Below are 57,671 nucleotides of genomic sequence, written 5' to 3'. Positions count from 1 at the left end.
GACGGCCTGTTCTCTGTTATATCGGCGGGGAGGGCCTCGATGATGCCAAATAAAACACGCTTTCCGTGCGGGGTGGAGACTATGCCGCCAGCTTTAAACTTCGCAGGCGCAGCCTTGCCTGGGGAAGGGTGCAGAAATTTGCGTTCTGGCGCAGGATCTGCCTCTCAATACTGAGCGGTACCTGCGCCTGATGCGGTTAATAGACATTACGCGCACCAGGGGTGAACTTGGCTATCGCGCGGCCAGGAGGCGAGACGGCCAAGAAATGGCCGTCGCTTGGGGTTATTACGCGTTTTTTCCCGCCCCCGGGCGGGCTGAAGAATCACCGTGGCCGGCCGGAGCGAACCCCTTAACCGGCCTGACTGTCGGTCTCGGTCAAGGTCGTTGACGGCGGCGCGGCCTGCTCGGCGCCAAAGCCGCGCAGCCCGACCACGTGCACATGTTCCTGATTATTGAACACCTTGCGCACCAGTTTATACATCGTCCCTTTCTCCGGGCTGATATTTTCCGGCGCGGCGATAATAAGCTGCATCTGCAATCGGTCGCACAGCTCGAACAGCGTGGCGATAGATTTGGCATCCAGCCGCGCCGCCTCATCGAGGAATAATAACCGACATGGCGAAATATCTTTGCCACGCAACCGGCTGGACTCCTCTTCCCAACTTTGCACCACCATCACCAGAATCGACATACCGGTGCCGATGGCCTCACCAGTGGACAACGCCCCGCTCTCCGCGCGCAGCCAGCCGTCGGCGCCGCGGTTGACTTCCACTTCCATTTCCAGATAGTTGCGGTAATCCAGCAACTCCTCGCCGACCGTCTGCGGCGTGCGCTGCCCCAGATCGATTTGCGGGTTCAGCCGCTGATACAGATTGGCCAGCGCTTCGGAGAACGTCAGGCGCTGGCTGCTGAACAGATCCTGATGCTGCTCCTGCTGTTCGCTCAACACATCCAGCAGCGTCGCATGGGCTTCGCGCACGCTGACGTTCAGGCGAACGCTCTTCACCTGGCCGAAACTGACCGCCTGCAGCCCCTGATTGAGCATCCGAATACGATTTTGCTCGCGCTGGATGGTTTTGCGGATAATGTTGGCCACGCTTTTGGAACTGATGGCCAGCTTTTGCTCGCGGGCGGTCAACTCTTCCGTCAGGCGATTGAGTTCGATTTCCATTTGCTCGATAGCTTCGACCGGATCGTCGGTGCGGATAATATCCTGGCGGATACGCTCGCGCAGATGCTGGTAAACGGCAATGAAAAACTGGATCTTTCGCTCCGGCCGCTTGGGATCTTCCGACAACCGCAGTACATCGCGCAGGTGCTCATTGTCCGCCACCGCCATACGCAGCGCCCCCAACGCTTTATCCGACATGGAACGCAATTCCTCCGCTTCCATGTAAGCCAGTTCGCGGCGATGCAGACGGCGCTCGACGCCGTTTTCCTTGACCAGACGCAGCACCGCGCACCAACCGGCCTTGGCGCTGACCACTTGCTCGCGGGTCTGATAATAGTCGCGTTCCAGCTTACGCAATTTCTTCTGCAGAGCGTCCATTTCCGCCTCGCAGAACGTCAGCTGTTTTTCCAGCTGATTACGGCGACCGCGGTTCTGGCTCAGGGCCATATGCAGTTGATCCCGGCGTTCGCGGGCGCGGGCTTCGGCATTGGCGTCGGCCTGTACTCCGATGTCGTGCAGCTCCTGCAGCAGCTCTTTGAGCATATCCTGCTTGGCGTCAAAGGAGCTCTTCAGCGATGCCTGCACCTGACTGAACTGCGTAAGCTGGGCCTGATGGGCGCGCAGCGCATCGCGTGCCTGACTGCGTTCGGCTTCCGCCCGCTCCAGGCGCTGACGCAATTTATCGTTTAGATCGGTATTTTCACTCAGCATGCCGGCGGAATCGGAATAGCTGAAGTGGGTGCGGCGTTGCACCACTTCCGTCATGGCGAAGGCCTGCTGCCGCGCCTGACGCTGGATCTGCTGCGCCTGCTCGTAGTCGGCGCGCAGTTGTTCGTGCTGCTCGGGGTCGCTTTGCAGCACCGCCGCCAGCGGCTCCAGCTGATCCAGCGCCTTTTGGTGCTGACTTAAATAACGCGCCGCCTCCTGAGCATCCTGCCAATCGGCCTGCACCGATTCCAGCCGGTCTTGCAGGGTGTCATCCAGCAGGACGCCCAGCCGCGGAATAAGCCGATTGAGCAGTTGCAGCCCTTCGCGCGCTTGATTGTAGTGCTGCCGGCTTTGCTGATTCTGGCCGTGGTGATCGCTAAGCTCACGTTCTAACTCACCGCGCCGGCCGTTCAGCGTACGCATCTCCGCTTCCGGATCCGGCTCAAACGCCACCGCCAGATGAGCGCCGATAAAACGGCTAAATGCCTGATGCTGACGATGGATTTTTTGCACGTCAAACGACAGCGTGGCGTAACGTTCCGCCAGCACGTCCCGCTCAGCACTCAGTTTTTCCAACCGGCTTTCGCGCGCGGCGCGTCCAAACAGCGGCACCGCGGGAAAACGCGAGTAACGCCACTGGCGGTTCGCCACTTTGACCAGCACCGCGCCTTCCAGCTCTTCCACGCCGAACACGTTATCATCGAACGACTGCGGATCCCCTTCAATCAGGTAGAGATCATCCGGGCAATCTTCCAAACCGTCCAGCTGTTCACGTACCCGCGACAAATCCGGGACGACAATCGCGTGACGTGACGGGCCGTACAGCGCCGAGAAATACGGCGCGTCGTCAAGCGTCACGTCGTCATAGATTTCCGACAGCAGCACGCCGCCAAAGCGCTCGGCCAGCGTTGTTAAGCGGGCGTCCTCGGTGCCCCCCGGCTGGCTGAGGCGCTCAATCTGCGCCTCGATGCGCCGCTTGCGTCCAGCGACCTCGTCGCGTTCCACAGTGGTCTCACGCTCGCGTTCCAGCAGGAGCTGCATGGTATCCGTCACCTGACGGCTGCTGGTCAATGCTTCGCCGCTTTGCTCGCTCAGTACCGATAAGGCATCCTGCGCCGCCAGCCAGGCCGGCGCACGAGCGGTGAGCTGTTCAATACGGCCGGTCACTTGCTCCAACGTCTGGCGCAGCGCGAGGCGACGTTCGCCGGCCTCGGACACCGTCACCGACAGGGTTTCGACCCGTGCTTCCAGCTCTTGCTGCACCGCGTCGAGTTCCTCGGCGGGATAATCCTGACCCATGCGCTGGCAGAATTCCTGCAGCAGCCGTTCGGCGTCTTGCTGCTCGCGCAGCCGTTGTTCCAGCTCATTGAGCTGGCTGCGCAACGCCTGTAGCCGCTCCGCCTGATGACGTTGCGACGCGGCGTCACGAATCAGTTCCCGCGCCGTTTGCCAGGAGTCGCTGCGGCTGACCTGGCCGGCAATGTTTACCACTAACCCATAGGCCTGTTCAAAACGGCTGCTGGCCGCCTCGGCCATATTCAGTTTTTGCTCAAAACCCAGCAGGCGCTCGGTGGCTTCCTGTTCGCGCTCTTGGTACATCGCCAACGTCGGCGCGGCGTCTTCCCATGTCAACGCCGGAAGCGCGCACAGTTCGCGGGCGCGATCCAAGGCTTGCAACGCCTGCTGGAATTGGATGGCGCGCGTTTGCTGCACATCCAGCGCCTGCTGATAGTCAGCCAGCTGGCTTTTCAGTTCATCCACCTCAAGCTCGGCCGCCTCCCGCCGCGCTTCGTTCTCCTGCTGCTGCTCGGCGGACTCGGCCACCACCTCATTTTGTTCTTCCAGCCGGAAGGTCAGCTCCTCCAGATCCTCCTGGTAGCGGCCGATTTTTTCCTGCTGGCGCATCGCGGTTTGCACCAGGTTAAGATGATCGCTGGCGGCCTGATAATCGGTTTCCAAATCATACTCGCCGCCGCTGATTTCCGCCAGTTCCCGGGCCATATCGACGTGACGATACTGTTCGGAGGCCAATTGCTTACGGCTGCCGAACAGGTCGCGGCGCAGGGTCAGGGCATCGTCCAGATGCAGACGCCGCTCGTTGGCGTGGCGCATATAATCCGCCGCCACGTAGGCAGTGGCTTCGGAAATCAGATGCTTGAACAAATCTCGATCCGATTGTGTCACGCGGATCGCCTCAAGCGTGAGGCGGTTTTCGCGCAGCGCCGCTTCCATGTCCTGAAACGCTTTTCGTACCCCGCTGTTTTCCGGCAGCAGGTAGTCGCGTAGCGATCGGGTAATCGCGCTGGAAATACCGCCGTACAGCGATGCCTCGATGAGGCGATAGTATTTGCTGCGATCCGCGCTGGAACGCAGCCTGCGCGGCACCACGCCCAAATCGAACATCAGCGAGTGATAATCGGTGATGGAATTGAGCTGTTTGAACAAGACGCCCTCAATCGCCTCGACCCGCTCTTTCAGCTCCTGCAGCGGTAACACCCGCGCCTGACGATCGCCCACCGTCATCGTCAGGATCTCGGTGGGGGTCACTTTGACCGGCAGCCCCTGGATCATGAACGGTTTAATGTCCACTTTGCGATCGCGGCCGGCTATCTGCTGCAGGCGAACGCCCACCAGCACGCGCTGGTGGCGGGAGTTGACAACTTCCAGCGCCGAATAGCACACCCCGGCGCGCAGTTTCCCATGCAGCCCCTTATCCCGCGAGCCGCTGGTGGCGCCGGCTTCGGTGGTGTTGCGAAAATGCAGCAGGGTCAAATCTGGAATGAGGGCGGTAATAAACGCCGCCATGGTGGTGGATTTCCCCGCGCCGTTACCGCCGGACAGGGTGGTGACCAACGCATCCAGATCAAACGTCCGGGCGAAAAAGCCGTTCCAGTTGACCAGCGTCAGTGAGCGGAATTTGCCACGTTCAATCATGCCTGTTCATCCTCGGGGCCATCCGCGCTTTCGCCGGCGAGCGCCTCGTTTTCTTCGTTATCATCCTGTTCATCGCCGAGCGACAGGGCGTTTTCCAGCGGCATCGCTTCGCCGTCGCGGATCATCCGCAGTTGCGCTTCGCGCGCATCATCGCCGGTGCGCACATCGGCGCCGAAGCGGAATACGGATTCGGTGATGCGGAACTTGCTGGCGTCGTTACCCATAAACCAGACCATGCCCAACCGGCGCAGCCGGTGAAGGGAGGCGCGCACTTTTTCCTGCAGCTTCTGACGGTCCAGATCCGAGCCGGTGGAGCGTTGGTTCACCAGTTTCAGCAGCTTATTCTCATCGGCCAGGCTCAACAGTTCGTCGTACAGTTCCTGCTGACTGAAAATGCCTTCGTGTGCCAGCCGTTCGGGACTAAGGTACAGATAACACAGAATTTTGCCGACCATCATATCCAGCGCCGACAGCACCGAACGCGGAATCAGCGTAGTGGAGCGTGGGCGCAGATAGAAAAAACCTTCCGGCGCGCGCAGCAGCTCCACGTTATAACGGCGGTAAAAGCCCTCCAGTTCCTCCTGGAAATCCATCAGGAAGGCATGGTTATCAAGCTCCTCAATGCCAATGTGGCGGCCGGAGCGCAGTTGACTGTCCAGCGCCGGGAACAAGGGGTTGGACAGCGCTTTCGCCAGTTTTACCGGCAAACTTTCTTCAATACTCATCGATGACATGGGCCTGTACCTTAGCGCCAAAATCGTTGATTACCTGCCAGTGTGCGGGTAACCCTGTAAAATCTGACCGGGCCACGCCCAGGCGCACCGCCTGGTCGACCACGATGCGCGCCAAGTCGAAATGACGCGCCCGCGGATATCGCGCCAGGTAATCGCGCATCACGGCGCCGAGATCGAGCGGCAATTGCTGCTGTTTGTACACCCCCAGCGCCTCATCCACCAGCGCCGCAATGTGCTCGCGTATTTCGTTGAATTCTTCATATTCCATATCCGGCGGCAATTCGCCGGTGACTTCGTCATTGCGCAGCGCCAGCTCTTCATCGCGCAGGTCCATCAACCGATCGGCGTCGGCATAGGTCAGCGCCCAGGGGGCGTCAAAATAATTTTGCACCGATTGGCGCAGGCGCTGGGCGAAGACGCGATTCTTATCCATGTCGATGGCGGTGCGGATAAAACGGTGTACATGGCGATCATAACCGATCCACAGATCGATCGTTTGTTGGCCCCAGCTGATAATCCGGTCCAGCTTGTTTTGCAGATCCAGCACCAGCTTATCGACGAACTGCAATTCGTCATGGTTGAGCGTCGCATCCTGAATGCGCAGCAGGTTGGCCTGTAGCTTGTCCCCCGACGCCTCCAGGGTATCTTGCAATTCACGCAGCGTGCCGGAGGTTTCCGATAACAACAGTTCACAGCTGGAGATGGCGGCCCGCCAGTCCTGATTAAGCAGTGCGGCGATATCCTGTTTCACCCCTTGCTGCTGTTCATCCATGATGCGCTGGGTCATATCGATGCTATTAAAAATTTCCGCCACGGAATATTTTAGCGGCGCAAAGACATGCCGGTGCCAGTGAAATTCGTCGCCGTCTTCTTCCGCCGCGTCCGCCGACCGCTTCAATTCCTGCGCAACAATGGACAGCTGCACCGACAGCCGCAGCGTGGAGAACTCGCGCTGGCGTATATAATAATCGCTAACGCCGATACCGAGCGGCGTCAGGCGGTAAATGGCGTTACCCTCCGTCAGTTCGCTGATGAAACGGTTTAGCAGACGCTGACGCACCAGATCGTTGATGGCATTGTTGGCGCGTACCGTTATGGTTTCCTGGGTCTGTTCAAACCCTTCACTCACACAACGGAACGCATCCACCAGCTCGCCTTCACTCATTTCACCGTCCATCCGTTCGCTATTAAGCGTGGCGATGGCCAGCACAAAGGCCAGCCGGTCAATAGGCAGCGACAGTGAAAAATCATTTTTCCGGGCCCAGGCGACCAGTTCCGGTACAGTCTGGGAAAATTCGCTCATAATGCGTCCTTCAGGGTGGGTTTACGCGCCATCACGTGGATATAACGACCCATACTGATAAATGGCTCCTGCCGACAATAGCGTTGTTCCATGGCCAGCAGTGCGGTAAATTCATCCTGTTGTTGCTGTTTATTCTGCAGATAATCATGAAACACCCGCACGCCGCTTTTGCCCATTGGCGCCAGTCCCATTTTTTCCAGCCAGCAATAAACGTCAGCGGGATCACAGGGATGGTCGGGCATCAGCGATCGCCTTTTCCTTTTCGGCATGCCGGCCGCGACAAAAGCCATATTGCCCAGCAGCATATTGCGCATCACCAGGCCGTGTTTATTGTAAAACATTAATGACAACGCGCCATCCCCGGCCAGGCACTGATTTAGTATTTGCAATAATGCCTCGGGCTGCGCGACCCATTCCAGTACCGCGTGACACAATATCAGATCGACCGGCCTTTCCAAATGTGTAGCGATATCCTGTATTGCACTCTGAACGCAGAACGCAGCGAAAGCGCTGCTCGACGCCGAGCGCTTTCGCCTGCTGTTGCGCACGCTGAATCATTTGCGCCGAAAGATCGCAAAGCACCACCTGGTGTCCCAGCGCTGCCAGTTGCGCGGCGATGCGCCCTTCGCCGCCGCCGGCGTCCAATATACACAGCGGCCGTTGGGGCATTTGCGCCAGCAATGCCTGCAGATCCTGCCATAATACCGCCTGGCGGATCTTTCCTTTGGTGGTGCCATAGATATTACGCGCGAATTTGTCGGCGATATCGTCGAAATTAAGATCCTGTATCATGCAAGACTCCGGTCGGCCACGGCGGTAGAAGATGTTTTGTCGCCAGTGGGCGCGAGGGGTCTATTTTGTCACAGGCTGACGTAGAATGAATCATTCCAGCGCCGGATTACGGCTGGTTGATTACATTTTACCCAATCGGAGCGTTGCCCTATGCTGTTTACCCTGAAAAAGTTTGTCGGTGGCCTATTGCTGCCGCTCCCGCTGCTGCTCGTGGTGATGGGGGCCGGGTTGGTGCTACTCTGGTTGAACCGCGGAACAAAAACCGCCCGGCTGCTGCTGAGCGCAGGCTGGCTTATATTGCTGGCGCTAAGCCTGCAGCCGGTAGCCGATCGGCTACTGGCGCCGCTGGAGGCCCATTATCCCACCTGGCAGCCACAGGGGGAAACCGTCAAGTGGATTGTGGTGTTAGGGGGCGGGTATACCTGGAACCCCGCTTGGCCCCCCAGCGCCAATTTGATTAACAATAGCTTGCCGCGAGTGACGGAAGGCATCCGCCAGTGGCGCGCCCACCCCGGCGCGACGATGGTATTTACCGGCGCCAACGCACCCGGTAATCTAGTCAGCAGCGCCGAGGCCGCTTCCCGCGTGGCGCAAAGCCTGGGCGTGCCGGCGTCGGCAATTGTGACGTTGGACAGCCCGCGCGATACGCGCCAGGAAGCGGCGAGTGTCGCCAGGCTGGTCGGACAAGCGCCGCTGATGCTGGTGACTTCCGCTAACCATCTGCCCCGGGCGATGGGCTTTTTTACCGCCGCCGGGCTGCAGCCAATACCAGTGCCGGCAAATCAGCTTGCTATCACCAGTCCTCTGCAGCCGCGGGAGAAAATACTGCCCTCGCCGCTTTGGCTGGATCACAGCGAGCGTGTCTGGTATGAAACGCTCGGGCAAGTATGGCAGCGGCTGCTGGCGATGACGTCCCGCCCTGCCCCTGCCGGGAGCGGCAGCCCAGTGCCGGTCAGCGATAGCGATGCCCGAAAATAAGCTCGGCGGAGGTTGCCACCCTGTCAGCGTCGCGGCATAGGCAAAACGGAGTGCTAACATCCTCTTTGACGCGGCGGCGCAGTCGGCACGATACGTTACCACCCTTTAAGGCGACCACGGTACGTTAACCCGCTTTCAACGCGGCGGCAGAGGCGCCACCGAGCGCTAATGTTTTTCGCCGGCGCGCTGCGCCAAGGCAAGACCAGACAAGAACTCTATGCAGGCCGAGAGACCGGTAAAGCCCAATGCGCCTAACGGCCGATTCGGTGACGCCGCCCTCGACGTCGCCGCGCGCTACGCCTTAGTCCAACCACGGGAGGAGCTCCCGCCTTGCGCGCACGAACACGTCACGGTCCAGCTGACCGGTGTGAATATAGCGCGCCGCCGCCTCCCAGATGGCATACAGCCAGCGCCGGCAAAGAAATGCCTCCGCTACCGGCGCGCGGCTGAGATAGTGAAACAGCAACGCTTCGCTCAGCCCTTCCTCGCAAATGAGGCCATAGACCGTCGGCAGCCGTATTTCGCCTTCCCGGGCCAGCATTGACAGCTTATAGGCTTCCTGCTGGGCAATACCCGGGCACAAAAAGCTTTTCGCCACCAGGGATAGGGCATGGCCCTCTCTGTCGTACATGGCATACAGGTGGGCATAAGGTTGCTAGCTGATACGTTCAAGCCGGATCAACGGCTCACCAAAAACGGCGCTTAACTCAGCGCGTAACTATTCCATGACATCGCTAACCTTATTTTCGGCACTGGATTAAATCGGCGGGCACCGCGCGGTACCTCAAGACATCATGGGGAGGTTCGGCGTTTAAAACGTCGCGCTAGATCAAACAAAGGCGGGAAATCGGCGCGAAACCTCGACAGGCCATCGCGCCGGCCTACACGGAAGAATTAGGTCTGTTGCTGCTGCAGCAAACGGACCTGAGCCAGCTCTTGCGGCGTGTCCACACCCATGCCGGGCGTGACGATCGCCACCGCGACGTGAATTTTTTCGCCATACCACAGGACGCGCAATTGTTCGAGGATCTCGATCTTTTCCAGCGGACTGGCCGACCAGCTGACGTAGCGGCGGATAAAGTCGGCGCGGTAGGCATAAATCCCGATATGACGCAGCAGGCCGTGAGAAAGTTGCTCGCGGCTGCGGGCAAATCCTTCGCGGTCCCACGGGATAGTGGCGCGGGAGAAATACAGCGCATAACCACGCGCATCGACAACCACTTTTACCGCGTTGGGGTTGAATGCCTCTTCTGCGGTCGTAACAGGCACCGCCAGTGTCGCCATGCCGGCCTCAGCACCCGCCAGGTTATCCGCCACCTGACGGATGATTTGCGGCGGAATGAGCGGTTCATCGCCCTGCACATTGACGATGATTTGATTGTCAGGGAAATCGTAGCGATCGATAACCTCTTGCAGCCGCTCGGTGCCGGACTGATGATCGGGACGGGTCAGGAACACTTCGCCGCCGGCCCGCTCGACCGCGTCGACCACCCCTTGGTGATCGGTGGCGACAATAACCCGATCGGCGCCGGAGGCTTGCGCTCGTTCCATAACGCGCACCACCATGGGTTTGCCGTTAATATCGGCCAGCGGCTTGCCGGGCAGGCGGCTGGAGGCGAAACGGGCGGGAATAATGGCGATAAAACTCATGAATTGGTCTCGTCCAGCGTAATGGCGCGCGCTTCGCTTTCCAGCAGCACAGGAATACCGTCACGCAAGGGGTAAGCCAGCGCATCGGACTTGCAAATCAATTCCTGTCGTTCATTGTTGTAGTAAAGTTTGCCGTTACAAACCGGGCAAGCGACGATTTCCAATAGGCGATGATCCATGATTCCTCCAGGGGTGGCATGGCTCTGCAAGAGAGTGTGGTGCAGAGAATAACATAAGGGTACGGGGCCGGTAATCTTCGCCGGCCATCGTTGCCGTCTATCGCAGCAATTGCTGTCCATCATCATTTTTTTTGGTGAGATGTTATTGATATGTAGCGAGGGAAAGCGTATTATTTTTGTGAACTGAATCACACTTTAAAGATTAATAAGACAGGCCTGCCATGAAAACAGTAAATAAAATCATTGCTCTGTTCGCTAATTTTAGCCGCTAAGCAATAACACGTCGCTCGGACGGCCCGGTTAACGCAGGTTAACCGGGCCGTTTGTTTTCTTGCGGCCTGTGCCATGCGTGCAGCCGGCTGGCGTAGGTCGGATAGCGGCACCCGACGCCGTACATCGGATATCCGCCCCTACGCCCTGGCGCCCGTACCTCAGATATCTGCCCGTGCGCCGTGACGCCCGACATCAGGTAGCCGCCTCGCCGTCTGCCGTTGGCCGGTAGCGCCGAATCGCCTGCAAAATCGGCATCAGCAATTCCGCTTCCGCGCCGGCGGGCAGGTGCGCGTTAACCGGCAGATACCACCAGTTGGCGCGGGCAAAGGCGCGGCATTTAACCGCGTCCTTCTCCGTCATCAGCAGCTGTTCCTCCGGCGCGGCCAGCGCATCAAGCATCTGCTGCCGGTAGGCCTGATGATCGCCAAACGCCACCTCCCGCACCGGCGTTACGCCGCCAGCGCGCAGCGTGGCGAAAAACCGCGGTGGATGGCCAATGCCAGCCATCGCCACTACCGACGTCGGGCTGGCGAGGGCGCGGCGTTCGCCGCTCAGTAGATTGACCGCCGCGCCGGCAACAAGGCGCATGGGTATCTCGTCAGGGCGAGCGTCGTCGCCGTTGACGATGACAGCCTGCACCGTTTGCAGGCGCGCGGCCCGCTCGCGCATGGGGCCGGCAGGCAACCACCAACCGTTGCCGAAACGACGCTCACCGTCGATGACCACCCACTCAATGTCCCGACCCAGCGCGTAATGCTGCAAACCGTCATCGGTCACCACCACGTCCAAGGGGTGTGCACGCAGCAGCGCCGCCACCGCTTCGGCACGTCGCGGCGCTACCGCGACCGGCGCAGCGGTGCGCAGCCAGATAAGCAGCGGCTCGTCCCCACACTGTTCGCTGGAGGTGGTCGCATCCACCAGCAGCGGGTAGTGCGCCGCCCGCCCGCCGTAGCCGCGCGACACCACCCCGACTCGCCAGCCCCGCTGCTGCAGTTGCGTTACCAGCCATAGCACCACCGGCGTTTTGCCGTTGCCGCCGGCGGTCAAGTTGCCCACCACCACTATCGGCAGCGGAAAACGATGCACTTTACGCCAACCGCGGCGGTAGCTGAAACGGATAATCGCCGTGGTAAGGCCATACAACCAGGAAAACGGCAACAGCAGCCAATACAACCGCGAGGCGCCGGACCAGATACGGGCTATCATTGGCCGAACTGTAACCGGTGAAGCTGGGCGTAAACTCCTTGACGCGACATCAATTCCTCATGATTGCCGCGCTCCACGATCCGCCCCTCCTCCACCACCAGGATTTCATCGGCTTTTTCGATGGTGGATAGGCGATGGGCAATGAGCAGGGAAGTCCGGTTTTTCTGCAACGCATCCAGCGCTTTTTGGATAGCCCGTTCGGATTCGGTATCGAGCGCCGAGGTGGCTTCGTCGAGGATAAGGATTGGGCAATCGCGCAGCAGCGCGCGCGCAATGGCAATGCGCTGACGCTGGCCGCCGGACAGCAAGACGCCGTTTTCGCCAATTACCGTGTCCAGACCCTGATCCATTTTTTCGATGAAATCCATGGCGTAGGCCATGCGTGCCGCGTTTTCAATTTGCTCACGGGAGTAGGTGGCCTTGCGGGCGTAGGCGATGTTGTTGGCGATAGTATCGTTGAACAAATGCACGTTTTGGGACACCAGCGCCACCTGATTACGCAGCGAAGCGAGCTTATAGGCGCGTAAATCGGTACCGTCGAGCAAAATCTGACCCTGCTGGATATCATAAAAACGCGTCAATAGATTGGCGATGGTCGATTTCCCGGAGCCGGAGCGACCAACTAGCGCTACCGTATGGCCTGCGGGAATGCTCAAACTGATATCGTGCAGCGACGGCGTCTCTTTACCCGGATAGGAAAAAGTGACGTGGTCGAAAGCGATATCCCCTTTAACGCGCTCAACTTCCACCGTGCCCTCATCTTTTTCGGTTTCCATATCAAGAATGGAAAACAGCGTCTGGCAAGCGGCCATGCCACGCTGAAACTGGGCATTGACGTTGGTTAAAGATTTTAGCGGACGCATCAGGGCAATCATGGACGAAAACACCACGGTGATGGTACCGGCGGTCAGGGTTTCCATCACCGACGGGAAGCTGGCGGCATACAGGACAAAGGCCATCGCAAGCGACGCGATAAACTGGATCAGCGGATCGGAGACCGAGGAGGCGGCCACCATTTTCATCCCTTGTTGGCGCATGCGATTGCTGACGCTGTTAAATCGCTCGTTATCCACCTTTTGGCCACCGAAAATCAGCACTTCCTTATGCCCTTTAAGCATCTGTTCAGCGCTGGTGGTCACCTGGCCCATGGTGTTTTGCATTCTTTTACTGATCTGGCGAAACCGTTTTGATACCTGCCGGATGGCAAATGACACCACGGGCGCAATCACCACCAGAATCAGCGACAGCTGCCAGCTGTAATAGAACATCATCGCGAACAGGCCAATGATTGAAACGCCCTCGCGAATGACGGTAATCAGCGCGCCGGAAGACGATGAGGCTACCTGCTCGGAATCATAGGTAATGCGCGAAAGCAGTGTGCCTGTTGATTGCTGGTCGAAAAAAGACACCGGCATGTCCATCATGTGGTTGAACAGCCGGCGACGCATGTTCATCACCACCTTGCCGGAAACCCAGGATACGCAATAGCTGGAGACAAAGCCGCTGACGCCGCGCAGCACCATCAGGCCAATCACCACCAGCGGCATCCAGACCAGGATACGGCTATTGGCTTTGCCAAAGCCATCATCCAACAGCGGTTTGAGCAGCGATAGCATGAAAGTATCGCTGGCGGCATTGAGTATCAGGGCAATCGCCGCAACGATCAGACCTGCCTTGAAAGGTGAGATCATCGGCCAGAGGCGACGGAAGGTCTGCCAGGTGGAGAGATCTTTATCGTTTAGCATTCATTTACCAGTGCCGGGACTAAATAGCCGCCTATTCTACCTATTTAGCGCGGCGACGCCAAACCACTGATGATACCATCGACGGGAAATTTGACCCCGATAGGCCAAAACGTCATACCTGTGCGGATAAAAGCGCACGCTCAGCTGACCGCTGACTGCGGTATCGCGCCAGCGAATGCCCAGACGCTGGTAGCGCTGCACCACAGCCTCCGCCGGCAGACGCCATGGACTGTAGCGGCCCGCTGAGGCTAACGCCACCTGCGGGCGTACCGCCCGCAAAAATGCGCCGGTGGAGGACGTTTTACTGCCGTGATGGGGTACTTGCAGGACATCGGCGCGCAACGCGCGCCTATCCAAACGCAACAACGCCCGTTCCGTCTGCGCTTCAATGTCGCCGGTGAGCAGCTGATCTTGCCCCGCCATCTCCGTACAGCTTTTGTATCTTAAGTTAACGAAGCCCGCTGCCGCCGGTATTCTCTCGGAGAGTGATATCCCAGCGCGCTGTGCGGATGGTTTTCATTGTAATGCGTGAACGCTGCTGCAAGGTTTCGCAGGGCTGTTCTCGCATCCGGTTTTGGCATGAACTCGATATAGTCTTCCTTCATCGTCTTCACGAACCGTTCGGCCATGCCATTGCTCTGCGGGCTGCTCACCGCTGTTGTGCAGGGCTCCAGATCCAGTTCTCTGGCGAACCTCTGCGTTTCATGCGCGGTATACGCTGAACCGTTGTCCGTCAACCACTGCACCGCTGTATCGGGTAACCTGTCGCCGAAGCGCTTTTCTACCGACCTCAGCATCACATCCTGCACGGTCGAACTGTCGTAGCCTACAGTGCTCGCAGCCCAGTCTATGGCCTCTCTGTCGCAGCAGTCCAGTGCGAACGTGACCCGCAGTTTTTCACCGTTGTCGCAGCCGAACTCGAAGCCATCTGAACACCAGCGCATATCGCTTTCTGCCACCGCGATCCTGCCCTTATGCTCACGCCTCGGCCGCTCTGGTTTTCAATGTAATAACAGCAGGTTATGCTCACACATGATCCTGTAAAGTCGTTTCGCATTTACCGGCGGCAGTCCCTCTGCGCGACGTTGTTTACGCAGGATGCCCCACACCCGCCGATAGCCGTAGCTGGGCATATCGCTGATGATGTCGAGGATGTCCGACAGTATTTCAGCGTCTGCTTCGTCATTACGCCGGTTACAGCGCCTGTCCTGCCAGTCGGCAGAACGCTTAATCCGCAGTGACAGCGGCGCACGCGACACGCTCATGGCGCGGCTGACCTGTGCTATTCCCCGGCCTTTGGCAACAAGGGCGCGTGCGCTATCCATTTTCGTGACTGGCCGTACTCCACGGCTTCTTTTAGGATCTCAACCTCCATCGTCTTCTTACCCAGAAGGCGCTGGAGCTCCCGGACCTGCTTCAATGCAGCTGCAAGCTCAGAGGCAGGAACAACGTCCTCCCCGGCAGTGAGGCTGCCTTCCTGATATTGCTTTTTCCACTTAAACAGCAGGCTGGGCTGGATACCGTGCAGTCGTGCGAGATGGGAGACATTCATGCCGGGCTCCATCCTCTGCTGAATAATGGCCATTTTTTCCTGAGGAGTTTTACGTTTACGGACTTCTTGACCTAACAGGATCCCGGTCATATCAAAATTGGCGTTAGTGTTAGACATATATTCAAGCCTATCTCTTATCTGGATATACAGCTACTGTCTGGTGTTTCAGGGGGATAAATCAACGTGGGTGCGAGTTCAATACAGCGCTGCTTTAGAAGAGATTAGCAATAGCGGGGCGAGGGGAGGCCATTTAGGCTTGGGCTGTTACGGGGGATTATTATCCGCTCTGCACGCTCTGCCTTATGCCTACAGCTTCAGTGCGGCAGTGTATCACATGGTCAGTACGCAATCGGCTAGATTGCTCTTATCCCTTTCTTGCTCAATCAGGAGCCAGCGGTGTAATGAAATTTTAGGCTGACGAGCAACCATTTTGAATGGCTACTCCTTGCGGTGTATTACGTGCAGAGAAAAGGGGAGCGCCAAGAAGTTTGTAAGCATAACGGCTTCCACGCGCTTTGCCCCCTTCGATTGGGTTGAACAGGTGTCCATGTGCGCGCTGCGCAAAGGTAGCCCTAGGTAAAGACGCTAACGAGGGGGTGAGTGGATCGGGTGGCGCCGGGCGCGGCTCATGCAGGGTAGCTGCCACCTCGCCATGGTACATTAACGGGCAGTGTCGTAAGAATAGCCAGCCTGAGCTGTACAAGCTGCCAGAGCTGCCTAAGCTACCCAATGGCAAGCTTTTCCCGGCAGGCATAAAAAAACCCCGCCAAAGCGGGGTTTTTCCATCATGATAACTTAAGCCTGGGGCTGAGTGACCACGTCTTTGATGCCTTTCACTTCGATCTCTACGCGACGATCCGGGGCCAGGCAGCTGATGACAGCAGCACGACCTTTCACGCTGTTACAGGTATTGCCAGTAACCGGGTTGGATTTACCCATACCGCGTGCGGAAATCTTGTCAGAAGGAATACCTTTGGAAACCAGGTAGCTTACGACGCTCTGCGCACGTTCTTGCGACAGTTTCTGGTTGTACTGCTCGGTACCGATACGGTCGGTATAGCCCAGAACGACGACAGAACCGTCTTTCGGATCCATCGAGCTCAGCTGGGAGTAAAGCTGATCCAGCGCCTGCTGACCTTCCAGTTTCAGCGTGGATTTGTCGAAGTTGAACAGGACGTCAGACTTCAGGGTGAAGCGTTTGGTCTGAACAACCGGAGCCGGAGCAGGGGCAGCGACGTCATCCTGGCCAAAGCGATAAGAAACGCCGACGCTCAGCAGGGAGTTATCAGGACGGGCACCCACGGTACCGGCGTCACCGATGTTGTTAACCCACTGGTAGTCCAAACGGGTAGCCCAGTTTTTGGTCCAGGCATATTCCAGACCCACAGCGGACAGCGGGGAAACCCCAGTGTCGTGTTCGCTTCTGCGGCCACCATTAACGACGTTACCGTTGTTATAAGCGGCTTTGGAATCAGCACGCCATACCATACCGCCCAGACGGGTGTATATGTCCAGGTCGTCGGTCAGCGGGTAGCTCAGCTTGGCGGCCAGGGAAACGCCCTGCGCTTTAAAAGCACCGTTGTTCACGCTGCCTTTGTATGCCATACGGCCCAGCCAATCGTAGCCCAGCTCGAAGCCCAGGTAAGGGTTCGCCTGATAGCCAACGAAAGCACCCGCGCCCAACTGGTCATCTCGGGTAGGACCGTTGCCGATACGGTTGTCGAAACCGTTACCGTAGAAACCGGTGTCGTGGTACTGGGACCAGCCCAGTTTGCCTCCGGTGTACCAGGTGTCGTCTTTCGGAGCGGCTTGCGCTACGGTTGCGAAACCTGCCAGTGCCACTGCAAGTGCGATAGCTGTCTTTTTCATTGTTTGCGCCTCGTTATCATCCAAATAGGCAATGAGCTTTTAAAGCTAATTTAAGAAATCCATTGCCGGTGTTCGTACTCAGGCTCTGTGCATCGCCATTAAAATAGCGTTATAGAGCAACCCCGGCGAATTGAAGTCTACAACGAAGTAGGAAACTTACAAGTAAGATGTAGTAAGCCGCTAATAAAAAACAGCGTTTCATGGCCTCGCCGAGGGGTAAAACCGGCTAAAAAAAACGCTGGCGATGGAAAAGAAATCGGGTATGGAGCCGCATATTCACTAGATTTATCCCGTTTTGGAGGCGATCATTCGGGCCGACGACCTGAGAATAATCCTAATTTTACTTAATGATACAAAGTTGAATGAATTTTTAACCCTGAAAATTGCCCAGATTGTGGATTCGTGCCGTTTTGCGGATACATTATGAAGCCGAATGTACCACCCTGCTGAGCAGCATTCTGTAAACGGCGCTTGTCCGTTTCCGACAGCTCCGCGGGAAACCAGCCCAGAATGACGCTGAAATTGCCGGTAAGCAATGCCTTTTCCATTGCCGCGACGGTATCGAATGCTGACGGCTGGCGCAACTGCACCACCTTTTGTAACGGCAGGCCCGACTGCGCCAGCCAGGGGCGGCTTAGCCGCCGCGACGATGTCAGCCACAGCAGCCACCGCGATTGCAAACCCAGATGACGCAGCAGCGGCAGCAGAATATGCCCAACCACTGGCTGATCTTCGATATAAACCACTTCGCTGATCCCCCCCTGCGCCAGAGGCGCATTTGCGCTTTTAGACTGTGCGGCATGACGGCGGCGTGCGCCGGTAACGGGTGTGGCATAAGGATGAGTTTGCATTGGATGTCCGCCCCTTCATTACTGTATAAATACACAGTATCCGGGATGTGCGTTAAAATCAACCCAAAAATTCAATCAGCGTCGCAGATCCGTGAATCGGTATTTAAGTTGCGCGAATTAAGTTGATAGCCTGCGGGACGTGATGCGGCGGTCGCGTAATCGCGCCACGCAATGTCAGGTACGACAGGATAAACGCATGGACGCCAACTATAAGTTACGTATTCAACAAACGAGAACGCTGTTCTCGCCATTGGGGGAGATTAAAACCCGTTCACAATTTGGCGGCTACAGCGTGGTGGCTGACGGTGTGATGTTCGCGCTGATCCTTGAAGGGGAGTGCTGGCTGCGCGGCATCCGCGGCAACGAATACCGCTATCGTGAACTAGGCATGCGCAAACTCATCTATACCAAGCGCGGCATCCCGGTATCGCTGAACTATTATCATGTATCAGAAACCCTGTGGGATGCGCCGGCAGCGCTAATAACGCTGGGGAGGCAAGCGCTTGAGGAGGCCTGCCGTGAACGGCAGGTGCGGGCCAGTCACCAAAGTCTGAAGGATTTGCCCAACATCGGGCAGGGTATTGAGCGGCTGCTGTGGAAAGCCGGTATTCAGAATGTGGACGCGTTGCGCAACCATGGCGCCAAAGATAGCTATCTAAAATTGCGCAATATCAAGCAAGACCTCAGCGTGAAGGTGTTGTTTGCCCTTGAAGGGGCGCTAGCGGGGCGTCATCTGGCGACGCTACCCCAATGTTTGCGTAACGAACTGATGGAGTGGCATCGCCGCCATGCCTGTCGGTAAGTTGGCCGTGGGTTAGCTGAGCTGCGCTATCTGCCGGCGACGGCCGATCAATTCAGGGAGCAGCGCCAACAACAGGCCCACCTGCTGTATTACCAGTTGTTCTTGGGCGCCGGTTTCCGTTCCTAACTGCGTAATACGGGTAAGCAGGCGGTCACGCTCCTGGCCGAGACGCAACTGGAAAGCGTCGCCGTTCTGGTGATGCAGGGCATCGTCTACATAGCAGGTGGCGTCATTGAGGACGTTCAGCACCGCCGGGTTGGCAATAAGCCCTCGGTGCGCGCCCAGGGTGGAGATGTAACTGAGGAAAGTATGGCTCAGGCACAGCAGGCGGAAGGCGTTATCCATCATCTCTCCGCCCGCGCGGCGTTCAGCGGACATATTCGACACCACCGACGCCAATTCCGCATCGCGGTTATGAGCGTCTCGGCGCGCCACGCGGTAATCGAGCCGGTTGTCTTTGCCCTGATGATATTGCACCAATATGGCATCCAGATAGCGGCAGTTGGCGGTCAGGCTTTTCTCCACCACGGCGTGCAGGCGGCGAAAGCGCCAGTCGGGCCAGATAAAACTCACCGCCGCCCAGGCGATGGCGCAGCCCACCAGGGTATCGAACATACGTGGCACCGCAACCTCGAAACCCTGGCCAAGCAGGTTGAAACACAACATCACCAGCAGGTTAATAAACAGGGTAGCCTGAGCATATTGGCTGTTGCGAAAGGCAAAAAACAGCGTGCCGCTTAACACTATAAGCACCAATTGTCCTTCGGTGGACGGCACAAAATACAGCACCGGCAGGCCAATCAATACCCCGGCGACGGTGCCGGCAATGCGCAGCGCCAAACGCCGCCGGGTGTCCTGATAGTTTGGTTGGCAGACAAACAGACTGGTCAGCATTATCCAATAGCCATAATGCATGCCGCTTAAGCGGATGAAACCGTAGCCGGCGCACAGCACCAGCGACATGCGTATCGCGTGGCGGAACATGGCGGACTCCGGCGTCAGATTCAGCCGCAGGCGGGTGAGGATATCTTGCCAGCCGGTCAGCTTATCGTCCGACAGATTGTTTTCCTCGGCGGGCATCCGCTCGATGGCCTGCTCGGATTCGATGGTAGCCAATTGGGCATCAATCGCCCGCAGATTGCTCAGTAAAGGGTGGAGTGCCGCAAGAGGCGCGCCCGTGCCGTCGCGGGCGATGGCGGCGTCAAGATGGTTAAATAGCTGCTCGAACCGGGAGTCGTGCTGATAACGACGGCGCAGCAGGATAGACTGCGCGAGGTTTTTGCAGGCGCGGGCCTGCATTTACAACAGACGCTGAAAGCGGAACAACACATCGCTGAAGCGCAATTCCTCACGGAGTTGCTGATAGCGCGCATGTGCCGAACTGGCCCGCTCGTGAATATCCTGGGCGACGAAATAATAGTGCAGGCTGCGTCGGGTGCCACGCTGGCCGCGATCCCCGCGCAAGCGCGTCAGCAACGTGGCTTTTACCTGGTTGAGCGACTCCACCAATTGGCCGTTAGCCATGGCCACCGTTATCAGAATGCTGTCGTCGCTTTCCTCGCTATCGGGATCGAAACAGCCGGCCTTGGCGGAGAGGTAGTGGGCGAGTAAACGATAGCAGCGCGCCAGGTCATCCTGCAGTGGACTGATGGGAAACATTAAGTGGCCCAATAGGGTCAGCACGTTGTACCAAATAGCGCCGGCCAGCAGCAGCAGAGGCTGCAAATACCAGTTTTGGTACAGGGCGGTGCCCAGCATGGTATACACCGCAATCAACAGGGCGCCAAAGACGATTGTGGCATAGCGCTGCCCGAGAGCGCCCAGCAAAATAAAACCGCAGGTCGAACAGGCAAGGCCGAGAACAAACAGCCACGGGTAGGGAAACAGCATCTCAATGGAAACGGCGGCGATAAAAAAGCTCACCAGCGTAATCAGCAAATTGCGCAAACGGCCGCTGAGCCTGTCATCCAGGCTCGCCAGCGCGGCGGCCACGACGCCGAGGGTCAGCGGGATGGTCAGCGTAACCGCGCCAAGCCACCAGGGCAGCGCCGCCGCCCCGCTGAGCGCAATGATGATTTTCAGGTTAGCGCGCCAGAGGCTGTCGAACACCCACTGACGGACGCCGGGAGCGAATGTCAGCACGTCCTGTCCTCTCGCCGGTTAACCATGACGCGGGCCGCGCAGATCCGCCCTTAACCTGTCGGCCTCTTCGACCGGCACCACCCGGCGGCCTACTGGCCAGACCGCGATAAGCGCCAGTTTAAAATTGGCGATACCCAGGGGGATGCCAAATCAGCGTGCAGCATTGCGCAATTCCCGTCAGGATATGCGACAGACACAGCCACCAGCCGAACACCAGGAACCAGAAGACATTAAGCAACGTGCCGCCAGCATTGAGCAGGCCGCTGCGCCGCTCGGGGTAGAGTTCATCCACATGCAGCGCGGTGTTGCCGAACGTCACCAAGGACAATTTGGTTATCTCCCAGCAGGCGCGGGTAAATGGCCAACTGATGATAAGCAAGACACTAAGTAACGTCGCCAGCAGCCAGGCTAAGGTGGTGAAGAAACCGCCGAAAATAAAATTGAGAATATTGAGTAGCGTTCGCATAGCGCTCTGGTGGTTATAGGCAAAAAATCGTTAGCGCTGATTGTCTCTGATCCCTATTGTGAATTCTACTCTGTTTTTCTGGCTGGAGCACGACATCTCAAAGCGGGTACACTAAAGACAGACATCATCCCCTCTCGGAATCCTGGCACGCTTATGGAACTTAAATCCACCTCAATCGGCAAACGTCTGGCGCAGCATCCCTACAACCGCGTACGGCTATTGCACGCCGGCGTGGAGGTTAGCGGCGATAAGCATCACTATCTTATCCCGTTTAATCAGATCCTGGCCATTCAGTGCCGCCGCGGCATTGTCTGGGGCGAGCTGGAATTTGAATTGCCTGAGGGGAAAGTGGTGCGTCTGCACGGCACCGAGTGGCATGAAACGCAGCGATTCCATCGCCACCTCCAGCAGTCGTGGCAGGACTGGAGCGCGGAGATGAGCGCCATCGCCGCCGGGGTGTTGAACGAACAGGTGGCAAAAATACAGCACATTATCGATAAGGATAGCTGGCTGCTACAGCAAGATTTGGCCGCGCTACAGGAGGGGATCCAACAGGCCGTCGACGCGCTACCTCTGCCCGTCGCCCGGCTCGAGGCGTTTGACGCTTGCCTGGAGCCCTGGCGGCAATGCCAGGAATGGTTGCAAGACGGCGCACAGCGGGTGGAGGCGCGCAATCAGCAATGGACGGCGCGTATGTTGCTAGAGCATGAGGATTTCTTTCACACGGTGGAAAGTTCGCCGCTTAATCTTGCCCAAAGCCGGGCGGTGGTGAACGGCGAGCGGTCGCTGCTGGTGCTGGCCGGCGCCGGTAGCGGTAAAACCTCGCTGCTGGTGGCGCGCGCCGGCTGGCTACTGCGGCGCAAGCTGGCGACGCCTGAGCAGATTTTGCTGCTGGCGTTCGGCCGCCAGGCAGCGCGGGAAATGGACGAACGCCTGCGACAGCGGCTGGAGGTAGACACGATTCAGGCAAGCACCTTTCACGCGCTGGCGTTGATGATTATCCGTCAGGGCAATAAAAAGGCACCTGCCGTTAGCCAGCTTGAAAGCGATGGCACGGCGCGGCGTAAACTGCTGATTGATCATTGGCGGCAGCAATGTCGCGAAAAAAAGGCGCAGGCCAAAGGGTGGCGGCAATGGATCAACGAGGAATTAGGCTGGGAAGTGCCGGAGGGAGACTTTTGGCAGAATGATAAATTGGCTCATCGCCTGGCGGGGCGGCTGGAACGTTGGGTCGGGCTGATGCGATCCCATGGCGGCAGCCAGGCCGAGATGATAGACGCGGCGCCTGATGAGCTTCGCGAGCATTTTCAAAAACGCATCCGGCTGCTGGCGCCGTTGTTGAAAGCCTGGAAACAGGCGTTGAAAGAAGAGGGCGCGGTTGATTTTGACGGTCTTATCCATCAGGCGGTGGATATCTTGCAAAAAGGCCGTTTCGTGAGCCCGTGGAAACATATCCTGGTGGATGAGTTCCAGGATATCTCACCCCAGCGCGCCATGCTTATCACGGCGCTGTGCCAACAAAACAGCGCCACCGCATTGTTTGCCATTGGGGATGATTGGCAGGAGATTTATCGCTTCAGCGGCGCGGAACTGACGTTGACCACCGCCTTTGGCGAGAATTTTGGCGGCGGCGAACCGCTGGCGTTGGATACCACCTATCGGTTTAATCAACGCATTGGCGAAGTGGCCAACCGTTTTGTGCAGCAAAATCCGTTTCAGCTGGCCAAACCACTCAACAGCCTCACGCGTGGCGGCAAAAAAGCGGTGCAGATCCTGCCGGAGGATCAACTGGATGCGCTATTGAATAAACTCAGCGGTTTTGTCACGCCGACGCAGCGCATTTTGGTGCTGGCACGTTATCACCATTTACGACCGGCACTGCTGACGAAAGCAGCGACACGCTGGCCCCATCTGCAGATTGATTTTATGACCATTCATGCCAGCAAAGGGCAGCAGGCGGAGTATGTGATCATTGTTGGCGTTAACGACGGGAGCGACGGTTTTCCGGCGCCCGCGCGGGAATCCATTATCGAACAAGCTCTACTACCCCATCCGGAAGATTACCCAGATGCGGAAGAGCGTCGCCTGCTGTATGTGGCGCTCACCCGCGCCAAAGAGCAGGTATGGCTTTTGACGGATAAGGCGAACCCGTCGGTATTTATTGAGGAACTGGTAAGTCAGGGTGTACCGCGGGCAAAAAAACCCTGACACGGGCGATTCGCCGCGCGGCACGCGCCGCCGGCGGGTACGTATAGGGCGCTTGCCACGACTGTCGTCCCGTCAGGACGGCAGTCGTTCTGCCAGTTAGCGTTGATAATCGGGGATAGCGATTGCCACGTCCTGATGGGTAAGCGGCGAGCTTATCAGAAAATCGGCCGTGGAACGGTTGGTGGCCACCGGAATATTCCATACCGTTGCCAAACGCAGCAGCGCTTTGACATCGGGGTCGTGTGGAACCGCATTCAGCGGATCCCAAAAGAAAATCATCATATCGATTTTACCTTCGGAAATCAGAGCGCCAACCTGCTGATCCCCTCCCATGGGGCCGCTGAGCATGCTGTTGACCGGAAGACCGGTTTTAAGCTGCACCAGGTTGCCGGTGGTCCCGGTGGCATATAACACATGCTCCGAAAGCTGAGCTTTGTTGGTCTCAACCCAGTTAAGCAGAGATTGTTTACAATGATCGTGCGCCACCAACGCGATATGTTTTCGTGCGGCGATGGTACGGGTGGTTGATTCCATGTCCAGTTCCTTAAGTCTGACTATAGACTACTAAAACTCTGTTTCACTGCAAAGAGATAAACCGGTAAATCGATAAAAAAGGGCGGTTTATTTTGCCTCCGCCGTGGAGGTTGCGTGTCGTTGACGCACCCAGTCAAGAAAACGTTCCCGGCTGGCCGAATCGGCCTGCAAAAACCAGAACCGCAGAATTTGTTCCGCGTGTCCGCTGGCTGAACTGGTGAACGGAGGACTGACGGTGGATTTCGCCGGACGAGGCGCCGGCACCGTCGGTCCATGACGGCGGTTATATTGCTCCAGCGCGGGCAGTAAACTGTTTTTGTCAGCATCGAGCCGGCTGACGCTGACTGGTAGCGGTTTCTGGTCTTGATCCTGCAGGCCGATCAGCGGCTGAAGGCAAAAACGTTCGCCCTCGGCACGGTTAGCCAACGGGGGCAACACAAATCGCAGCCGTCGCGCCTTGCCCGTGCTAAAGCCGATGACGATATAGAGCGCGCTGCAGGACGACGAAAGATTGCCTTTACCGTCAGTCGTGGGTTGCACCAGGGTAAAGACAAGCTGATGATGGCCTTGCTCCAGTTCCAAACTGCTGGCGCCGCGCAGAAGAGAGCTGCCCAGCGCTTTACCATCGACGATTAACAGTTCAAGTTCTTCAGGGAGTTGCAGCGTTGTCGCCATCACGGGAAACCCGGTTAAGATGCTTAACCCCATAACCAGGACGCGCAGGAAATTCATTATCTCACCTTTTCAGAACGTAAGCAGAATAATTCATTATCTATATATTACAATCATAATAATTTTGTATCATTTAGTCACACTTATTTTTATTTTGATATTTTTGATTTCCACTGAAGAAAGATGTTTTTCACCGGGTGGTATACACTTAAAACACCTTTTCCTTGCGGAGAGCCGCCATGACAGACGCTGAGATCAGCGACATTCTTCAAACCGTGAAGACCATCGCCCTGGGTGGGCGCCAGCGATAATCCGGCCCGGACCAGCCACGGCGTGATGGCCTATTTATTGGCCCGTGGCTACCGGGTGTACCCGGTGAATCCGGCATTAGCAGGGAAAACCATTCTGGGGCAAACCGTGTACGGCACCTTGGCCGAGATCCCCGCCAAAATCGATATGGTGGATGTCTTCCGCCGTGCTGAGGCGGTGTACGATCTGACGCAGGAAGCGATTGCCATTGATGCCGGCGTTTTGTGGCTGCAGTTGGGGATTATCAATGAACAGGCGGCGGTGCTGGCGAAAAACGTGGGAATGAAAGTGGTGATGGACCGCTGTCCGGAAATTGAAATCCCGCGCCTCTGACTGGACCAATGATCGCGGCTGACAAGTGAAACCCGAGCCAGACATGCTTCTCCCTAAGCGTCACACCGGCATTAGCTGAATTTTGCGCGTGGCAGCAGCGGGCGCGCCGGATAGGGCATCGGCACCGAGTGGCAACGGAGATGGCGCCGGCATAGGATGGCAACAGGTGTGCCGGGTATGGCATCAGCGCGTGGCAGCAGCGGGCGCGCCGAGTAAAGTATAAACTGTGTTAGCCCCTGACGTACGGGTTTGGCCTAAGCGCACAGAAGAGATGAGAACCAGCTGCGCGATTGCGCGCAGCCGTGATGTTTAATTTCGCAGGCGCGGCGCCTGCAGCTGCAATCGAATTGACTCAGCCAATTCATCAAGCGTTGGTTGTTCGGGATGGACGGGAAAGGATTCATATCCCAGCTGCGCTTCCGCCAGATAGGTGTGCACCGGTTTTCCCTCTTCATCTTCCATAACCACATGATACCAGGGAGCGGTACGCAAGCTATCGTCAGCCGCGATGTCATCCAGCGAAGGCTTCTCCAGGGCGTATTCCGGATCCACGTCGATAATCACCACCAGGTACCCCAGCAGTTTATGCCGAACCTGCTGCCCTATGCCAAATTTGCTGGCTGATTTATCCCCCTGAAACAGCAGACAGTAGCTGTATCTCCAGATAAGAGATAGGCTTGAATATATGTCTAACACTAACGCCAATTTTGATATGACCGGGATCCCGTTAGGTCAAGAAGTCCGTAAACGTAAAACTCCTCAGGAAAAAATGGCCATTATTCAGCAGAGGATGGAGCCCGGCATGAATGTCTCCCATCTCGCACGACTGCACGGTATCCAGCCCAGCCTGCTGTTTAAGTGGAAAAAGCAATATCAGGAAGGCAGCCTCACTGCCGGGGAGGACGTTGTTCCTGCCTCTGAGCTTGCAGCTGCATTGAAGCAGGTCCGGGAGCTCCAGCGCCTTCTGGGTAAGAAGACGATGGAGGTTGAGATCCTAAAAGAAGCCGTGGAGTACGGCCAGTCACGAAAATGGATAGCGCACGCGCCCTTGTTGCCAAAGGCCGGGGAATAGCACAGGTCAGCCGCGCCATGAGCGTGTCGCGTGCGCCGCTGTCACTGCGGATTAAGCGTTCTGCCGACTGGCAGGACAGGCGCTGTAACCGGCGTAATGACGAAGCAGACGCTGAAATACTGTCGGACATCCTCGACATCATCAGCGATATGCCCAGCTACGGCTATCGGCGGGTGTGGGGCATCCTGTGTAAACAACGTCGCGCAGAGGGACTGCCGCCGGTAAATGCGAAACGACTTTACAGGATCATGTGTGAGCATAACCTGCTGTTATTACATTGAAAACCAGAGCGGCCGAGGCGTGAGCATAAGGGCAGGATCGCGGTGGCAGAAAGCGATATGCGCTGGTGTTCAGATGGCTTCGAGTTCGGCTGCGACAACGGTGAAAAACTGCGGGTCACGTTCGCACTGGACTGCTGCGACAGAGAGGCCATAGACTGGGCTGCGAGCACTGTAGGCTACGACAGTTCGACCGTGCAGGATGTGATGCTGAGGTCGGTAGAAAAGCGCTTCGGCGACAGGTTACCCGATACAGCGGTGCAGTGGTTGACGGACAACGGTTCAGCGTATACCGCGCATGAAACGCAGAGGTTCGCCAGAGAACTGGATCTGGAGCCCTGCACAACAGCGGTGAGCAGCCCGCAGAGCAATGGCATGGCCGAACGGTTCGTGAAGACGATGAAGGAAGACTATATCGAGTTCATGCCAAAACCGGATGCGAGAACAGCCCTGCGAAACCTTGCAGCAGCGTTCACGCATTACAATGAAAACCATCCGCACAGCGCGCTGGGATATCATTCTCCGAGAGAATACCGGCGGCAGCGGGCTTCGTTAACTTAAGATACAAAAGCTGTACGGAGATGGCGGGGCAAGATCAGCCAAATTTGCTGGCAATCATAAGACCTCCAGTGAAAATTATGCCTTACACTTAATATGGGGGAGGCCCGGGGGAAATCAAGGTGACAGAACACAATTTAACCGGCCCGACAGGCAAATCCCTTTAAATACAGTCCTTCGGGGTAGGCGCCGGCCACCGGGTGATCGGCGGCCTGGCGAAACTGTTCAATAAACTGAATCTCGCGGCCGGCATCGAGGGCCGCATCCGCCAGGATTTTTTGAAACAGATCGGTAGACATCAGGCCGGAGCAGGAAAAGCTTAGCAGCACCCCCTCTGGCGCTAGCAGCTGCAGCGCCAGCATGTTGATATCTTTATAGCCGCGGCACGCGCTGGCCAACTGATTTTTATTTTCCACAAATTTAGGGGGGTCGAGGATAATCATATCAAACTGCTCTCCCTCCTCGCGGTAGCGTCGCAGCAACTGAAAAACATCATCCATGACGAAGCGCGCGCGTGATGAGTCCAACTGGTTTAACACCAGGTTTTGCTGCGCTACGTCCAACGCCTGTTGCGAGGTATCAACGCTTATCACCTCCCGGCAGTTTCCCTTTAATACCGACACGGAGAACGCGCCGGTGTAGCTAAAACAGTTAAGCACCCTACGCCCGGCGGCGTACTTACGGGCAGCCAGACGGCTATCGCGCTGATCGAGGTAGAAACCGGTCTTGTGGCCCTGGGCAATATCCACCAATGACGACATATCATGTTCACGGATTGGCAGTAAGTCTGGCGGTGTGGCGCCACTAATAACGCCGTGGGTTATCTTTAACCCTTTCTTCTTGCGCACCGCGACGTCGGAACGATCGTAAATTGAGCAATCGGGATAGCAGCGTTACAGTGCCGCTAACAACGTGCCACGTTGAAATTCGGCGCCGGCAGACGACAGCAACTGTACCACCAAGAAATCACCGTAGCGATCGAGAGTAATGCCGGGTAACCCATCCGATTCGCCTGCAATAAGGCGGTAGCCATCTAAACCGTCCCGCGCCGCCAGTAACGTACGCAGACGCTGCGCAACCGTCAACCGGCGGACGAAAAACTCGACATCAATCTGCTCGTCGGGATTGAAGCTCCATACCCTGGCGCGGATTTGCGACTGAGGTGACCAGGCGCCCCGCGCCAGCCAGCGGCCTTTGTCATCGCAAATGTCGATGGTTTCACCCGGCTGGGCTTTCCCTTCCAACCGGCCTACCGCACCGGAGAAGACCCAAGGATGGTGCCGCATGAGCAATTTCTCACGGCCGCGTGCCATAAATAGACGTTTTGTCATCATAAAAGTATGCTAAAATCAGGCCAAAGAGCGCCATTTTGCGAATAAGCGCGCTGAAAAGCAACCTACGCCGTTCGGCAGGAGGAAACGATGACGATGATATGTACGGCAGCCTGGGTCCATGGGCAGGTACAGTGTGTTGGTTTTCGCTACGCCACACAACATCAGGCAAAACTTCAGTGGCTAAGCGGTTATGTCCGCAATCAGGATGACGGCAGCGTCGAAGTTGTGGCCTGCGGCGAAAGTGCGCAAGTGGAAAAACTGCTGCACTGGCTACGCCAGGGCGGGCCGGTTCATGCTCGGGTGGATAAAGTCCTTACCGAACCGCGCAATGGTAGCGTGGGGGATTTCAGCGGCTTTTCCATCCGCTATTAACGCCCGTCAGCGCTTCGTGGCCGGGTATGCCAATGTTGTGGCGTGGGCTGCTGCCGACGCGCAGTGCGGCCCGTGGTGTTAATTGCAGTATGGGATGATGTGCCGCTGACCGCGCCGGGGCGATGAACTGCCACGCCGATGAGCTGCCGCGCCGCGATGATGGACTGCGCGCCGCTGCCGGCGCGGCGCGCGGGGGTGAAATACGATACCGTACTGTTTGGTCGCTACAGGCATTTCACCGGCTTGGGCAGGCCAGCGATTTTCGTTGCCTGCTTGGCGGGACCCTCTGGAAACAAACGGAAAAGGTAACGGCTATTCCCTTTCTCTTCGCCGTAGGCCTGTGCCATGGCCTTTACCAGCATTCGCACCGCCGGCGACGTATTGTATTGTAAATAAAACGCGCGCACGAAGTGTATCACCTGCCAGTGGGCTTCGCTAAGGGTGATACCTTCGCGGCGGGCGATTTCTCCCGCCAACGCTTCGGACCAGTCCTGCGGGCGGGTCAAATACCCCTGCGCATCGGTACTGATTTCAGTGCCGTTAAACTCCATCAATTCCTGTCCGGCTGATAATTATCGGATAAATGGAGCATAGCAAATTTGCAGGTCAGAAAACATCAAACCCCGCCGGGAACGCGGCGGCAAAAAAAGAGAATGCCGACGCGACCCTGGGCGGGGCCTGGGAAAGGGCGTGGTATCAGTTGCTGCGCATGCCGACGAAGATGCTCAGCAGGCTGACAAAAATGTTGTACAGCGATACATAGAGACTGACGGTGGCGCGGATATAGTTTGCCTCTCCGCCGTGAATGATATTACTGGTTTCCCACGAAATCGCGCTGGAGAAAAACAGAATAAACATCACGCTTATCGCCAGCGACAAAGCCGGGATATGCAGAAAAAGATTAGCCACGACCGCGACCAGCAGGACCACAAAGCCGGCCATCATCATTCCCGACAGGAAGGACATATCCTTGCGGGTAGAGTGAGAACGTACGCCGAGCAGCAAAAGAACACCACCGCCGTGCCTCCCAACGCCAGCATAATGACGTCCCCCGCGCCGGACGCCAGCAGCATGCTCAGCAGCGGCCCCAGCGTATAGCCCATAAAACCGGTCAGGGCGAAGGTGGCGAGGATCCCTGCCGGACTATTGGCCAGCCGGTGGGTCAGGAACAGAAGTCCGTAAAAGCCGACCAGCATCAGAATCAAACCGGGCGCCGGCAGCCTTAGCAGCGTGCTTGCGGTGGCGGTCAGCGCGGAAAAGGCCAGCGTAAGCGACAGCAGGAAATAGGTATTGCGCAGCACCTTGTGGGTGCTCAAGAGCGAATGCCTGCGCGAGGGTGTCGCAATCAAACGATCCATAATTTGCCTCTCATCATAAAGGTGTGCCAGTAATATTTGATGCAATACTAATGGCTTGCCGCCGTTGCGCCTATGGCTTTTACCCATCTTTACGCATTAGCGCTAACGCCGGCAAATAAAGAACGGCTAGTGAAGAGACTAATGGCGATTTTTCAGTCGATTAGCGCAAACGCTCTTTACAACCGGATCGACTCTGTTTATAGTTCGCCTCGTTGCGGAGGAGTGGCCGAGTGGTTGAAGGCACCGGTCTTGAAAACCGGCGACGCGCAAGCGTTCTAGAGTTCGAATCTCTACTCCTCCGCCACCTGCACGCCTGAATGCGATGGTTTTCTGATTATCAAAAGCTGTTCTTGGAATAGATTTGAAATATTCACTTGGAATATTTTGCCTGTTCGGAGAGTAGGGGCATCGAGAGTAGGCCCTATTTTAACCTTCCTGTCGTACACCAGGACCTGCGACTCAGTCTTGTGTCCGCTGAACAGTTGTTCGTCTTTTGTTATGCAAATGACCATCCGGCTTGGGTTGATGGTCGCTGCAGCGGTTAGCATCATTGCCGCCATTCTCAAGATATGACGCGGGCCTGTGCGCCTCGGGCATGTGTTCAACTTCCGTCAATGAAAAATAAACCTGTGAACAACGAACCCCGACGGGGAGCCGGGTTAGGGTGTAAGGGATTACTGGCGGGTCAGGGCGTCTAACTGTTCATCGGAAAGGCCGGTAGAGAGCTTAACCGTATAGCGATCAACCCCATTCGCGAAGAACTTTCTTGCAAGTTTAATGGCCGTTTCCTGACGACCTTCCTGCATTTCTTTAGCTTCTAGTTGCTCTGCAATGGTCATAATGTCTGTCCTCCTCATAATCGACTGCTTTGACTGCGATTTCTTGCAGGAACAGCTCAGGATCCGAAGTATTTCCCCGCTCTGCAATATAGTATATCAGACTATAAAACTGTTCTTTTGGCACCGCCCAATGATTTAACAAGCGAGCAATATCGCCAGCCCGCTCAAGCATATCGCGGGTGCGAATGTGCTTTTGCATGAGCTCAAGCAGTGCCACAGGCCGGTGGGACAGTATTTCGTTATCCGGTATGCTGGTGATATCGACCAGCGGGAATGCCTAGTAATAGGCCGATTTTGCCAGTTCTGGGTCGGCAAAGCACTTCAGCCAGCAGGCAGAGTAACGGTAAATTGAGGTGCGCCATGGTAAAAGAGCAGCGGGATCATCACCGGAAACTGTTTGTGGCCCTGCTCGGGATGCCGCTGGATGGCTGCAACACGGTATCTTAATAGTCTAGACGCCATAAGCTTCTCCGGCCTGCTTTGGTGTTCAACCAAGGGTCTTCCCCGATCATGGTGGGCCCCACGTATCGTATCGATGAGAGATGCAAACTCTACGCCCTGGCGGGTATCACCCAAAGCAAAAGCAGCGCTTACTATACTATTTTGATGGAATGTTCCTCGACCAAAAAACGCGAAATAGTCAATGCGTCGGAGAACAAAAGTGGCTTTACCTACGGCGCGGACGTGCAAATTAACGTGATTTCCGACGTATCGGTCGATTTATCCTACCGGCGTGTATCGCTGGGCGGTGCCACTACGGGACGTAGACGGCGGGATTGGGCATGACATTCTAGCCAAACGTTTCTACTCAATAAACTTCAAGATGCACGGCAAGGCGGTGCGACGGGCTTAATGACCGTACCTTCTGCTGGGTATGTGGATGTATTTTGTGATTTATCCCCCTGAAACAGCAGACAGTAGCTGTATCTCCAGATAAGAGATAGGCTTGAATATATGTCTAACACTAACGCCAATTTTGATATGACCGGGATCCTGTTAGGTCAAGAAGTCCGTAAACGTAAAACTCCTCAGGAAAAAATGGCCATTATTCAGCAGAGGATGGAGCCCGGCATGAATGTCTCCCATCTCGCACGACTGCACGGTATCCAGCCCAGCCTGCTGTTTAAGTGGAAAAAGCAATATCAGGAAGGCAGCCTCACTGCCGTGGCTGCCGGGGAGGACGTTGTTCCTGCCTCTGAGCTTGCAGCTGCATTGAAGCAGGTCCGGGAGCTCCAGCGCCTTCTGGGTAAGAAGACGATGGAGGTTGAGATCCTAAAAGAAGCCGTGGAGTACGGCCAGTCACGAAAATGGATAGCGCACGCGCCCTTGTTGCCAAAGGCCGGGGAATAGCACAGGTCAGCCGCGCCATGAGCGGGTCGCGTGCGCCGCTGTCACTGCGGATTAAGCGTTCTGCCGACTGGCAGGACAGGCGCTGTAACCGGCGTAATGACGAAGCAGACGCTGAAATACTGTCGGACATCCTCGACATCATCAGCGATATGCCCAGCTACGGCTATCGGCGGGTGTGGGGCATCCTGTGTAAACAACGTCGCGCAGAGGGACTGCCGCCGGTAAATGCGAAACGACTTTACAGGATCATGTGTGAGCATAACCTGCTGTTATTACATTGAAAACCAGAGCGGCCGAGGCGTGAGCATAAGGGCAGGATCGCGGTGGCAGAAAGCGATATGCGCTGGTGTTCAGATGGCTTCGAGTTCGGCTGCGACAACGGTGAAAAACTGCGGGTCACGTTCGCACTGGACTGCTGCGACAGAGAGGCCATAGACTGGGCTGCGAGCACTGTAGGCTACGACAGTTCGACCGTGCAGGATGTGATGCTGATGTCGGTAGAAAAGCGCTTCGGCGACAGGTTACCCGATACAGCGGTGCAGTGGTTGACGGACAACGGTTCAGCGTATACCGCGCATGAAACGCAGAGGTTCGCCAGAGAACTGGATCTGGAGCCCTGCACAACAGCGGTGAGCAGCCCGCAGAGCAATGGCATGGCCGAACGGTTCGTGAAGACGATGAAGGAAGACTATATCGAGTTCATGCCAAAACCGGATGCGAGAACAGCCCTGCGAAACCTTGCAGCAGCGTTCACGCATTACAATGAAAACCATCCGCACAGCGCGCTGGGATATCACTCTCCGAGAGAATACCGGCGGCAGCGTGCTTCGTTAACTTAAGATACAAAAGCTGTACGGAGATGGCGGGGCAAGATCAACTGGTTAATCAACAGCCGGTGGACGCGGTTTATTTAACCGGAAGAAGTTTTAACTGTGGCCTTAAAATGGGCTATATGCAGGCCTTTGTGAGCTATGGCTTGCGCAATAAGAAAATGGGCGCTGATTTCCGTAAAGGGATTGAGCGCCTCTTGGCCAAGTAACGCGAAGCGCTGAATTATATTTAAAAAGGAGTGACAATGGCTGTATTGGTCACCGGCGGGGCGGGGTATATCGGCTCGCATACGGTTTTGGCGTTGCTGGCACGCGATGAGGAGGTCGTGGTGCTGGACAATCTCGTCAACGCTTCTGACGTATCTCTCGACCGGGTATCAGAGTTAGCCGATAAGGATTTGATTTTCTATCAGGGTGATGTTCAGGACCCGCAAGTGTTGCAGCAGATTTTCGACGAACATGATATCAGCGCAGTGATTCATTTTGCCGGCCTTAACGCGGTAGGCGAATCTACCCGGCTGCCGCTGCAATACTACCAAAATAATGTTAATGGGACCTTGGTGTTGCTCGACGAAATGCGCCGCGCGGGGGTACATCATTTTATTTTTAGTTCGTCGGCGACCTTGTATGGCCAACACGCGCCGGTACCTTATGTTGAAACGTACCCTATTGGCGGTACCGCCAGCCCTTATGGCACCTCCAAACTCATGGTTGAACAAATTCTGGCCGATTTCGCCAAAGCGGAGCCGCAATTTTCCATTATCGCGCTGCGCTATTTCAATCCTGTAGGCGCACACGAGTCCGGGGTTATCGGCGAAGATCCCAATGGGATACCTAATAATCTTCTGCCGTTTATTGCCCAGGTCGCGGTTGGGCGTCAGCCGTCATTAAAAATCTTTGGTGATGACTATCCCTCCGAGGATGGAACCTGCGTGCGGGATTATATCCACGTTATGGATCTGGCGGACGGTCATCTGCAAGCGATGGATAAACTTGCCACCAACGTGGGTTATAAAGCCTATAATCTTGGCGCTGGCGTGGGCTATTCTGTTTTGCAAATGATTAAGGCGTTCGAAAAAGCATCGGGCAAAACCATACCCTACCAAGTTGCCCCGCGACGTGAGGGCGATTTGGCGGCATTTTGGGCCGATGCAACGCTGGCGCAGCGTGAACTAGGCTGGACCGCCAAGCGCGATCTCGACTGTATGATGCGCGGTACGTGGAAATGGCAAAGTCAGAATCCTGATGGCTATCACCAGCCGTAGGCCCGCTACAGCGGACTTTAGATGCTCAACAAACCCACCCTCACCGGATGGTTTTTTTTGACCCGGCCTTGGCGAATTTATCGGCAACACGCTCACGCCGTTACGTATTTTAACTGACGGCAGGCAAGCCGTTAATGAGGCTCTGGCCGGGAGAGTTACCCGCATGCAAAGATTCCTTCACAATTATTTAATAATCGCCGTTTGCTAACGCAGAATCTGAGCCTATATTCTATACAGGAAACGCAGTAGACGCTCACGGTGTAATTTCATTTTTTTGTGGCAATGAACGGGTTATTGCGGCGATGGTTTTTTGTTTTTTTACTCATTGCACAGTAAGAAAGCGGCTATTGCCGTTGTTAAGTATCCAGATGAGCGTGTTTGATGACAAATGTGTTGTCGCGCCTGTCGGATTACATCGATAAAAATATGTGGACCGGGATGATATGAACAAAGAAAGTCTTTTGCGCAGAATTGTGATAATCACCGCGCTGTTCGCTGCATTATGCGGACTCTACCTGCTGGCCGGCGGCGAATGTGGCGAATGCCGCTCAAAACGCGGCGCAGGATTGTCCGCGGCGCATTTTATTGCCGGTTAACAACGGGCATCTTTATGCGCTGAACGCCGATACTGGCGCCCGCTGCGACAGTTTCGCCGACCAAGGCGATTTGAATTTACAGGCGAATATGCCGGTAACAACCGCGGGCGAATATGAACCGACCTCGCCGCCTGTCGTTACCGATAAGGTGATCATTGTCGCGGGAGCAGTAACGGATAACTATTCCAATCATGAACCTTCTGGGGTGATACGCGGCTTTGATGTGGTCACCGGCGCGCTACTGTGGGCGTTTGATCCCGGTAATGCCGAGCCGAACGCCATCCCGGCCGAGGGTAAGAATTATGTAGCCAATTCTCCCAATTCCTGGGCGCCGGCCGCCTATGATCCCCAGTTGGATATCGTCTATTTGCCGATATGCGTTGCCACCCCTGATATCTGGGGCGGCAACCGCACGCCGGAGATGAAGTGCTTCGCCAGCGGGATCCTGGCGTTAAATGCGACCACCGGTAAATTGGTCTGGTTCTATCAAACCGTTCACCACGATTTGTGGGATATGGACGTTCCCGCCCAGCCGACGTTGGTTGATATCACCAATCAGCAGGGAGAGAAAGTCCCGACCATTTATGCGCCGGCCAAAACCGGCGACATTTTCGTGCTGGATAGACGCACCGGTACGCCGATAGTGCCGGCGCCGTAGCGACCGGTGCCGCAAGGGGCGGCCAAGGGAGATCATGTCTCGCCGACGCAGCCGTTCTCCGATTTGACTTTCCGGCCGAAGAAGGATTTGACCGGCGCCGATATGTGGGGCGCGACCATGTTCGATCAGCTGGTGTGCCGGGTAATGTTCCATAAGCTGCGCTATGATGGCATCTTTACGCCGCCTTCCGAACAGGGAACGCTGGTTTTCACGGGGAACCTCGGCATGTTTGAGTGGGGCGGGGTGGCGGTGGATCCGCAGCGCCAGGTGATGATTGCCAATCCTATGGCGTTACCTTTTGTGTCGCGGTTGATACCTCGCAGCGCCAACAACCCGATAGAACCTGAAAAGGGCAAGAGCAGCAGCTCCGGCTCCGAAGCGGGTCTGCAGCCCCAATACGGGGTTCCCTATGGCGTGACGCTGGAAGCCTTCTTGTCGCCCTTTGGCTTACCCTGCAAGCAGCCCGCTTGGGGATATATCGCGGGCGTGGACCTGAAAACCCACACTATTGCCTGGAAGCATCGCATCGGAACCGTACGCGACAGTTCGCCGCTGCCGCTGCCGTTTAAAATGGGCATGCCGATGCTGGGCGGACCGATTGCGACCGCCGGTAACGTGATGTTTATCACCGGGACGGCCGACAATTATATCCGCGCGTTTGACGTCACCAGCGGTAAACCGCTCTGGCAGGACCGTTTACCCGCCGGCGGTCAGTCCACGCCAATGACCTATGAGGTTAACGGCAAGCAATATGTGGTGACCGCCGCGGGCGGACACGGTTCGTTCGGCACCAAGCTGGGGGATTACATCATTGCCTACGCGCTGCCCGATAAACATTCATCTTCGGCGAAATAAGCTAAGCGCTGCCGGAGAGGATATGATCGCCGGTGAAATTAGCGAAGCGTTGCCGTAAGGGGAATCACCGCCGGCGTTAGCCAGTCAACGTACGAGGGCCGATAGCGATATCGGCCCTTTTTTTGTCCGTGAACGCGAAACGCGCCCCGGCCGCGGGGCAGACATTTTTTATCGTTTTGCCGCCCTCCGGCGTGCTGGCCCAGCACACCCGGCCTCGGCGTCACGTCCATAAGCCTCGGTCCACATGCGCTGCGTCGGTGTTCGCGCAACCAAGCCCGGATGACGGGGCAGGGGCCATTGGCCCAGATTCGTTGGGCAGCAGGTTGCAAAAATCGCTTGCGCCGCGCAGGTCGCGACCCGTGGGCGCCCTACGCTCTTCTCTATATGGTTTATAGTTATCGCTATCAGGGTAATAGTAATAGTAGAAGGGAGCGCTGGATGATAGTGTTTCACGCACGTCGGGGCACCACAGGCCGCGTTATGCCGCGGCACGCAGCGCAAAGCAGGGAAAAACAGTGCGTCGCGCCGGAGGTTTTTACGCCTACAAACATGCCGCTAGGCCTGTCTGCGACGGCACTGGCAATTGATCGTGACGATGTGCAAGTGTATGCTCAGGGCAATTTTTTACCGTAACTCTTTTGGCTTGCCTAAAAGGTGAAAGGCGGGGTTCCGTTAATGCTCGAACGCTATCCCGAACGGGGTGCCTGCGGCATGAGGGTATCTTTCTTCCTATGGCGAAAAGGACATGTATGTTGCTTCCCGTAATTATGGCCGGTGGAACCGGCAGCCGTCTGTGGCCGATGTCGCGTGAGCTCTATCCCAAGCAGTTTCTCACCCTGCACGGTGACCACTCCATGCTGCAGGAAACGGTGCTGCGTCTTGAGGGGCTCGATACTCGTCAGCCGCTGGTGATTTGTAATGAGGAACACCGATTTTTGGTGGCGGAAAAGCTGCGGCAAATCGACAAGTTGTCGCAAAACATTATCCTGGAACCGGTCGGGCGTAATACCGCCCCGGCCATTGCGCTGGCTGCTTTGAGCGCAATCGTGGATGGCGATGATCCGCTGCTCCTGGTATTGGCCGCCGACCATGTTATTGGGGATGAGAAAGCGTTTCACCGCGCTATTATGCAAGCGCTCCCGTATGCCCGCAGCGGCAGTCTGGTGACGTTCGGCATCGTGCCCAGCGCGCCTGAGACGGGTTACGGTTATATTCAGCGCGGGGCGGCGCAAAAAGAGGCCGAGGTCTTACAGGTGCATCGGTTTGTGGAAAAACCGGATCTGGCCACCGCTGAGCGTTATATCGCCAGCGGCGATTATTACTGTAACAGCGGTATGTTTTTGTTCCGCGCTAAAAAATACCTCAGCGAGCTGGGTAAATATCGCCCGGATATCCTGTCTGCCTGTGAGAAAACCATTGAGTCGCCCCAGGCGGACAGTAATCAAGAATTTATCCGTGTCGATAAAGACGAATTTATCACCTGTCCCGATGACTCGGTGGATTATGCGGTGATGGAAAAAACCGCCGACGCGATGGTGGTACCGCTGGATGCCGGCTGGAGCGATGTCGGATCCTGGTCGGCGCTGTGGGAAGTCAATCAAAAGGACGAGAGGCACAATGCCCTGACCGGCGATGTTTTCCTGCATAATACCGCCAATTGTTATATCAACACCGATGAGAAAATGGTGGCGGCTATCGGGGTGAATAACCTGGTAATAGTAAACACCAAGGATGCGGTCCTGGTCGTCGATAAAGATAAGGCGCAGGACGTCAAGAAAGTGGTGGAATACCTGAAAAGCCACGCCCGCAGCGAATATCGCCGCCATCGCGAATCCTACCGGCCCTGGTGGCGCAACGATACGGTGGTCAATGAAGCCCGCTATAACGTCAATCGCATCACCGTCAAACCTGGCGGGATGTTCTCGCTGCAGATGCATCATCACCGTACCGAGCACTGGGTCGTGCTGTCCGGCACCGCGCGGGTGACGGTGGAGGACAACGCCTTTTTACTGACCGAGAACCAGTCCACCTTTATTCCGGTCGGGTCGGTGCACACTCTGGAAAACCCGGGCAAGATTCCGCTGGAGTTGTTGGAGATTCAATCGGGATCTTATCTTGGGGAAGACGACATCATTCGGTTAAAGGATCCTTACGGCCGCTGCTGATGCCGGCAATGCGATGCATCCGGCTGATTTCAGGATTAATCTGCTGTATGGCCGGGTCACCCTGCTTTACCCTCGCGCCTGCGGTGCAATAATGTCGATTGCAATGCAATGCGGTTACATCAGAAAGGCTGTTTTCCTTCATGTGTGACGATGCGGTTTTCTCGCCGTTCACCCCGACGGCAGTAGGCTGGCACCGGCTCGTTCCTTGTGCCGGAGAGAGGGCGAGCATCGCGAGGAAAATGAAGCCGATGAAGGGGAACTCCCGCAGGCAGAGAAAAATACCATCTGGTTCCGCTATCGCGGTAGATGATAGAATTACCCTATCGGTATTGCTGTCAAAAACATTTTGAGGGAAACATGGCTGTTCTATCCTGTTTTAAGGCCTATGACATTCGGGGAAAATTGGGCGCGGAGCTCAACGAGGATATTGCTTACCGCATCGGACGCGCCTACGGCAAGCTACTCAAGCCACGCAATATGCTAGTCGGCGGCGATGTGCGTCTGACCAGCGAGGGGTTGAAACAGGCACTGGCGCGCGGGCTGAACGATGCCGGCGCTGACGTGCTGGATATCGGCATGAGCGGCACGGAAGAAATTTATTTCGCCACCTCTCATCTGGGGGTGGACGGAGGTATCGAGGTGACGGCCAGCCATAATCCGATGGATTATAACGGCATGAAGCTGGTGCGCGAGCAGTCCCTACCCATTAGCGGCGATACCGGCCTGCGCGATATCCAGCGTCTGGCCGAAGAAAATGCTTTCGGCCCGCCAGCGCGCCAGCGGGGTACCCTGCGCCGCGTCGACGTCTTGTCGGCTTATATTGATCATCTGCTGTGGTTTATTGATCTGGCACGGTTTCGCCGGCCGATGAAGCTGGTTATCAACTCGGGCAATGGCGCCGCCGGGCATGTGGTGGACGCGATTGAAGCGCGGTTCCAGGCCGCTGGCGCGCCGGTTTCCATCGTCAAAGTGCATCACCAGCCGGACGGCAATTTTCCCAACGGTATTCCCAATCCGCTGCTGCCGGAATGCCGACAGGATACCACTAATGCCGTAAATAACGCCGGCGCCGATATGGGTATCGCTTTCGACGGCGATTTCGATCGTTGCTTTTTATTCGATGAGCAAGGGGGCTTTGTTGAAGGCTATTATATTGTCGGCCTGCTGGCAGAAGATTTTTTGCAAAAACATCCCGCCAGCGAAATCATTCACGATCCCCGCCTGACCTTGAACACCGAGGATATTGTTCGCCGTGCCGGCGGTACGCCGGTGATGTCGAAAACCGGTCATGCGTTTATCAAAGAGCGGATGCGCGCGGAAAACGCCATTTACGGCGTGGAAATGAGCGCCCATCACTATTTCCGTGATTTCTTTTATTGCGACAGCGGAATGATTCCGTGGCTGCTGGTGGCGGAGCTGATGGCGGTGAGGGGACAGTCCCTGAGTCAATTGGTGGGCGAGCGGATGCGTGCTTACCCGGCGTCGGGGGAAATTAACCGCCAGCTTGCCAATGCGCCGGGGGCAATTGCCGCGGTGCTGGACCATTACCGTGATGAGACGCTGGCAATCGATCGCACCGATGGTATTAGCCTGGTGTTTGCCGACTGGCGTTTCAATCTGCGCAGTTCCAATACCGAACCGGTGGTACGGCTGAACGTCGAGTCTCGTGGCGACACTGCCTTGATGAAGAAGAAAACCCAGGATATTCTTGCCATACTGACTGGAACGCACTGATGCTTAATGCCCTATTCGGCAGCATTTACCGCTACCGCGGCTTTATTATTGATAGTATCCGCCGAGATTTTCAGTCGCGCTATCAAAGTAGTTTTCTTGGTGCGCTATGGCTGATTTTGCAGCCGGTGGCCATGATCTCGGTTTATACGTTGGTTTTCTCTTCACTGATGCGTGCGCGTTTGCCGGATATGAACAGCCCCTTCGCCTATAGCATTTACCTTTGTTCGGGGGTGCTGACCTGGGGTTTGTTTACCGAGACGTTAAACGGCTTGGTAAATGTGTTTCTCAATAATGACAATATACTTAAGAAACTCAATTTTCCGCGTATTTGCCTGCCGATCATCGTGTCGGTGTCGTCATTGATAAACTTCCTGATTATCTTCGCGCTTTTCGTACTGTTTATGCTTGTTTCGGGCACGTTCCCCGGCTGGATCTTCTTTGCCATTATCCCCGTGCTGTTGGTGCAGATGATTTTTACTGTCGGTCTGGGAATTATATTAGGCGTGATGAATGTCTTTGTGCGTGATGTTGGGCAGTTCGTCGCTATTTTACTGCAGTTCTGGTTTTGGTTTACCACCATCGTCTACGCTGCCCGCACGCTTCCCGAATGGGCCCGCTCCGCGATGCGATTCAATCCTATGGCGACGCTAGTCGAGTCATATCAAAATGTATTGCTTTATCATCTTATGCCTAATTGGCTGGCGCTGACGCCGGTCACGGCTGTCGCCCTGGTGCTGTTTGCCATCGGCTGGCGGATGTTTCAGCGTCATGCGGCCGATATTGTGGATGAGATTTAATGACCCGTATTGAAGTCAATCAGGTTGGCAAAGCCTATAAATACTACGCCTCAAAATGGCTGCGGTTAGTGGAAAAACTCGGGCTGCTTTCCGTTGAGCGTCATAGTAAAAAATGGGTGCTAAAAGATATTTCATTTAGCGTGCAGGCCGGCGAATCAGTCGGTATCGTTGGCGTTAATGGTGCTGGTAAAAGCACATTGCTAAAGCTTCTTACCGGTACCACGAAACCCACCACCGGTAGTATTGCCATTCAAGGACGTGTTGCGGCGTTGCTGGAGCTGGGAATGGGTTTTCATCCCGACTTCAGCGGCCGGCAAAACGTGTATATGTCCGGTTTGATGATGGGCTATAGCCGTGAAATGATTACCAGTATGATGGCGGACATCGAGAAGTTTGCCGATATAGGCGACTATATCGATAGGCCGGTTCGTATCTACTCCAGCGGCATGCAGATGCGACTCGCGTTTGCGGTAGCGACCGCATCGCGGCCGGACATACTTATCGTCGATGAGGCCATGTCGGTCGGGGACTCTCGCTTCCAAGCCAAATGTTTTGCGCGTATCGCCGATTTTAAGCAACAAGGTACCACGCTGTTGCTGGTGTCCCATAGCGCCGGCGATATCGTCAAGCATTGTGACCGCGCCATTTTTCTCAAAAATGGGGCCATTGAGCTTGATGTGACTAACCGCTATTTAGATGAACTGTTCGGCAAACAGCAAGACGCTACTCCTAATACGGCGCCGGCGGATACGTCGGGGCGATTATCGTTGACCAACCAAGGTGACCTCTTCGCCAGCCGCCACGGTTATCGGGCAGAAGAATATCGCTGGGGGCAAGGCGGCGCGAAAATTATCGATTTCGACATTCAGGCTGGCGACGAGCACTACCCCGCATCGATTGCGAGCAACAGCCAGACGGATCTGCATGTCAAAGTGCTGTTTGAGTAGGACTTCGACAGTGTGGTGCCCGGTATGCTGATTAAAAGTCTTGAAGGACTATTATTATACGGTACCAATTCATTTCTTTGCTCTCAAGGGCGAGAGCATATATCGGTCAAAGCCGGAGACGTCAGAGTCTTTACCTTCAGTTTCTTTATGAATCTCAACCAGGGTGACTATTTACTCTCTTGCGGTATCTCTGCCGGTAATCCTTTGGGCGAGATGATGCCATTAGATCGACGTTATGACGCCATCATGTTGCATGTTAGCCGCAAAGTAGAATTCTGGGGTCTGATAGATTTGGCATCGACATTTAAAAGTCATTCATAAAAAGGCTATGTGAAAGCAATGAGTAAAAATGTGCAGCGGTTAGTGGCGGAACTGCCTGAGGTGTATCAGACCATTTATGGCCACCCGGAATGGGCGCAGGCGGCGTCGCGGGACTGTTATGATCGCATTGATACCCTTGGGGCCATCTATGACCAATTGGCCGCCAGGCTTGGCCGACCTCTGCGGGTACTCGATCTGGGCTGTGCCCAGGGTTTCTTTTGTCTAAGCCTGGCCGAGCGCGGCGCCATCGTTAGCGGCGTGGATTTCCAGGAGCAAAATATCGTAGTGTGCCGCGCGCTGGCCGATGAAAACCCGCAATTGAATGCCTCTTTTGCCACCGGGCGAATTGAGTAGGTTATCGATGCGCTGGAGCCGGGGCAATACGATCTGGCTATCGGCTTGAGCGTGTTCCACCATATCGTTCATCTTCATGGCGTGGCGCGGACTCAGCGCTGGCTGGCTCGTCTCGCTGAATGCACCGAAGCCGTCATCCTGGAAATAGCTTTACGCGAAGAACCGCTTTACTGGGGACCGTCTCAGCCTGCAGAACCGCGTGAATTATTGCGCGACTGTGCATTTTTTCACGAAATTGCGCGTTTTAATACCCATCTCTCGGCAATTTATCGCCCGCTGTATGTCGTCAGTCAGCATTGGCTGCTGCTTGATGGGCATTGTTTTGGCATCGAGGCGTGGCGTGATGCGCCTTATGCCGAAGCTCAGGGGGCTCACCACGGTAGCCGGCGTTATTACGTTGGCAAAGACTATTTCTGTAAGGTTATCAATTTCAACCTGGCGGACGATAGCCTGCTGGAGGCGGAGAAACAACGTAATCAGGCCGAACTGCGGCGCGAGTGCGCCTTTCTCAGTGCGCCGCCGTCGGGCTTCTTGGCGCCGGCTTTGATCGGACATGGCATAAGCGACAGCGAGGGATGGCTGATAACGCAACGGCTGGAGGGAGAGTTACTGCGGGATCGGTTAATGCGCCAAGAAGCGGTGGATACAGCACGCATCCTCGGCGACCTGCTGGAGCAGCTGACGATTTTGGAACATGCCGGCCTCTATCATGACGACCTGCGCAGCTGGAATGTCCTTATCAATTCCGAAGGTGAGCGGCGTCTCATTGATTATGACTCGATAGGTGCTGAAAAAGCCGATTGTGTCTGGCCATATGATCTCTTTCAGTCCTGGTCTATTTTTGTCAACGAAGTGTTTAACCCGCCAGCCACTAAAATCACTCTACTTCGTCCCTTTGCGCTTAGCCCGTTCAGTGTGCCGGAACCGTTTCGCCGCTGGTTGTTTGCCGCCTGGCGTGAGCCGGTGCAAACGTTAACCTTCGCCAGGCTGCAGGCGCTATATTTGCAACGCGATCAGTTGCCGTCCTGTGAAGATCAGGAGACCGGGCTGGAACGCTGGGTAGCGGCTATGGAATCGGGTCTACAGCAACTGCAACTGCAACTGCATGTGCACCACCTGCCAGGCGAAAACGTGCCGCCGCCGCCGGATACCGATCTTAACGCCGCTTTTGAAGACTTGAAACGCCGCACTGAGAGGCTTGAGCAACAACTGGCCGAGCAGCGTGAGCGCCCTCAGGAAAGCGACGAACGGCTGGCGGCCGTTTTGGCTAGCCGTTCCTGGCGTTTGATGGCTCCCTATCGTTATGCCGGCTTGCAGTACCATTTATTACGCCATCATGGTGTAAAAGGACGCGCCCGCCACGCCGTCCTACGGCTGTTGAAAGTCTGTTATGCGCAGATCCATCAACGTACGGGACTGAAGTCATGGTTAATCAATGCCTTACATAAATGCGGTTACTACCCACAAGCAAGGCAACTTTTTCAGCGTTTATTTCCTCACTCTCATTCCGTAGAGGAAGGGATGCAGTAGGCAACTCACGATGCCCAACTAGCGCGGTTATCGGCGCAATTGAACGACATGGACAGCGTGCCTGTTGAGGTGCGAAATATTTATCAGCAGCTGAAAAATAAAGGGTGACAGCAGTGCATATTCTTATTGACGTTCAAGGGCTGCAATCGGCAAGTAAATACCGCGGTATCGGCCGTAGTACCATGGCCATGAGCCGGGCTATCATCCGCAATGCCGGCGAGCATCGGGTCAGTATTCTGCTCAATGGCATGTTCTCTCTGGATAATATCCGCGAAGTGCGGCAGGCCTATCAGGATGTGCTGCCGGCCAGCGAGATTTATACCTTTTCAGCTCAAGGGCCGGTTGCGGCCTGCGATGCCGCCAATGCTGAACGTAACCGCGCTGCACATATCAGCCGCGATGTCGCTATTGCCCATATCAATCCTGATGTGGTGTTCGTCATCAGTTTTTTTGAGGGGCATGTGGATGAATATATCGTATCGATCCCCGACTATCCGGTGACATGGCGCACGGTTTGCGTTTGCCACGATTTGATCCCGCTATTGAATCCAGAAACCTATCTGGCTGATATCAATTTCCGCCAATTCTATACCAACAAGCTGCATGAATATGAACGCGCAGACGCGATTTTTGCGATTTCCGCTTCGGCAGCGGAGGAGGTGGAAAAATATACCGCTATCGATGTGTCGCGGGTGATAAACATTTCCTCGGCCGTAGAGCCGGAGTTTCGCGTGCTTGCGCTTACTCCGGCGCAAAAGCAGGATTTCCGCCAGCGCTATCAATTGCCAGAAACATTTATGATGACATTGGCTATGATCGAGCCGAGCAAGAATATTGAGACATTGATTAAAGCCTATAGCCAATTACCCGAAACGTGGCGAAATGGCTGCCCGTTGGTACTGGCCTGCAAAATCCGCCCGGCCGAACTTGCTCAAATTCAGAGGCTGAGTGCCAGATGTGGGCTAACGCCTGAACAGGTACTGTTTACCGGTTATTTACCTGACAGTGATCTCATCATTTTGTACAATCTGTGTAAACTGTTTGTTTTCCCCTCACTCCATGAAGGATTTGGCCTGCCGCCGTTGGAGGCAATGAGCTGTGGTGCGCCTACTCTTTCGTCAAATGCTACTAGCTTGCCGGAGGTTATTGGCTGGCCTGAGGCTATGTTTGACCCGACAGATATCCAAGCCATGCGCGATAGTATGTTACGTGCGTTGGAGGATGAAGATTATTATCAGCAGCTGAAAAATCATGCTCTGACGCAGGCGGCAAAATTCTCCTGGGATCGTACCGCCCAGCTGGCATTGGCAGGATTTGAGCGCGTAATGAATAGTCAGATGGTGTTATCACCGCCGCAGATGGACGCCAGGCAATTCACCGCCGTGGCCATTGAGCGTCTGGTATCTAGGGTTACTCTGAATCAAGAAAGTGATCGATTGGGCGTTGCCTGGGCGCTGGTGCAAAATGCGTTCAGTGAGTCAACGCCACGGCTGCTGGTTGATGCCTCGGCGATGATGGCGCTGGGCGATACAGCCGCTGCCCCCCTGACGCATCGACTGATTACCACGTTGCTGTCGACTGGGATTGCGAATTATTCATTACGGGTCGTCTATGCCTTGCAGGAGGGCGGCTACCGTTATGCCGTGGTCAATCAAGACGGTCATCTTGCCGCCGCGCGCGCGCAAGATGACCCCGTCCTTTTTGCCCGGCGGGACGTGCTGCTGGTGGCGGAACCACAGAATCGGTTAAGTGCCAGGCAGCAGGCGGAGCTTGACGCTCTGGTCAGATCTGGAACGCAAGTGGTGTTCTGGTTGTCTCATGATGAGCTGGCCGCGCCATTGCTTGCGACGTCGCAACAGGCGTGTCCACCGGATGATGCCGGTCTGCGGGCGATGTTTGTTTATGCCGATCGTATTATTTGCCCTTCATCCGCCATCGCCGCGGAACTGCAGCGTTGTCTGACGCAATGGGCTAAGCAGATTGCCCTTAACCCGGCGCTAGAGATTGACAGTCTGGAGGCCGACGATATGCCAGCTACCGCTGGCGACGACATTCAACAGTTGATTGCGCGGTTACCGCTTGCCGCCCCGGGGACATAGCCGCGGGAGCACGACGGCCGGTGCGGCTGTTGACGATAGTTTGCCCGGCATTTGCGCCGGCGTCGCGCCGATAGCTTCAGGATTAGGATCCCACGCATGAAAATAATGTTCGCTACCGATGCGATAAAATACCCGTTAACCGGGATTTGCCGTTATGCATTGGAGCTTGTGCACCAGCTAGGGCGTATGCCTGAAGTAGACGATCTGCGATTTTTTAACCGGTTACAGGTAGAGACCTCCCTGCCGGAATATCAACGTGAGTCGGCATTGCTCCCACGGGCTTGGAGTACATGGCTGCAACGGCGTGGCGCCGTGATCGAAATGTACAGACTCGCGTTGCCACTTTGTCAATGGCGCGCGCTCCGTGATTATCGTGATTACATTTACCACAGCCCGAATTATTACCTGCCGGTAGGGATGCCGCGTGCGCTCACCACTTTCCATGATATTTCCGTTTTTACCTGTCCTGAATACCACCCACCACAACGGGTACGGTATTTGCGTAAAGCCATGCTGTCCAGCCTGCGTCGCGCCAGCCGCATCATTACCGTTTCCGAGTTCTCCAAACATGAGCTGGCGGCGTATTTCAATTATCCGGTTGAGAAGATTGATGTTACGCCCTTGGCGTGCAGCAAATCGTTTTATCCCCGCGCCGAGGAAGCGGCGGCGCCGCTCATGGCGCGGTTGGGTATCGATTATGGTGGCTATACCTTATTTACCGGCACCATTGAGCCACGCAAGAATTTGGCGGTGTTGCTTAACGCCTATGAGCAACTTCCTCAAGCGTTGCGGCAGCGCTATCCGCTGGTGTTAAGCGGTTATAAGGGCTGGGGCAGCGGTGCCGAGCATCAGCGCTTTGAGCGCGGCAGTCGTGAAGGGTGGGTTAAATATCTGGGCTATGTTGCGCAAGAGGAGCTACCGATTTTATTTGCCGCCGCGCGCTTATTTGTGTTTCCCTCATTGTATGAGTGATTCGGCTTGCCGGTATTGGAAGCTATGGCGTCAGGCGTGCCGGTGGTGTGCTCGAACGCGGCGTCGCTGCCGGAGGTGGCGGGGGATGCGGCGTTCATCTGTGAACCGCGGGATGTCGACGCCTTAAGCGCGGGGATCGCGCCGGGGCTGCAAGACGAGGCGTGGCGTACACAGGCCCGGGTCGCCGGTCTGGCCAACGTGCAAAAGTTTTCCTGGCAGCGCTGCGCGCAGGATACGATGAAAGCTTATTTAAAGGTTTGATGGGGTCTATGCTGAAAGTCTTACATTTTTATAAAACCTACTATCCCGACTCTTACGGCGGCATTGAGCAGGTCATTTTTCAGCTGTGCGAAGACGCCCAAGCCTACGGTATCGATTCAACCGTACTGGCGCTGAGCCCACGTGGCCACGGCGCGCTGATGCCGCTGGGACAGCATCATACCGCTTATAGCGCCGTCAATTTTGAATTCGCTTCCACGCCGTTTTCATTTGGCGCCATTGCGCGTTTCCGTCAACTGGCGGCCGAGGCCGATGTGGTCCATTTCCACTTTCCCTATCCTTTCATGGACATGGTACATTTTTTGGCGGCGAATACCAAACCCACCGTGGTATCCTACCATTCGGATATTGTGAAACAGAAATTCATCCTGAGAATGTATACGCCGCTGATGCGCTATTTTCTCGGCGATGTCGATCGTATCGTCACCTCCTCACCGAACTATGTCGCCACCAGCCCGGTATTGCAGCGCTACCAAGCCAAGGTGTCGGTGATCCCCTTCGGGCTCGATCGTGCGTCTTATCCGCCGCAGGATAAGGCGCGCCAGGCCCAGTGGCGCAGCCGGTTCGGCGAGCGCTTCTTTCTGTTCATTGGTGCGTTTCGTTACTACAAAGGCTTACATACGCTGGTCGAAGCGGCGCGTAGCGCGCCTTATCCCATCGTTTTGATCGTCGTGGGACCAATGGAAGCGGAGATGAAAAAACGTTGTGCCGAATTGGGGCTGAAGAACATGCATTTTCTCGGCGCTTTGCCGGATGTGGACAAAGCCGCGCTGCTGGAAAGTTGCTATGGGTTGGTTTTACCGTCACATTTACGCTCGGAAGCGTTTGGCATTACGCTGCTGGAGGGGGCGATGTATGGCAAGCCGCTAATCAGCTGTGAAATCGGCACCGGCACCACCTATGTCAACGTCCACCGGCAAACCGGTCTGGTGGTGCCGCCGGCGTCGCCGGCGGAGCTGACGGATGCTATGCGCTAGCTTTGGCAGGATCCCGCCCTGGCCCGGCGCTATGGCGAGCAGGCGCGCGAGCGTTTTAACGCCTTATTTACCTCCACGCGGATGGTCAGTAGCTATGCTGATATTTATCGCGAACTGGCGGGGCACGATTAAGGAGTGCGAAGCTATCGCACCAATCACTACCCGCGAGACACTTGCTTAGATTAACATATAATATACATATAGACCTGTTCGCCGGACGTCGGCGGCAGGGGTCATCCTTACTACAGGAGTTGCTTAATGTCCACACAACAGATAGGCGTCGTCGGTATGGCGGTTATGGGGCACAACCTGGCGCTTAACATCGAAAGCCGCGGTTACAGCGTATCCATCTTTAACCGGTCGCGCGAAAAGACCGATGAAGTGATCGCGGAAAACCCGGGGAAAAAGCTGGTGCCCTATTATAGCGTGGAGGAGTTTGTCAATTCGCTGGAGAAACCGCGGCGTATTCTGTTGATGGTCAAGGCCGGTAAAGGCACTGATAAAACCATTGACTCGTTGAAACCGTTTTTGGAAAAGGGTGACATCCTTATTGACGGCGGCAACACCTTTTACAAAGACACCATCCGCCGCAACCGCGAGCTGTCTGAAGAAGGGTTTAACTTTATCGGTACCGGCGTGTCCGGCGGTGAAGAAGGGGCGCTGAAAGGGCCGTCAATCATGCCCGGTGGCCAGAAACACGCCTATGAGCTGGTGGCGCCTATCCTTGAGAAAATTGCCGCGCGTGCCGAGGGTGAAGCTTGTGTAACCTACATCGGTCCCGATGGCGCCGGCCATTACGTCAAAATGGTGCATAACGGCATCGAATACGGCGATATGCAGCTGATTGCCGAAGCGTATGCGCTTTTGAAAAACGCGCTGGGCCTGAGCAATGAGCAGCTGGCCAGCATCTTCAGCGAATGGAACAAAGGGGAGCTGAGCAGCTACCTGATTGATATTACGAAAGATATTTTTACCAAGAAGGACGATCAGGGCAATTATCTGGTCGACGTCATTCTGGATGAGGCGGCCAACAAAGGCACCGGAAAATGGACCAGCCAGAGCTCGCTGGATTTGGGCGAACCGCTGAGTTTAATCACCGAGTCGGTGTTTGCGCGCTATCTGTCGTCGCTCAAACAGCAGCGCGTGGCGGCATCCATGGTGCTTTCCGGCCCGCAGAGCGTAGCGTTTAGCGGCGACAAAGCGGACTTTATTGAAAAAGTGCGTCGCGCGCTTTATCTGGGCAAAATCGTTTCTTATGCGCAGGGTTTTTCTCAGCTGAAAGCCGCCTCGGAAGAGAACCAGTGGAGTCTGAATTACGGCGAGATTGCGAAAATTTTCCGCGCCGGTTGCATTATTCGCACCCAGTTCCTGCAGAAAATTACCGACGCCTATGCCGAGGATGCGGCGATCGCTAACCTGCTGTTGGCGCCGTACGTCAAAAAGATTGCCGATGACTACCAGCAGGCGCTGCGCGATGTGGTGGCCTATGCGGTTCAGCACGGTATCCCGACGCCGACCTTCTCTGCCGCTATCGCTTACTATGATAGCTACCGATCCGCCGTTCTGCCGGCCAACCTGATTCAGGCCCAGCGCGACTATTTTGGCGCCCATACCTATAAGCGTACCGACAAGGAAGGGGTGTTCCACACAGAATGGCTGGAATAACCGCTTCCGCTACCGCACAGGCGCGATGAGTGCCGCACGGAAGACGTCGGAAGCCGCATTCTCCTGCGTCAACTGAAAGCAAACAGCGTTACCGGCCGGTTTTACCGGCCGTTTTTTTGTCTTGCCGGTGGTGACGGGATTTGAAACGAGTCAATTAGGGTGAAACCGTGATGTTTTGCGCTGACAGGCCTGGCTATACTGCGGGCCTTATTCTGGAAGCGATTACAATTAAAAGGAATCATCCATGCTTCGTTCGTTGCTCATTCATCGCGGAGGCGCCCGGCATAACGCCCAGCACAATGCCGGGCTCAACGCCGGGAACGCACATATTCAACCTAATACGGCCCCGCCAGGGAGAGCGGGCGGGGACGACGACATTGCCGCGACCGCCATGGGGACCCCCTTCCATACCCGGGGTTTAAACGTTACTCAGGCCGCGCTGCCCAATTACTTGCGGCGTATCGAACATGGCTGCGTAATGAACAAGCTTCGCGGTTTTGGCCAGGGCCGCTTGGCGGACACCGCCACGCGCGCTGAACGCAGAGGGGCGCAGGTGAACGTCTCGTGCGCTAAATGGATTAGCACGGCGTACAACGCCGCGCGCGCCGAACGCGGTGGCGCGATCCTTAGAGAGGCGCCCCGGCCTATGTCAACGCAGAATGAAACATCGACTGTCGCACCGGCGTTGCCGCCCATGGCTGCTGCCGGTGGAACGGCGCAGCATAAGATCCAACGGCAAACTAACGCCGGAGCTTTATCGGGCCGCGCCGCGTTGCCATGGTCGGTAGACACTGTCACCCCTCCACGTCACGATACGTTTTTGCCCGTCGTTAACCGGGCTACTGTTCAACCTGCTGGTCAGCCCCAACACCGCCAGGCGTTTGTCGCGATGGCCCTGCAGTGGGCATTTCCCCATGGCGGCGTCGCGTCATCCGCGCCGTCTGCCGGCTCGCGCGCGGCCGACGTTGATGATACTCCGCCGCCGCTGCCGCCAAAGCGGCGAAGCCGCGCCGTGGTTTCCTCCCGACCGGCGCGCGCCGCGTCATCCGCGCCGTCTGCCGGCCCGCGCGCGGCCGGCGTTGAGGATCTTCCGCCGCCGCTGCCGCCCAAGCGGCGAAGCCGAGCCGTGGTTTCCTCCCGACCGGCACGCGCAGCGCCATCGGCCGCGGCGAAGGTGAGCGCTACGGCGCGGTTCGACAAGATGATGGATTGGCTTGGCCGGGAAGGACGGCGTGGCGTGGCATACCGATTGCCCGCAGACCAACAGCATAGGGCGGTGACACCGCTGGTCGGGCAACTGTTTCACGCAATGGACACAGAGCAGGTGTCGGAATTGTATGACGCGCTATTGGCTTTAATTGACCGCTGGCCGCCTCTTTTGCAACCGGCGGTGTTACAGGATCTCAGTGAGCAGGCTTTTGGTCACCTACCAGAACAGCGATTAGCGGAGCATTGCCAGCGCTGGCTGAATCGGTTATCGGGTTTGGCGCCGTTGGCCAAAGATGACCTGCTGGAGCATATCGCCACCCATTTTGCCGCCGTCCCGGCCGACGATGGTTTGGCGGTTTTCCAGCGTCTGGTTGAGCTGAGCCGCAACGCCCCAAGACCGATCCTCAGCCTGCTGGCGCGGCGGCTGGAAGGGTTGCCCACGGCACTGCGCAACTTGGCGCAGCAAATTTTACTCGGTTGTCCATATTTGGCCGCCGATGTGCGGCAAGAATTGAACGCCGCGCAACAGGCAGCAGCTGCGGCCGGGAGCGGCGCGGCGTCAGTGGACTCGGGTATCGGCAGCATTGCCACCTGAGGCGGCCATTACCCTTAATAAGGTTGCCGCCTTGGCTACCCTGGCGGCCGGCAGGTCAATAGCGTTAAAGTTGGCAGTTGGCAGATGCCCACTGCCAACTGTCGGCATCCCCGGCGCGCGACTCATCGTTTACCGATGAGCGCGCCGCTTAACGTGCACATCCCGGGTGCGTGATAGGTACATGCGCGCCTGCGCCAAAGAGGACGTTTCACGCCTGACAATCACGCCTGCCCACCGTATTACCCGCCGGCCGCATTACCCGCCGTGCCGTATTACCCGCTGCGCTGTATTACCCGCCGTGCCGTATTACCCGCTGCGCTGTGTTACCAGCCGCACAACGCGCCGTTAGCGGTGACGTTCGCGCAGACGGCCGATCACCCGGCTTAAATCCAACTCCTGATCCTGCAACAGCACCAGCAGATGATAAAGCAGATCGGCCGCCTCATTGGTCAGCTCCTCCTTGTCGTGCACCGTAGCGGCCAGCGCGGTTTCCACTCCCTCTTCGCCGACTTTCTGGGCGATGCGTTTTGTGCCGCTGGCGTAAAGGCTGGCGGTGTAGGAACTTTGCGGATCGGCGTTTTTACGCGCGCCGAGCAGCGTTTACAGCGTGTAAAGGAACCCCCAATCGCTGGCGGCGGGATGGAAACAGCTGCTGGTGCCGTTATGGCAGGTTGGCCCTTGAGGATGGGCCAAAATCAGTAGCGTATCGTTGTCGCAGTCAGGGTGAATGCTGACCAACCGCAAAACGTTGCCGGAACTCTCGCCCTTGGTCCACAGCCGGCCCTTACTGCGCGAGTAAAACGTCACCTGACCGGATTGCTCGGTCGCCTGCAGCGCATCGGCATTCATATAGCCCAGCATCAAAACCTCGCCGGAGACGGCGTGTTGGACGATAGCGGGCAGCATACCGCCGGTTTTTTGCCAATCCAGCTGCTGGTGCTGTTGTTCGGTTAACATAATCTGATTTCCACTCCCTCTGCCGCCAAAAACTGCTTTAATTCACCGATATTAATGATCTGCTTATGGAACACCGACGCCGACAGCGCGCCGTCCACCTGCGCCTCGCGAAACGCTGCGAGAAAATGCGCCATCGTGCCGGCGCCGCCGGAAGCGATAAGCGGAACGTGGCAGCGTTCCCGGACCTGCCGCAACTGCGGCAAATCATAGCCATTACGCACGCCGTCCTGATTCATCATATTCAAAACGATTTCCCCCGCGCCGCTGTACTTCCTCTACCCAGTCCAGGGTTTGCCATGTAGTGATGCGGGTGCGGGTTTCGTCGCCGGTATATTGATTGACCTGATAACGCCCGCTCGCGGCGTCGAACCAGGTATCGATACCGACGACAATACATTGGACGCCAAAGCGATCCGCCAGGCGGCTGATGAGCGTTGGGTCCGCCAGCGCCGGGGAATTAATCGAAATTTTGTCGGCACCGTAAGAGAGGATTTCGCCGGCCTGCGCCACGCTTTGGATACCTCCCGCCAAGCAGAAGGGTATATCGATGACCTCGGCTATCCAGCGCTTGTCCACCACCCGGCCGTCGGCGGAGGCGGTGATATCATAGAATACCAGCTCATCGGCCCCTTCTTCGGCATAACGGCGCGCCAGCGGCACAATATCGCCGATAATTTCGTGATTTCGGAATTGCACCCCTTTTACCACCAGGCCCTGCCGGACATCCAGACAGGGAATTATGCGTTTTGCCAGCATGCCAGGCGCCTCCGCCACGGTGAATTTATTTTCCAACAGCGCGCGGCCGACGATGACGCCCTGCACGCCGCTGTGGCGAAGCTGGGCGATGTCCGCCAGGCTGCCGATGCCGCCGGAAGATTAAAAAGCGATATCGGGCCAGGCGTCGCACAGCGAGCGATACAGCGACACATTGCTGCCCGCCAGCGTGCCGTCGCGGGAGATATCTGTACACAGCACATGCTTCAGCCCGAGCGGGCGATACTGTGCTATTACCTCTTCCAGCATCGCGCCGGAATCTTCCTGCCAGCCGCTTATCGCCACCCGGCGCTGGCCGTCGTCGTCGATGCGCACGTCCAGCGCCAATACCAGCGCATCAGGGCCGAAACGTTCAAACCAGCGCTGTACCTCCTGCGGCTGGCGTACTGCGGTGGAGCCGACCACCACACGGGTGGCGCCCGCCTCCAGCAGCGACTCGACATCCGCCGCGCTACGGATACCGCCGCCGACCTGCACCAGCGCCGTCGCCACCCCGGCCAGTAGCCGGGCCAACAGCGGGATCTGGCGCGCTTGCGGACTGCGGGCGCCGGTTAAATCCACCAAATGCAGCACCTCGTCGCCCTGGCTGAGGTAATCTTGTAGCCGCAGCAGAGGATCGACGCCGTAATGGCGTTGAGTCTGATAATCGCCCTGATGCAGCAGCACGACGGCGCCATCAATCAAATCCAAAGCGGGTATAATCACCGGTTACATCTCCAAAAAATTTTTCAGCAGATGGCGGCCGGCGGCGCCGGAGCGCTCAGGGTGAAAATGCACGCCGAAGAAATTATCCTGCTCCACTGCGGCGGTAAACGGCGCGCCATAGCTGGCCTGGGCAATGGCGGCGGCGCACAGCGGCATGGCATAACCGTGGACGAAATAAAAATAACTGCCGTCGTCAATGCCGCGGAATAGGCGATTGCCGGCCTGCGGTCACCTGATTCCAGCCCATATGGGGCAGCGGCAGACCGACGTCCGCCATGCGCGTGACCGGCGCGTCGATAATGCCGAGGCAAATTCCCAACACCGGCTGGGTGCAGGCTTTAATCAGCGCAATGAGTTCCCGCTCGCGCAACTGATCCATGGCCGCCCGGGCGGTGCCGACGCCAGGCAAAAATAATTTGTCCGCCTGCAACCATGTTTGATGCAGAGTGCAACACTTTTTTGTGTCGACACCCGGCGCTTTCGCGACCGCTTCGCGTTAAGCTTATCGGAAGCGGGAGAACAAACGGGAGCGGGCGCAATGAAAAAAGTGGCGATTGTCGGATTGGGCTGGCTGGGAATGCCGTTGGCGCTATCTTTACTGGCCCGCGGCTATCAGGTGGTGGGCACCAAAACGCGGCCGGACGGTGTCGATGCGGCTCGCATGAGCGGTATCGAATGTTATCAACTGAACCTTACGCCGCTGCCGGAGGCCGATCCGGACGATCTGGAGGCGCTGTTCCAGGCGGATGCGCTTATCATTACGTTGCCCGCCAGCCGCACGGTGGAGGGAGCCGAAAACTATTTTCTGGCGGTCCAACAGGTGGTGGACAGCGCACTGGCGGCCGCGGTGCCGCGCATTATTTTCACCAGTTCGACATCGGTGTATGGCGAGGGACCCGGCGTGAAGCGCGAGGAAAGTCCGACCGCGCCGTGCTCGCCGGCGGGCAGGTGTCTGGTCGAGCTTGAGAACTGGTTGCATCAATTACCCCACACCTCGGTGGATATCCTGCGCTTGGCGGGATTGGTAGGGCCGGACCGCCACCCGGGCCGCTTCCTGGCGGGGAAACAAGGCCTGCCTGGGGGCGGGCAGGGGGTCAATCTGGTCCAGCTGGCGGATGTTATCAGCGCCATTACCCTGCTGCTTCAGCTGCCGCGCGGTGGCCATCGCTATAATTTATGCGCGCCCGGGCATCCCGCCAAGCGGGATTATTATCCGACCATGGCCCGTGCTTTAGGCCTGCCGCCCCCGGTCTATCTGGCTGACAGCGGCGCGGTTGAGGGCAAAATTATTGACGGCAGCCGGATTGCTAAAGAGCTGGGCTTTGATTATCTCTATCCCGATCCTGCTTCCATGCCATTAGCCTGACGCAATAAGGTCCGGCTGCGATTTACCAGCCGGCGGGCTTACCGCTATGGTTGATGAGGGGCGTTGTTGTTTCTTACGCCGCACTCACGTCGCTCTTAAACGCGCCGGCCACAGGCGTTAGCAGGTGACCTATGGAAAATCTGGCAGATAGCCCGGCGGTTTTCGACCACGGACCGGCAGTGAGTCGAACCAGCGCGTTCCAGCGCGAAGTTATGGCGTATCTGGAACGCTATCCTCATACCCGGCAGGTGGAACTCCTGCTAACGGATCTTAACGGTAGTTTTCGCGGTAAACGTGTTGCCCTTTCCAGCGTGCGCAATTTGCGCCACGGTTTTTATTTTCCCGCCTCGGTGTATGCCATGACCGTAACCGGTGAAACGGTTGCGACCGCCGGCCTTCTTGGCGCGGAAGGCGAACCAGACCTGCTTTGTTTACCGCTGGCAGGCTCCCTTAAACCCTCCGCCGCCGATCCGGCCCATTGCGCCCAATTTCAGTTAACCATGCAAGATAACGACGGTCAGCCTTTCGAGGTTGAGCCGCGTAATGTGCTCAACCGCCTCTGGCAGCAATTGCGCGCGCGCGGGCTTTATCCGGTGGTGGCGGCGGAGCTGGAATTTTATCTGCTGGACCGACGGCGTAATGCGGCGCAAATGCCGCAGCCGCCCCGTGAGCACCAGGGGCAGACGCGTCAAAAACAGTGCCAGGTGTATTCGCTGGATAGACTGGATTGCTGTAGCGCGGTGCTGGACGACATCGCCCGGCTGGCGCGCCTTCAGGGGTTACCCACGGAGGGGGGGCGGTCGCGGAATCCGCGCCGGGGCAGTTCGAGATCAATCTCGCCCATAGCGACAGCGTGCTGGAAGCTTGCGATCGGGCGTTGCAGTTGAAACGGTTGGTGCGTCGGGTGGCGGAGCAACACCGATTGACCGCGACCTTCATGAGCTAAACCCTATGAAGCCTGGACCGGCAGCGGCCTGAATATCCACCTCAGCTTGCGGGATGCCGCAGGCAACAATGGTTTCATCGGTCCGCATGGGCGCCCGTCGCCGCTGATGGCGCGCGCTATCGCCGGCATCGTGGATTTGTTGCCGGCCTCCATGGCGCTGCTGGCGCCCAACGTTAACGCCTTTCGCCGCTTTCAGCCGGGCGGTTATGTCCCGCTGCGCGCGAATTGGGGCTTCAAAAATCGGACGGTGGCTGTGCGTATTCCTTGTAGCGATGCGGATAATTGCCGTCTGGAATACCGCGTCGCGGGGGCCGATGCCAACCCATATTTAGTCGTGGCGGCGCTGCTGGCCGGCATCTTACACGGGCTGGACGGCAACGCGCCGTTGCCGGCGAGGGTACGTGGCAATGGGGCGCTGGCAGGGGGAGAACCGCTGCCGCTGCGTCAGAGTGAGGCCCTGACGGCGTTCGCCAATGATACCCGCCTGCAGGCCCTGCTCGGTG

35 protein-coding genes, 1 tRNA gene and 20 pseudogenes (1 of these 56 running past the window's edge) are annotated in these 57,671 nt (G+C 56.6%); 27 read left to right on the top strand and 29 right to left on the bottom strand.

Annotation, left to right across the window (positions count from 1 at the left end; genetic code table 11):
* Positions 1–349: 349 nt before the first annotated feature.
* The 4 genes and pseudogenes from mukB to cmoM form a co-directional block, all read right to left on the bottom strand.
* Positions 350–4,813, bottom strand: a complete 4,464-nt coding sequence (mukB, locus tag JZM24_RS16500; RefSeq protein ID WP_215671030.1) for a chromosome partition protein MukB — start codon at positions 4,811–4,813, stop codon at positions 350–352.
* Positions 4,810–5,547, bottom strand: coding sequence for a chromosome partition protein MukE (mukE, locus tag JZM24_RS16495; RefSeq protein WP_215671028.1), 738 nt, complete (start codon positions 5,545–5,547; stop codon positions 4,810–4,812). Before mukE ends, mukB begins: the two co-directional genes overlap by 4 nt.
* Positions 5,528–6,850: a chromosome partition protein MukF gene (gene mukF, locus JZM24_RS16490; protein WP_215671025.1), complete on the bottom strand. Its 1,323-nt coding sequence runs from the start codon at positions 6,848–6,850 to the stop codon at positions 5,528–5,530. Before mukF ends, mukE begins: the two co-directional genes overlap by 20 nt.
* Positions 6,847–7,639: pseudogene (gene cmoM / locus JZM24_RS16485) on the bottom strand (tRNA uridine 5-oxyacetic acid(34) methyltransferase CmoM). Before cmoM ends, mukF begins: the two are co-directional and overlap by 4 nt.
* Before the next feature lie 153 nt (positions 7,640–7,792).
* Here cmoM and elyC point away from each other — a divergent pair.
* Positions 7,793–8,620, top strand: a complete 828-nt coding sequence (elyC, locus tag JZM24_RS16480) for an envelope biogenesis factor ElyC (RefSeq protein ID WP_215671023.1) — start codon at positions 7,793–7,795, stop codon at positions 8,618–8,620.
* Between the two features lie 301 nt (positions 8,621–8,921).
* On the opposite strand, the pseudogene JZM24_RS16475 reads toward elyC, so the two are convergent.
* The 9 genes and pseudogenes from JZM24_RS16475 to sulA all read right to left on the bottom strand — a co-directional run bounded on the left by JZM24_RS16475 (position 8,922) and on the right by sulA (position 17,945).
* A pseudogene (locus JZM24_RS16475) lies at positions 8,922–9,302 on the bottom strand (protein kinase family protein).
* A 212-nt stretch (positions 9,303–9,514) separates the two neighbouring features.
* Positions 9,515–10,270, bottom strand: a complete 756-nt coding sequence (kdsB, locus tag JZM24_RS16470) for a 3-deoxy-manno-octulosonate cytidylyltransferase (RefSeq protein WP_215671021.1) — start codon at positions 10,268–10,270, stop codon at positions 9,515–9,517.
* Positions 10,267–10,449: a protein YcaR gene (gene ycaR / locus JZM24_RS16465; protein WP_215671019.1), complete on the bottom strand. Its 183-nt coding sequence runs from the start codon at positions 10,447–10,449 to the stop codon at positions 10,267–10,269. Before ycaR ends, kdsB begins: the two co-directional genes overlap by 4 nt.
* A 465-nt stretch (positions 10,450–10,914) precedes the next feature.
* Entirely contained in the window at positions 10,915–11,928 is a 1,014-nt protein-coding gene (lpxK, locus tag JZM24_RS16460; protein ID WP_215671017.1) for a tetraacyldisaccharide 4'-kinase, read from the bottom strand.
* Positions 11,925–13,673: a lipid A ABC transporter ATP-binding protein/permease MsbA gene (gene msbA, locus JZM24_RS16455; protein ID WP_215671015.1), complete on the bottom strand. Its 1,749-nt coding sequence runs from the start codon at positions 13,671–13,673 to the stop codon at positions 11,925–11,927. The genes lpxK and msbA overlap by 4 nt, the downstream gene beginning before the upstream one ends.
* A gap of 36 nt (positions 13,674–13,709) precedes the next feature.
* Complete coding sequence (locus JZM24_RS16450) at positions 13,710–14,096, bottom strand: hypothetical protein (RefSeq protein ID WP_215671013.1); 387 nt, start codon at positions 14,094–14,096, stop codon at positions 13,710–13,712.
* Between the two features lie 20 nt (positions 14,097–14,116).
* Positions 14,117–15,315: pseudogene (locus JZM24_RS16445) on the bottom strand (IS3 family transposase).
* Between the two features lie 705 nt (positions 15,316–16,020).
* Positions 16,021–17,094, bottom strand: coding sequence for a porin OmpA (gene ompA / locus JZM24_RS16440; protein ID WP_215671235.1), 1,074 nt, complete (start codon positions 17,092–17,094; stop codon positions 16,021–16,023).
* 344 nt (positions 17,095–17,438) lie between these two features.
* On the bottom strand, positions 17,439–17,945 hold the full coding sequence (sulA, locus tag JZM24_RS16435; RefSeq protein ID WP_215671011.1) for an SOS-induced cell division inhibitor SulA: 507 nt from the start codon (positions 17,943–17,945) through the stop codon (positions 17,439–17,441).
* Between the two features lie 196 nt (positions 17,946–18,141).
* On the opposite strand from sulA, the gene JZM24_RS16430 reads away from it, so the two are divergent.
* Positions 18,142–18,747 (top strand): TfoX/Sxy family DNA transformation protein, encoded by a 606-nt coding sequence (locus tag JZM24_RS16430; protein WP_215671009.1) that lies wholly within the window; start codon positions 18,142–18,144, stop codon positions 18,745–18,747.
* A gap of 12 nt (positions 18,748–18,759) precedes the next feature.
* On the opposite strand, the pseudogene yccS reads toward JZM24_RS16430, so the two are convergent.
* Together yccS and JZM24_RS16420 are read right to left on the bottom strand one after the other, a co-directional pair.
* Positions 18,760–20,889 (bottom strand): annotated as a pseudogene (yccS, locus tag JZM24_RS16425) (YccS family putative transporter).
* A gap of 18 nt (positions 20,890–20,907) precedes the next feature.
* Positions 20,908–21,355 (bottom strand): annotated as a pseudogene (locus JZM24_RS16420) (YccF domain-containing protein).
* 153 nt (positions 21,356–21,508) lie between these two features.
* Between JZM24_RS16420 and helD the strand changes: the two are divergent.
* Positions 21,509–23,563, top strand: coding sequence for a DNA helicase IV (helD, locus tag JZM24_RS16415; protein WP_215671008.1), 2,055 nt, complete (start codon positions 21,509–21,511; stop codon positions 23,561–23,563).
* A gap of 96 nt (positions 23,564–23,659) precedes the next feature.
* Here the strand turns inward: helD and JZM24_RS16410 are convergent, their stop codons facing one another.
* Both JZM24_RS16410 and JZM24_RS16405 read right to left on the bottom strand, forming a co-directional pair.
* A complete protein-coding gene (locus tag JZM24_RS16410; RefSeq protein ID WP_215671006.1) occupies positions 23,660–24,097 on the bottom strand; it encodes a methylglyoxal synthase in 438 nt (145 codons plus the stop codon).
* A gap of 87 nt (positions 24,098–24,184) precedes the next feature.
* Positions 24,185–24,829 (bottom strand): YccT family protein, encoded by a 645-nt coding sequence (locus JZM24_RS16405; protein ID WP_215671004.1) that lies wholly within the window; start codon positions 24,827–24,829, stop codon positions 24,185–24,187.
* 179 nt (positions 24,830–25,008) lie between these two features.
* On the opposite strand from JZM24_RS16405, the pseudogene JZM24_RS16400 reads away from it, so the two are divergent.
* A pseudogene (locus JZM24_RS16400) lies at positions 25,009–25,411 on the top strand (CoA-binding protein).
* 309 nt (positions 25,412–25,720) lie between these two features.
* Here the strand turns inward: JZM24_RS16400 and hspQ are convergent.
* Positions 25,721–26,053: a heat shock protein HspQ gene (hspQ, locus tag JZM24_RS16395; RefSeq protein WP_215671234.1), complete on the bottom strand. Its 333-nt coding sequence runs from the start codon at positions 26,051–26,053 to the stop codon at positions 25,721–25,723.
* A 70-nt stretch (positions 26,054–26,123) separates the two neighbouring features.
* On the opposite strand from hspQ, the pseudogene JZM24_RS16390 reads away from it, so the two are divergent.
* Positions 26,124–27,322: pseudogene (locus JZM24_RS16390) on the top strand (IS3 family transposase).
* Positions 27,323–27,456: 134 nt separating this feature from the next.
* Here the strand turns inward: JZM24_RS16390 and rlmI are convergent.
* Positions 27,457–28,650: pseudogene (gene rlmI / locus JZM24_RS16385) on the bottom strand (23S rRNA (cytosine(1962)-C(5))-methyltransferase RlmI).
* A 90-nt stretch (positions 28,651–28,740) separates the two neighbouring features.
* Between rlmI and yccX the strand changes: the two are divergent.
* Positions 28,741–29,025 (top strand): acylphosphatase, encoded by a 285-nt coding sequence (gene yccX, locus JZM24_RS16380; RefSeq protein WP_215671002.1) that lies wholly within the window; start codon positions 28,741–28,743, stop codon positions 29,023–29,025.
* A 224-nt stretch (positions 29,026–29,249) separates the two neighbouring features.
* Here the strand turns inward: yccX and JZM24_RS16375 are convergent, their stop codons facing one another.
* Together JZM24_RS16375 and yccA are read right to left on the bottom strand one after the other, a co-directional pair.
* On the bottom strand, positions 29,250–29,576 hold the full coding sequence (locus JZM24_RS16375; RefSeq protein ID WP_215671232.1) for a TusE/DsrC/DsvC family sulfur relay protein: 327 nt from the start codon (positions 29,574–29,576) through the stop codon (positions 29,250–29,252).
* A 145-nt stretch (positions 29,577–29,721) separates the two neighbouring features.
* Positions 29,722–30,383 (bottom strand): annotated as a pseudogene (yccA, locus tag JZM24_RS16370) (FtsH protease modulator YccA).
* Between the two features lie 216 nt (positions 30,384–30,599).
* Between yccA and JZM24_RS16365 the strand changes: the two are divergent.
* Positions 30,600–30,687, top strand: a tRNA-Ser gene (locus JZM24_RS16365).
* 56 nt (positions 30,688–30,743) lie between these two features.
* On the opposite strand, the pseudogene JZM24_RS18940 reads toward JZM24_RS16365, so the two are convergent.
* From JZM24_RS18940 to JZM24_RS19885, 4 genes and pseudogenes are all read right to left on the bottom strand, one after another.
* A pseudogene (locus JZM24_RS18940) lies at positions 30,744–30,880 on the bottom strand (tyrosine-type recombinase/integrase); the annotation flags it as partial.
* Positions 30,881–31,057: 177 nt separating this feature from the next.
* Complete coding sequence (locus tag JZM24_RS18935; RefSeq protein ID WP_246580085.1) at positions 31,058–31,222, bottom strand: Rpn/YhgA-type helix-turn-helix domain-containing protein; 165 nt, start codon at positions 31,220–31,222, stop codon at positions 31,058–31,060.
* Complete coding sequence (locus tag JZM24_RS19305) at positions 31,194–31,439, bottom strand: hypothetical protein (protein ID WP_312885043.1); 246 nt, start codon at positions 31,437–31,439, stop codon at positions 31,194–31,196. Before JZM24_RS19305 ends, JZM24_RS18935 begins: the two co-directional genes overlap by 29 nt.
* A gap of 104 nt (positions 31,440–31,543) precedes the next feature.
* On the bottom strand, positions 31,544–31,717 hold the full coding sequence (locus JZM24_RS19885; protein ID WP_376775563.1) for an Rpn family recombination-promoting nuclease/putative transposase: 174 nt from the start codon (positions 31,715–31,717) through the stop codon (positions 31,544–31,546).
* A 15-nt stretch (positions 31,718–31,732) separates the two neighbouring features.
* On the opposite strand from JZM24_RS19885, the gene JZM24_RS16355 reads away from it, so the two are divergent.
* The 16 genes and pseudogenes from JZM24_RS16355 to JZM24_RS16280 all read left to right on the top strand — a co-directional run bounded on the left by JZM24_RS16355 (position 31,733) and on the right by JZM24_RS16280 (position 52,420).
* Positions 31,733–32,008 (top strand): Ail/Lom family outer membrane beta-barrel protein, encoded by a 276-nt coding sequence (locus JZM24_RS16355; RefSeq protein ID WP_215671000.1) that lies wholly within the window; start codon positions 31,733–31,735, stop codon positions 32,006–32,008.
* A 195-nt stretch (positions 32,009–32,203) separates the two neighbouring features.
* A pseudogene (locus JZM24_RS16350) lies at positions 32,204–33,411 on the top strand (IS3 family transposase).
* A gap of 47 nt (positions 33,412–33,458) precedes the next feature.
* Positions 33,459–33,611 (top strand): annotated as a pseudogene (locus tag JZM24_RS16345) (GalU regulator GalF); the annotation flags it as partial.
* A gap of 36 nt (positions 33,612–33,647) precedes the next feature.
* Positions 33,648–34,667: a UDP-glucose 4-epimerase GalE gene (gene galE, locus JZM24_RS16340; protein WP_215670997.1), complete on the top strand. Its 1,020-nt coding sequence runs from the start codon at positions 33,648–33,650 to the stop codon at positions 34,665–34,667.
* 528 nt (positions 34,668–35,195) lie between these two features.
* Positions 35,196–36,776: pseudogene (locus tag JZM24_RS16335) on the top strand (outer membrane protein assembly factor BamB family protein); the annotation flags it as partial.
* A 749-nt stretch (positions 36,777–37,525) separates the two neighbouring features.
* Positions 37,526–38,941, top strand: coding sequence for a mannose-1-phosphate guanylyltransferase/mannose-6-phosphate isomerase (locus tag JZM24_RS16330; RefSeq protein WP_215670994.1), 1,416 nt, complete (start codon positions 37,526–37,528; stop codon positions 38,939–38,941).
* A gap of 357 nt (positions 38,942–39,298) precedes the next feature.
* Positions 39,299–40,675: a phosphomannomutase CpsG gene (cpsG, locus tag JZM24_RS16325; protein ID WP_215670993.1), complete on the top strand. Its 1,377-nt coding sequence runs from the start codon at positions 39,299–39,301 to the stop codon at positions 40,673–40,675.
* Entirely contained in the window at positions 40,675–41,472 is a 798-nt protein-coding gene (locus JZM24_RS16320; protein WP_215670991.1) for an ABC transporter permease, read from the top strand. The genes cpsG and JZM24_RS16320 overlap by 1 nt, the downstream gene beginning before the upstream one ends.
* Positions 41,472–42,740 (top strand): annotated as a pseudogene (locus JZM24_RS16315) (ABC transporter ATP-binding protein). Before JZM24_RS16320 ends, JZM24_RS16315 begins: the two are co-directional and overlap by 1 nt.
* Before the next feature lie 18 nt (positions 42,741–42,758).
* On the top strand, positions 42,759–43,094 hold the full coding sequence (locus tag JZM24_RS16310) for a class I SAM-dependent methyltransferase (RefSeq protein WP_215670989.1): 336 nt from the start codon (positions 42,759–42,761) through the stop codon (positions 43,092–43,094).
* 207 nt (positions 43,095–43,301) lie between these two features.
* Entirely contained in the window at positions 43,302–44,624 is a 1,323-nt protein-coding gene (locus tag JZM24_RS16305) for a BUD32 family EKC/KEOPS complex subunit (protein WP_215670987.1), read from the top strand.
* A gap of 113 nt (positions 44,625–44,737) precedes the next feature.
* Complete coding sequence (locus tag JZM24_RS18930) at positions 44,738–46,723, top strand: glycosyltransferase (RefSeq protein WP_215670985.1); 1,986 nt, start codon at positions 44,738–44,740, stop codon at positions 46,721–46,723.
* Positions 46,724–46,819: 96 nt separating this feature from the next.
* Positions 46,820–47,956: pseudogene (locus JZM24_RS16295) on the top strand (glycosyltransferase family 4 protein).
* Between the two features lie 8 nt (positions 47,957–47,964).
* On the top strand, positions 47,965–48,951 hold the full coding sequence (locus JZM24_RS16290) for a glycosyltransferase (RefSeq protein WP_376775562.1): 987 nt from the start codon (positions 47,965–47,967) through the stop codon (positions 48,949–48,951).
* Positions 48,952–49,209: 258 nt separating this feature from the next.
* The gene (gnd, locus tag JZM24_RS16285; protein WP_215670983.1) at positions 49,210–50,616 is read left to right on the top strand and encodes an NADP-dependent phosphogluconate dehydrogenase; all 1,407 of its coding nucleotides are present in this window, start codon (positions 49,210–49,212) and stop codon (positions 50,614–50,616) included.
* Between the two features lie 889 nt (positions 50,617–51,505).
* Positions 51,506–52,420, top strand: coding sequence for a hypothetical protein (locus JZM24_RS16280; protein WP_215670981.1), 915 nt, complete (start codon positions 51,506–51,508; stop codon positions 52,418–52,420).
* A 345-nt stretch (positions 52,421–52,765) separates the two neighbouring features.
* Here the strand turns inward: JZM24_RS16280 and hisIE are convergent.
* The 4 pseudogenes from hisIE to hisH form a co-directional block, all read right to left on the bottom strand.
* A pseudogene (hisIE, locus tag JZM24_RS16275) lies at positions 52,766–53,377 on the bottom strand (bifunctional phosphoribosyl-AMP cyclohydrolase/phosphoribosyl-ATP diphosphatase HisIE).
* Positions 53,371–54,133 (bottom strand): annotated as a pseudogene (hisF, locus tag JZM24_RS16270) (imidazole glycerol phosphate synthase subunit HisF). The pseudogenes hisIE and hisF overlap by 7 nt, the downstream one beginning before the upstream one ends.
* A pseudogene (gene hisA / locus JZM24_RS16265) lies at positions 54,115–54,856 on the bottom strand (1-(5-phosphoribosyl)-5-[(5-phosphoribosylamino)methylideneamino]imidazole-4-carboxamide isomerase). Before hisA ends, hisF begins: the two co-directional pseudogenes overlap by 19 nt.
* 3 nt (positions 54,857–54,859) lie before the next feature.
* A pseudogene (gene hisH / locus JZM24_RS16260) lies at positions 54,860–55,286 on the bottom strand (imidazole glycerol phosphate synthase subunit HisH); the annotation flags it as partial.
* Positions 55,287–55,394: 108 nt separating this feature from the next.
* On the opposite strand from hisH, the gene JZM24_RS16255 reads away from it, so the two are divergent.
* From JZM24_RS16255 to JZM24_RS20095, 4 genes and pseudogenes are all read left to right on the top strand, one after another.
* Positions 55,395–56,222: an SDR family oxidoreductase gene (locus JZM24_RS16255; protein ID WP_215670979.1), complete on the top strand. Its 828-nt coding sequence runs from the start codon at positions 55,395–55,397 to the stop codon at positions 56,220–56,222.
* Positions 56,223–56,353: 131 nt separating this feature from the next.
* Complete coding sequence (locus JZM24_RS20105) at positions 56,354–57,109, top strand: type I glutamate--ammonia ligase (protein ID WP_512699078.1); 756 nt, start codon at positions 56,354–56,356, stop codon at positions 57,107–57,109.
* Positions 57,076–57,168 carry a hypothetical protein gene (locus JZM24_RS20100; protein ID WP_512699075.1) on the top strand — a complete coding sequence of 31 codons (93 nt, stop codon included), beginning with the start codon at positions 57,076–57,078 and terminating at the stop codon, positions 57,166–57,168. The genes JZM24_RS20105 and JZM24_RS20100 overlap by 34 nt, the downstream gene beginning before the upstream one ends.
* 7 nt (positions 57,169–57,175) lie before the next feature.
* A pseudogene (locus JZM24_RS20095) lies at positions 57,176–57,671 on the top strand (type I glutamate--ammonia ligase) (its annotated part continues 41 nt past the right edge of the window); the annotation flags it as partial.

This window comes from Candidatus Sodalis endolongispinus (assembly GCF_018777395.1).
GTDB classification, from domain to species: domain Bacteria; phylum Pseudomonadota; class Gammaproteobacteria; order Enterobacterales; family Enterobacteriaceae; genus Sodalis_B; species Sodalis_B endolongispinus.
The sequence above is the reverse complement of the archived record's forward strand: the minus strand, read 5'-3'. Positions and strand labels throughout refer to the sequence as shown.

Coding starts and splice junctions, on each gene's coding strand:
- ycaR (WP_215671019.1), bottom strand. CDS start 10,449: ATGGATCATCGCCTATTGGAAATCGTCGCTTGCCCGGTTTGTAACGGC.
- JZM24_RS16255 (WP_215670979.1), top strand. CDS start 55,395: ATGAAAAAAGTGGCGATTGTCGGATTGGGCTGGCTGGGAATGCCGTTG.
- JZM24_RS18935 (WP_246580085.1), bottom strand. CDS start 31,222: ATGACCATTGCAGAGCAACTAGAAGCTAAAGAAATGCAGGAAGGTCGT.
- JZM24_RS16320 (WP_215670991.1), top strand. CDS start 40,675: ATGCTTAATGCCCTATTCGGCAGCATTTACCGCTACCGCGGCTTTATT.
- helD (WP_215671008.1), top strand. CDS start 21,509: ATGGAACTTAAATCCACCTCAATCGGCAAACGTCTGGCGCAGCATCCC.
- elyC (WP_215671023.1), top strand. CDS start 7,793: ATGCTGTTTACCCTGAAAAAGTTTGTCGGTGGCCTATTGCTGCCGCTC.
- lpxK (WP_215671017.1), bottom strand. CDS start 11,928: ATGATAGCCCGTATCTGGTCCGGCGCCTCGCGGTTGTATTGGCTGCTG.
- msbA (WP_215671015.1), bottom strand. CDS start 13,673: ATGCTAAACGATAAAGATCTCTCCACCTGGCAGACCTTCCGTCGCCTC.
- JZM24_RS16410 (WP_215671006.1), bottom strand. CDS start 24,097: ATGGAATCAACCACCCGTACCATCGCCGCACGAAAACATATCGCGTTG.
- JZM24_RS16280 (WP_215670981.1), top strand. CDS start 51,506: ATGGCCCTGCAGTGGGCATTTCCCCATGGCGGCGTCGCGTCATCCGCG.
- yccX (WP_215671002.1), top strand. CDS start 28,741: ATGACGATGATATGTACGGCAGCCTGGGTCCATGGGCAGGTACAGTGT.
- JZM24_RS16290 (WP_376775562.1), top strand. CDS start 47,965: ATGCTGAAAGTCTTACATTTTTATAAAACCTACTATCCCGACTCTTAC.
- mukB (WP_215671030.1), bottom strand. CDS start 4,813: ATGATTGAACGTGGCAAATTCCGCTCACTGACGCTGGTCAACTGGAAC.
- gnd (WP_215670983.1), top strand. CDS start 49,210: ATGTCCACACAACAGATAGGCGTCGTCGGTATGGCGGTTATGGGGCAC.
- kdsB (WP_215671021.1), bottom strand. CDS start 10,270: ATGAGTTTTATCGCCATTATTCCCGCCCGTTTCGCCTCCAGCCGCCTG.
- sulA (WP_215671011.1), bottom strand. CDS start 17,945: ATGCAAACTCATCCTTATGCCACACCCGTTACCGGCGCACGCCGCCGT.
- JZM24_RS16450 (WP_215671013.1), bottom strand. CDS start 14,096: ATGGCGGGGCAAGATCAGCTGCTCACCGGCGACATTGAAGCGCAGACG.
- JZM24_RS16330 (WP_215670994.1), top strand. CDS start 37,526: ATGTTGCTTCCCGTAATTATGGCCGGTGGAACCGGCAGCCGTCTGTGG.
- JZM24_RS16405 (WP_215671004.1), bottom strand. CDS start 24,829: ATGAATTTCCTGCGCGTCCTGGTTATGGGGTTAAGCATCTTAACCGGG.
- cpsG (WP_215670993.1), top strand. CDS start 39,299: ATGGCTGTTCTATCCTGTTTTAAGGCCTATGACATTCGGGGAAAATTG.
- ompA (WP_215671235.1), bottom strand. CDS start 17,094: ATGAAAAAGACAGCTATCGCACTTGCAGTGGCACTGGCAGGTTTCGCA.
- JZM24_RS16375 (WP_215671232.1), bottom strand. CDS start 29,576: ATGGAGTTTAACGGCACTGAAATCAGTACCGATGCGCAGGGGTATTTG.
- JZM24_RS16430 (WP_215671009.1), top strand. CDS start 18,142: ATGGACGCCAACTATAAGTTACGTATTCAACAAACGAGAACGCTGTTC.
- JZM24_RS16355 (WP_215671000.1), top strand. CDS start 31,733: ATGGTGGGCCCCACGTATCGTATCGATGAGAGATGCAAACTCTACGCC.
- mukE (WP_215671028.1), bottom strand. CDS start 5,547: ATGTCATCGATGAGTATTGAAGAAAGTTTGCCGGTAAAACTGGCGAAA.
- JZM24_RS16310 (WP_215670989.1), top strand. CDS start 42,759: ATGAGTAAAAATGTGCAGCGGTTAGTGGCGGAACTGCCTGAGGTGTAT.
- mukF (WP_215671025.1), bottom strand. CDS start 6,850: ATGAGCGAATTTTCCCAGACTGTACCGGAACTGGTCGCCTGGGCCCGG.
- galE (WP_215670997.1), top strand. CDS start 33,648: ATGGCTGTATTGGTCACCGGCGGGGCGGGGTATATCGGCTCGCATACG.
- JZM24_RS20105 (WP_512699078.1), top strand. CDS start 56,354: ATGGAAAATCTGGCAGATAGCCCGGCGGTTTTCGACCACGGACCGGCA.